The following is a 55903-nucleotide window of genomic DNA, read 5'->3' as shown; positions in this document are numbered from 1 at the left end:
CTCCTTCAGACCCATCTTCAGGCCGTCGGCCACGGACTGCAGCAGACCGAACTTGCCGGCCCGGTTGGGGCCGTAGCGGTGCTGCATCCGCGAGATCAGCTTGCGCTCGAACCAGACGCCGAACAGGATGCCCAGCATCAGGAAGAGGAAGAGCATCACGGCCTTGATGATGGTGATCCACAGCGGGTCCTTGCCGAAGTCGGCAAGGGTGGGATCGGCCGCGAGAAGGTGCATCATGAGGCGCTCCCGATCGTGACGATGTCGCCGGCCACCGCGCGCAGGTCACGTGTGACCGAGCAGCCGCCGGAGTTGGCCGGCACCCAGACCACGCGGTCCGGCAGGTCGGCGACGCGCACCGGCAGCGTGACGGTGTCGGCCTCCGGGCCGCCGATGACGAGCTTGTCGCCGTCGACGACGCCGATCTCGGCGGCGGTGACCGCGGAGACCAGCGCCTCGGCCTCGCGGGCGGTGCCCGCCAGGTAGGGCTCGCCGTCCTGCAGCCTGCCGTCGTCGAGCAGCAGGTGCCAGGTGGCCAGCAGGGCCTCGCCGGCGGCCGGGGCGACCTGGGCGCGGGTGGCGGTGTGCGGGGCGGTGACGCGGCTGCCGCGCCAGGCGCCCATGCCCGACAGCTCCCGCCGCACGGCCTTGGCGTCGGGCAGGCCGAGGTGCACGTCCATCCGGTCGGCCAGGTTGCCGATCACCGCGATGTCGGACTGCAGGCCGGGCACCTTGAGCGGCGCCTCGAACGAGCGGCCCCTGCCCTCCCAGTTGACGAACGTGCCGCCCTTCTCCTGGACGGCGGCGACGGGCAGCACCACGTCGGCGCGGTCGGTGACGGCGCTCGCGCGGATCTCCAGGCTGACGATGAACGGCGTACGCTCGAGCGCGTCGAGCGCAGCCGCCGGGTCGGCCAGGTCGTAGGGGTCGACGCCGCCGACGACCAGCGCGTCCAGTTCGCCGTCGCGGGCGGCGGCGAGGATGCCGGCGGTGTCGCGGCCCGGCGTGGCGGGCACCGAGGCCACGTTCCACGCCCTGGCCACCTCGGCCCTCGCGGTCTCGTCGTCGACCGGGCGGCCGATCGGCAGCAGGTTGGGCAGCGCGCCGGCCTCGACCGCGCCGCGCTCACCGGCCCTGCGCGGCACCCAGGCCAGCCGGGCGTCGGAGACGTTGGCGAGCCTGATCAGGGCGGAGAACGCGCCCGGCACGGTGGCCAGGCGCTCGCCAGCTAGCACGATCGTGCCCGCGGCCAGCGTGCCGAGCAGGTCCCCGACGGCGTCGGCCTCGGCGCCCGGAGCGGTGCGGATGAGCGTGCCGCCCATCTTGGCCAGGCCGGGCGTCGCGAACGGCGCGATGGCGGTGACCTTGAGCCCCTTCTTCATCCACGCCTTGCGCAGGCGCAGGAAGACGATCGGCGACTCCTCCTCGGGCTCGAACCCGACGAGCAGCACGTGCGGGGCGCTCTCGAGGTCGGCGTAGCTGATGTCGATGCCCTTGCCGGCCACCGCGTGCGCCAGGAACTGCGCCTCCTCGGCGGAGTGCGGCCTGGCGCGGAAGTCGACGTCGTTGCTGTTCAGGGCGATCCTGGCGAACTTGGCGTAGGCGTAGGCGTCCTCGACCGTGGCCCGGCCGCCGACGAGCACGCCGGCCTTGCCTCGGGCCTTCGCCAGGCCCTCCGCGGCCACCGACAGCGCCTCAGGCCACGAGGCGGGCACGAGGACGCCCTCCTCGTTGCGGACCAGCGGCGTCTTCAGCCGGTCGGGCTGCTGCGCGTACGCGAACGCCCAGCGGCCCTTGTCGCAGTTCCACTCCTCGTTCACCTGCGGGTCGTCGCCCGCCAGGCGGCGGGTGACCCGGCCGCGCCGGTGATCGGTGCGCATGCTGCAGCCGGAGGCGCAGTGCTCGCACGCGCTCGGCGTGGACACCAGGTCGAACGGGCGGGCCCTGAACCGGTAGGCGGCACCGGTCAGCGCGCCCACCGGGCAGATCTGCACCGTGTTGCCGGAGAAGTAGGAGTTGAACGGCTTGCCGTCGGCCGTACGCACCTGCTCCTTGGCGCCGCGCTCGAAGAACTCGATGAGCGGGTCACCGGCGATCTGGTCGGAGAAGCGGATGCAGCGCGCGCACTGCACGCAGCGCTCGCGGTCGAGCAGCACCTGCGTCGACAGCGGCAGCGGCTTGGGGAAGGTACGCTTCTGCTCCTGGAACCGGGACTCGCCGCGGCCGTTGGACATGGCCTGGTTCTGCAGCGGACACTCGCCGCCCTTGTCACAGACCGGGCAGTCGAGCGGGTGGTTCAGCAGCAGGAACTCCATGGCCGCGCGCTGCGCCTTCTCGGCGACCGGCGAGGTGAGCTGCGTCTGCACCACCATGCCCTCGGCGACCTCGATCGCGCACGACGGCTGCGGCTTGGGAAAACCGCGGCCGTTGCCCGCGTCGGGGATGTCGACCAGGCACTGCCGGCAGTTGGCCGCCGGGTCGAGCAGCGGATGGTCGCAGAACCGCGGGATCTGGATGCCCAGCAGCTCGGCGGCCCTGATGATCAGAGTGCCCTTGGGGACACTGACCTGGAACCCGTCGATGGTCAGGGTCACCAGGTTCGTTTCGGTCTCTACGACGGTCACTGCTCACCCCAGAGAGTGGACTTCTTCGGGTCGAACGGGCAGCCGCCGATCTCGAAGTGCTTGAGGTACTCATCGCGGAAGTACTTCACCGAGGAGTGGATCGGGCTGGTGGCGCCGTCGCCCAGCGCGCAGAACGACCGGCCCAGGATGTTGTCCGCGATGTCGGTGATCGTGGCCAGGTCGTCCTCGGTGCCCTGCCCCGCCTCCAGGCGCTTGAGCACCTGCTTGAGCCAGTAGGTGCCCTCGCGGCACGGCGTGCACTTGCCGCACGACTCGTGGGCGTAGAACTCCGTCCAGCGCAGCACCGTACGGACCACGCAGGTGGTCTCGTCGAAGATCTGCAGGGCGCGGGTGCCGAGCATCGAGCCCTTGGCACCGACCGCCTCGAAGTCGAGCGGCACGTCGAGGTGCTCGTCGGTGAAGATCGGCGTGGAGGAGCCGCCCGGGGTCCAGAACTTGATCCGGTGCCCGGCGCGGATGCCGCCCGCCATGCTGAGGAGCTCGCGCAGCGTGATGCCGAGCGGCGCTTCGTACTGGCCGGGCCGGGTGACGTGGCCGCTCAGCGAGAAGATGCCGAAGCCCTTGGACTTCTCGGTGCCCATCCCGGCGAACCAGTCGGCGCCGTTGCCGATGATCGAGGGAACACTGGCGATGGACTCCACGTTGTTCACCACAGTGGGCGAGGCGTACAGGCCCGCCACGGCCGGGAACGGAGGCTTGAGCCGCGGTTGACCTCTGTAGCCTTCGAGCGAGTCGAGCAGCGCCGTCTCCTCGCCGCAGATGTAGGCGCCCGCGCCGCTGTGCACGACCAGCTCCAGGTCATAGCCGGAGCCGAGAATGTCGGCGCCGAGATAGCCCTTCTCGTACGCCTCCCGCACGGCCGCCTGCACCCGCCTGATCACGTGCAGCACCTCGCCGCGCACATAGATGAAGGCGTGGTTGGCCCGGATCGCGTACGACGTGATGATGACGCCCTCGATCAGCGCGTGCGGGTTGGCCATCATCAGCGGGATGTCCTTGCAGGTGCCCGGCTCCGACTCGTCGGCGTTGACGACGAGATAGTGCGGCTTGCCGTCGCCCTGCGGGATGAACCCCCACTTCATGCCGGTCGGGAAGCCGGCGCCGCCGCGGCCGCGCAGCCCGGAGTCCTTGACGGCCTGGATGACGGCGTCGGGCTCCATGCCCAGCGCCTTCTTGGCCGCCTCATACTCGCCGTAGCCGTCGAGGGTGAAGGAGTCGGGCCTGTCCCACTTCGCTGTGAGGACCGGGGTGAGAGTGACGCTCATGCCTCAGGGGCCTTCCATCCGTTGGCCTTGGCGACCTTCAGTCCCTCCAGTGAGGGTCCCGCGGCCGAGGGGCCGTCGCCGGCCAGGCCGTCGGGCAGGCCCGCGAGCACGCGCGAGGCCTCCCTGAAGGTGCACAGCCTCTTCGGGCCGCGGGTCGGGCGCACGTCCTTGCCGTCGCGCAGGTCGTCGACGAGCTGCTTGGCCGACTCGGGCGTCTGGTTGTCGAAGAACTCCCAGTTGACCATCATGACGGGGGCGAAGTCGCAGGCCGCGTTGCACTCCAGGCGCTCCAGCGAGACCCTGCCGTCGGGGGTCGCCTCGTCGTGGCCGACGCCGACGTGCTCCGACAGCTCCTCCCAGATCTGGTCGCCGCCCATGACCGCGCACAGCGCGTTGATGCAGACCCCGACGTGATAGTCGCCGACCGGCCTGCGCTTGTACATGGTGTAGAAGGTGGCGACGCCGGTGACCTCGGCCTTGCTGATGCCGAGCATCTCGGCACAGAACTCCTGCCCGTGGTCGGAGACGTAGCCGTCCTCCGACTGCACGAGGTGGAGCAGCGGCAGCAGCGCCGACCGGGTCTTCGGGTAGCGCCCGATGATCTCCTTGGCGTCCCGTTCGAGACGCTCCCGGACATCCGGTGCATAAGTCACCGGTCCACACCTCCCATGACGGGGTCGATAGATGCCACCGCGGCGATCACGTCGGCGACCTGGCCGCCCTCGGCCATCGCGGGGAAACTCTGCAGGTTGCAGAAGGACGGCTCGCGGAAGTGCACGCGGTAGGGGCGGGTGCCGCCGTCGCTGACCACGTGCGCGCCGAGCTCGCCCTTGGGCGACTCGATGCTCACGTACGCCTGCCCCGCCGGCACCCTGAAGCCCTCGGTCACCAGCTTGAAGTGGTGGATGAGGGCCTCCATCGAGGAGCCCATGATGTGGGCGATGTGGTCGGGCGAGTTGCCGAACCCGTCGGGGCCGAGCGCGAGCTGCGCGGGCCAGCCGATCTTCTTGTCCTCGATCATCACCGGGTCGCCCTTGAGCGGCCCCGCGATGCGGTCGAGCGCCTGCTCGACGATCTTGAGGGACTCTTCCATCTCGCTCATCCTGACGAGGTAGCGCGAGTAGACGTCGCAACCCCGCTCGGTGGGGACGTCGAACTCGTACGTCTCGTAGCCGCAGTAGGGCTGCGACTTGCGCAGGTCCCACGGCAGGCCCGCGGCGCGCAGGATCGGGCCGGTGATGCCCAGCGCCATGCAGCCGGTCAGGTCGAGGTAGGCGACGTCCTGGGTGCGGCGCAGGTAGACCGGGTTCTCGTCGAGGAGCTTGCGGATGTCCTTGATCCGCTTGGGCATCTCCTTGAGGAACTCGCCGACCTTGTCGACAGCGCCCGCCGGCAGGTCGACGCTCACGCCGCCCGGCCTGATGTAGGCGTGGTTCATGCGCAGGCCGGTGATGTACTCGAACAGGTCCATGACCATCTCGCGGTCACGGTAGCCGAACAGGAACGGCGTGGTCGCGCCCAGCTCCATCCCGAACGTGCCCATGGCCACCAGGTGCGAGGAGATGCGGTTGAGCTCCATCATCATCACGCGGATGGCCTGCGCCCGGTCAGGGATGCGGTCCTCGACGCCGAGCAGCCTCTCCACGCCCATGCTGTAGGCGGTCTCGTTGAAGATCGGCGAGAGGTAGTCCATGCGGGTCACGAACGTGGTGCCCTGCGTCCACGTCCGGTATTCCATGTTCTTCTCGATGCCGGTGTGCAGGTAGCCGATGACGCCGCGCGCCTCGGTGACCGTCTCACCGTCGAGGGTCAGCACCAGTCGCAGCACGCCGTGCGTGGACGGGTGCTGCGGGCCCATGTTGACGACCAGGCGCTCGTCCTGCGACTCGCGCACGCCGGACACGACCTGGTCCCAGTCGGCTCCGGTGACCGAGTAGACCTTGCCCTCGGTCGCCTCGTCATAAGCCGTGCTCACGAGTGTTCCTCCCACCGGTCGTCGCTCAGCTCGACACGCTCGCTCACGCGTACGACCTCCTCTGATCGGGCGAGGGGATGGTGGCGCCCCGGTATTCGACCGGGATGCCGCCCAGCGGGTAGTCCTTGCGCTGGGGGTGGCCGTCCCAGTCGTCCGGCATCATGATCCGGGTCAGGCCCGGATGACCGTCGAAGACGATCCCGAAGAAGTCGTACGCCTCCCGCTCATGCCAGTCATGACCAGGGTAGATGCCCACCGTGGATGGAACGTGCGGGTCATCGTCGGGGCAGGCGGCCTCGACGCGCACGCGCCTGTTGTAGGTGATCGAGCACAGGTGGATGACCGCGTGCAGCTCCTCACCCTTCAGGTGCGGGTAGTGCACGCCGGACACGCCGAGCGACAGCTCGAACCGCAGCGCCGGGTCGTCGCGCAGCTTCCGGCACACCTCGACCAGGCGCTCGCGCTTGACGTGCAGGGTGAGCTCGCCGCGGTCGACGACGACCCGATCGATCGCGTCGTCGAGCGCGAGCGCGTCGACGATCTCGTCGAAGTAGCCGCCGTACGGGCGGGGCGTCGAGATCTGGGGCTGCCGGCGTACGACGAGGCCGCCGTAACCGGAGGTGTCGCCGGAGTCCTCGGCCCCGAACATGCCGTGCCTGGCGACAGGCGCCTCGGGCACCGCGGGAACCGGCGCCTCGGGCGTCTGCCCGCTGTCCGGGCTTCCAGGGAGGTTGTCGGGCGAGGTCACTTCGATGCCCCCTGGTCGATCAGCGGCAGCGTACGCAGCGCCCGCAGTTCGAGCTCGTCGATCTGCTTGGCGCGGTGCGCGCCGAACTTCGTGTTCTGGATCTTGTCGTGCAGCTTCACGATCGAGTCGATCAGCATCTCGGGCCGCGGCGGGCAGCCGGGCAGGTAGATGTCGACCGGCACGATGTGGTCGACGCCCTGCACGATGGCGTAGTTGTTGAACATGCCGCCGCTGGAGGCGCACACCCCCATGGAGATGACCCACTTCGGCTCGGCCATCTGGTCGTAGATCTGGCGCAGCACGGGCGCCATCTTCTGCGACACCCGCCCGGCGACGATCATGAGATCGGCCTGGCGGGGAGACGCCGAAGCGCGCTCCATGCCGAAGCGCGCCAGGTCGTAGTGGGGGCCACCGGTGGCCATCAGTTCGATGGCGCAACAGGCGAGGCCGAACGTGGCCGGCCACACGGAGTTCTTGCGCGCCCATCCGGCGGCCGCCTCGACGGTGCTGAGGATGAACCCGCTGGGGAGTTTCTCTTCAAGTCCCATTTTCAGTCCCAGTCCAGACCCTTGCGGCGCCACACGTACGCGTAGGCGACGAGCACGGTGACGATGAACAGCAGCATCTCCACCAGGGCGAACAGCCCCAGCCCCGGAGAGATCGTCTGGCCCGCGTCGTTCAGCTGAGGCGCGAACGAGACCGCCCACGGATAGAGGAAGATGATCTCGATGTCGAACACGATGAACAGCATCGCGGTGACCATGTACTTGAGCGGGAACCGTCCGCCACCGACCGGCTGGGGCGTCGGCTCGATGCCGCATTCGTAGGCGTCGAGCTTCGCGCGGTTCCAGCGCTTAGGGCCGGTGAAGGGAGCGATGGCGACCGAGAAGATCGCGAAGCCCCCCGCGAGAACGGCGAGCACCAGGATGGGCACGTAAAGGTCCATCGCTACGCCTCCTCTGGAGTCGCCGCGCGCGCGGGCGCGCAGCCGGATCTGTCAGTTCTGAGATTCATGCTGGTGGCGCGACCTTCGAGAGTGCGTTTATGATCTTGTCCGACGCATCGCCTCGCCGGTCGGTGAGATTACCAAGGAGTTTGAGCGCGAAGCGCATCAGCCTCGGGTGAGGAAGCCCGTGCCTGGTGCCGAAGCGCATCACGCCCGGCTTCCCGATCGCCTCGACGAACCATCTGCCGAGAGTGAAGTAACCACCGTATGCGTCTTTCAGCACGCGGGGATAAGTCCGCAGGGTCCGCTCGCGCTGCGCGGGAGTGGTGCCCCTGAGTGCCTTTGCGATGATCTCCGCGGCGATCTCGCCGGTCTCCATGGCGTACGCGATGCCCTCGCCGTTGAACGGGTTGATCGAGCCGCCGGAGTCGCCCACGAGCACCAGGCCGCGCGTGTAGTGCGGCTGCCTGTTGAAGGCCATCGGGAGCGCGGCGCCGCGGATGGGCGCCGTCATGTTCTCCTCGGTGAAGCCCCAGTCGGCCGGCATCGACCGGCACCAGCGCCTGAGCAGGTCGCGGTAGTCGATGTTCTTGAACTGCGCGCTGGTGTTGAGCAGGCCGAGCCCCACGTTGGCGGTGCCGTCGCCGACGCCGAACACCCAGCCGTAGCCGGGCAGCAGCGTGTCGCCGTCCCACAGCTCCAGCCACGTCTCCAGATAGTCGTCGTCGTGGCGGGGGCTTTCGAAGTAGGTGCGCACGGCCACACCCATCGGGCGGTCCTCACGCTTGTGCAGCCCCATCCCGAGGGCGAGGCGGGTGCTGTTGCCGTCGGCCGCCACGACCACGCGGGCGCGGAACGTACGGCCGTCCTTGGTGGTGACCCCGACGATGTGGCCGCTGCGGTCGTCGAGCACGGGACCGGTGACGGTGACGCCCTCCATGAGGCGCGCGCCCATCTTCACCGCCGTGGCCGCGACGATCTGGTCGAAGTCCTGCCGGGTGCGTACGAGCCCGAAGTCGGGGAAGCGCTCCAGCTGGGGCCAGTCCAGCTCGAACCGCAGGCCGCCGCCCACGACCCGCAGGCCCTTGTTCCTGACCCAGCCGGGGGCGTCGATGTCGACCCCCATGTTCAGCAGTTGCTTGACCGCCCGCGGCGTCAGGCCGTCGCCGCAGACCTTCTCCCGGGGGAACCTGGTCTTCTCCAGGACCAGCACGTCGAGGCCGGCCTGAGCGAGGTAGAAGGCGGCGGCGGAGCCGGCTGGACCGGCACCGACGACGATGACATCAGCGTCAGCTGTGCCCCCGGTCGCGTCAGCGCCACTTCGTCGGCCCAGCTCTTGAAGTAGGAGCTCCTGCGCTTGAGGTCGGGCTGCTGGCACGGTCACTGGACTGTCCTGTCCTACACGCTCGAAGGCCTTGGGGTGTGGCGCCTTCGTTCCTTTGTGAACCCCTTCACAAACTTGTCGGCCCGAAGTCTACTGCTTTTCGTGCACAAAGTGGCAGTCGGGGGGCACTTCACGGACACGACAAGGCCCTTCGTCCTGACGAAGGGCCTTTACCTGCGTGCCGGCTACCGTCAAACGTCGAACTCGTCGTTCCGGACCCCCCTGACGAAGGCCCGCCACTCACCGGGAGTGAAGGCCAGAGCCGGGCCGGAGGGGTCCTTGGAGTCGCGGATCAGGATCTCCCCGCCGGTGCTCCTGGCGAACTCGACACACTCGCCTGCCGCTCCGCTGAAGGAGCTCTTGCGCCAGCCATCCGACAGGACACGATCGTTCATCGGACGGCGTCCTCCAGCCTCAACGGTCACTCTGGCAACAATAATGAGCACGGTGCGCGGACACAGCCGAAACGAGTCCGCGCAGCGAACCATTGCGGTCACAAAACGATCACTTTAGAGACCGGCGAGCGAGGCGATGAAGGCCCGCGACCCCTCCTCGCTCAGCGCCTGGCTCAGGAGCCCGTCGAACACCAGAGAGTACTGAAGGACCGTCTCCTCGTCTTCCGACAGTGTGAAAACGGGATGGTTCTCGAAGTAGACGGCCTCGCGGGAGATGTCTCCCAGCACCGGCATCGCGGGAAAACTCAGGAGGATGAAGTTCGCGATGTCGGTCGGATGCGACTGCTCCAGCGGGAGCACTCGAATGCTGACGTTGGGCATATCGCTCATCTTCATGAGATGGCTCATCTGGTCACTCATCAGCTTGGCGTCCGCGCTGCCGAAGCGTCGACGCAGAACCGCCTCGTCGAGCACGACGGAGTAGTCGAGCGGCGGGTCCTTCAGCAGCACCCGTTGCCGGCGCAGCCTCGCACGGGTCCTGCGCTCGATCTTGCCGGGCGGCGCCATCTCGACTATGCGGGCCAGAGAGCCCATCTGCTCGGCGTAGTCACGTGTCTGCAGGAGCCCGGGGAGGCTGAAGGAACCCCAGGCCCTGACTCTGCTCGCACCGTCCTCCAGTCCGAACAGTTCCACGACGGCGTCGGCGAACACGTCGGCGTAAGCGTCCCACCACCCCTTGTTCTCGCCTTGGGCGAGTTCCAGCAGCAGACCGCTGAGCTCGTCGTCGACTCCGTAGTGCTTGAGGAGCCGCGCCACGTCCTTGGCCGAAGGGGCCACCTGTCCCGTTTCGAGGCGGGAGATCTTGGAGGTCGACCAGCGTAAGGACCGCGCGACCTGCACGCCGTGGAGCCCCGCCTCCTCGCGAAGTCGCCGCAGCTCGGCAGCGAGCTTCCGGCGGCGGAGTGTCGGATTGATTTCTCCGACCACTCGGGCTCCTCCCAAGGAATTCACTGATTATGCCCGTTTCAACTACCGGGCAATCCTCGCCGGGAAGGTCTGCTTTCGTCCCGAGAAGAGTCCCTGCCATCATCCCCGCGGGAATTGCACGGGAACGCCCTCCGGCACACCTTGGAGTAGCCCGCCACGACGGAATGCGGGGGGAGAAGGGAGGGGCAAATCCGGGGTATTGCGGGTGCGCGAATGGGCGGATGGTCGGGACCCATCCGCCCCGTAGCCGCGCAGCACCGACCCTGACCTGGAGCCGACAATCGGAGCCGCTGGGATGTCAGACAGTAACGCGATAGCGCGAAGGAGGCGACCGTCTACCGGCACCACCGCCGGGCCCGGCTGATCACCATCGAGCTCAGGCGGGCTTGAATCCCCGGTGCATGGCGACGATCCCCATCGTGAGGTCGCGCCAGGCCACCCGTTCCCAGCCGGCGTACTGGATCATCCGCGCCAGCGTCGGCTGGTCGGGCCATTCGCGGATCGACTCCGCCAGATATTCGTAGGAGTCGTCGTTGGACCCGAACACCTTGGCCACCTTGGGCAGCAGCTTCATCAGATATTCGCGGTAGACCACGTCGAACGGCGCGAACGTGACGTGCGAGAACTCCAAAATCACCAGGCGCCCGCCAGGTTTCGTCACCCGCAGCATCTCCTCAAGCGCCCGCGTGGTGTCGTGCACATTGCGCAGCGCCACCGAGATCGTCACCGCGTCGAAAGATTCGTCGGCGAACGGCAGGCGCGTCGCGTCACCCGCGACGAACGGCACCCCCTGCCCCGTCAGCGCGTTGCCACCATGGCGGCGTACGCCCGTGCGGAGCATGCCGAGGGAGAAGTCGGAGGCGATCGCCCGCGCGCCCAGCGAGGTGAACGCGTCGGTGGAGGTGCCCGTGCCGGCTCCCAGGTCAAGAACGATCTCCCCGGGCCCCGCGTCGACCGCGGCCGCCACCGCCTTGCGCCAGAGCCTGACCTGCCCGAGGGAGATCACGTCGTTGACCAGATCGTAACGCCGGGCGGTGCGATCGAACATCGCGGCGACCTCGTCCGGCTGTTTGTCCAACTGAGCGCGCGTCATGCCCACACCATATGGCTATCGGGACAATCAACGGAAAGTATCCACTCCATTACGCAACGTCTGCTAGGAATTGGCAAATGCTTGCCCGTCTCGCCCTTGCGGCGATCATCGCCTCGGCCCCCACCGCGCATCCCCGCGTCGTGCTGGCCGACCCGATCGACAGCACCCCTCACGTGCTCGACGGCATCGTCAACGCCATCGCCGTCGTGGGCCGTACCGTCGTGGTCGGCGGCGCCTTCAGCGAGGTCGCCGACGCCGCCCGCACCACCACCTATCCGCGCTCCAACCTGTTCGCCTACGACCTGGCCACCGGCCGCGTCCTTGAGGACTTCGCGCCCGTCGTCCCGGGCGCGGTCCACGGCCTGGCCGCGGGCGAGCGCGGCACCGTCTACGTCGGCGGCCAGTTCCACGGCGTCAACAACGAGCCGGCCAGGGCCCTGGCGCGGCTCCGTCTCTCCGACGGTGCGCTGGTGCCGGGCTTCGCGCCGCGCATCGGCGGCGGCACGGTGACCACGCTGGCCCGCCAGGGCTCCCAGCTGTACGTCGGCGGCGACTTCGTCAGCCCGCGCACCGCGCTGGCCAGGCTCGACGCGGTCACCGGCGCGGCCGACCCCGGCTTCGCCGTCACGCCGGGCAAGCCGCTGACCAGGCGGGTGAAGGTCTACGCGCTGGCCCTCTCCCGCGACAGGCTCGCCGTCGACGGCACGTTCACCACGCTCGACGGCGCATCCAGGCCGCAGCTCGGGCTGATCGACGTCAGCGGGCGCGCGGCGAAGGTGGCGCCGTGGCGGACCGACGTGTACGCGCGCACGTGCATGGCCGCGTTCCCGTCGTACGTGCGCGGTCTCGACTTCGCGCCCGACGGCCGCTATTTCGCGGTGGTCACCACGGGCGGCCCGCGGGCCGGCATGTGCGACACGACCGCGAGATTCGAGACCTACGCCAAGGGCTCGCGCATCAAGCCGACCTGGGTGAACAGCACAGGAGGCGATTCGCTCTACGCGGTCTCGGTGACGGGGGCGGCGGTCTATGTGGGCGGCCACCAGCGCTGGCTCGACAATCCGCGGGGCCACGACTCCGCCGGCCCAGGAGCGGTGTCACGGCCAGGCATCGGCGCCATTCATCCGCGCACAGGAAAGGCGCTCAGTTGGAATCCCACGCGCGAGCGCGGGATCGGCGTGAAGGCGTTTTACGCGCACCCCACCGGACTACTTGTCGGTAGCGACACCACGAGACTCGGACGGGAGTACCATGCCCGGATTGGCATGTTCCCCCTGCCCTAGTCGTCCTGCGGCTTCGGCCGGTCGACCCTGTCGCTGATGCGTGCGCTCATGGCGTCACGCTGCCTGGACAGCAGGACGTAGCTCGCTATGCCGCTGATCAAGAATGAGCAGATGATCAGCACCAGCGGGTTACTCAGCCCGAGCAGCCACAGCACACCCAGGGTCACCAGAAACAGGCCGATCCGCGACGCGGTGTAAACGAGAACGGGACGCACGGGTTCGAGGTTACTCGGACCTGTGGCGCGGTCGCTCTTCGCATCAGACGCGAGCGCTGCTACTGTCCCAGTCAGGGAGTTTCGTAAAGAAACACCCACGAGAGCCCCAAAGAGGCTCTATCATATAACAATCGGGCAGTCAGCTGATAACAACCCGTGATCTTTGTAGAAAACCACGGATAAATCAGGCTTCGCTCGACACACTGGTTACCTGTCCGCCCGCTGGCAGGAAGCGGGATGCGAGGGGGAGAGATTGGTGGAGAGTAGCAGCGAGCGTCTGCTGACCCCAGGAGAGGTTGCCGCCCTCTTCCGGGTAGACCCAAAGACGGTTACGCGCTGGGCTGCGGCAGGCCGCATCAGCAGTATCCGCACCCCCGGAGGGCACCGGCGCTTCCGCGAGTCGGAAGTCCACGCCCTTCTCCGAGGCGAGGACGTTCTCACGGCCGACAGGCCTGCAGGTGAGTCCCCGCGCGTCTGACATTCCGTCCAGTCGGTGATCCTGTCCGCCAGGATCACCGCGGGCGGGATCACACTGTTGCGTGCTTCCCGGCCACACTTCCGTACGGTGAGCACGGGGCGGCGCCATCCGCCGACCGTGGCTGGCGCCTGTCCGTCCGTTCCCCCTCAGGCGCCTTCCTGCTCCGCCTTGAAGGCCAGGAACTCCCGCTCCAGGTCGTCGTTCTCCTCTTCCCAGCGCCGGCGGCGCTCGGCCGCCTCCTCCTCCGTCAGCGCCTCGGGCAGGAACGTCTCATAATCGGGGTCACCGGGTTGGAGCTCCACGTACGCGTTTCCGATCAGCCGACCGTCCTCGCTGGTCAGGCTCTGCGGTACGCGTAGCGTCCCGTCCGCGAGCCGGATGACGTACATGGTGGACCACCTATATTCCGTAGCGCCGGTTGAAGAACAACATGACGTCGAGCGCCATCCGCGTGTCGCCCCCCAGCATGTCCACCAGGGCAGGACGCTGGCGGGAGGCGATCGCGGCGAAGGCGTCGGCGAAGAACTCCTTGCGTCCCAGCCCGCCTCCCTGGCGGTGGAACATCGAGGCCAGCACCGGCATGGCCGTCTCGTAGAGCTCCACGAACTCGGGCGAGTCCGAGACCCACTCGCCGTGCGCCGAGTCGACGTCGTCGATCGCGTGGCCGACCTCGTGCATCATCACGTCAGGAGTGGGCGAAGGGCGGTCGCCCACCACGATCTTGCGGTCTCCGTACGCCCCGGCGCAGATGTCCCAGGTCGCGCGGCCTGACGGCAGGGGGGCACCGCGTAAGTAGCCCATGTCGTCGAGGTCGGGCACGCCTCCCCCGCCGACGTAGACGCCTTCGAGCCCGGCCGCGAGCTTGTCCTTCAGCCCGTCGGGCAGCCGGGCCAGGCTCTCCACCGCGTGCACGACCTCGGGGGACGGCGGCCCCCTCCTGACGTCCCACTGACGGTGCAGGATCCGCTCCAGGCTGCCGCAGTGGCGTAAACCGTCGCCCATCGAGGGCTGGTCGGGCCGGTTCGGCTGCGCTCTGGGCGGCTCGTCGTTGAGCTCGAAGTCGTACCAGGTGTAGGCGGGGCGCTCGGCCACGGCGGCGGGCAGGCGTGCGCGGCGCTCGCGCACCGCGAAGGCGTCCCACGTCACCTGGCGCTCCCGGCGGCCCGGCGGCGTCCCTGCCTCACCAGTCGGCCAGGTCGAGCGCTCCGGCCGCTCCGCGCCCGGCCAGGTCGAGCGCTCCGGCCGCTCGGACCCCGGCCATGGCCTGCTGTCCGGTTGGTCGGCCCCCGGCCACGTCCGGCGTTCCGGCTGCTCGGCGCCCGGCCAGGACGGGCGCTCCTGGCGCCCGCCGAGCTTGCCGCCGCCCGCCGGGCGGCGGCGGTCCGTGACCTCACGTGCTTTGGCCGCCGCACGGGCCTCCCTGCGCCTCTCACGGGCGTTGCGCCAGAACGAGCGCTCGGAGTCGGGAGGCGCCTCGCCGCGCCGGGAGAAGAGATAGGAGCCGCGCCGCCACCAACGACCGCGTCGATGCCGGCCCTTGTCCTGAGAAAAGGCCATCGCACCTCTCAACGCCATGAAGCCCATGCAGACCGGCACATCGAGTTCCACCGTACGACGTCGATCTTCCCCTAGTCACCCGAAATGGGACATCAAGCGGCACGATCACGCTGAGGATGGCTTACAGTTCGGGCATGGCAGGTGTTCTAATCGGCCTGGGGCTGCTCGCCTTCTGGCTCTTCTCCCTCTTCGACGTGGTCACCACGCCGGAAGACGAAGTTAGGAACGTACCAAAAGCGCTCTGGATCCTGATTGTCGTGCTGATCCCGCTGCTCGGCGGGGCGGTGTGGATGGCCCGGGGCCGTCCGCGGGCCCCGCGCGCGGCATGGCCCGTCCCCCCGGGCCCCGGCACGCCGAAGGGACCGGACGACGACCCCGACTTCCTCCGCGACCTCGACCGCCGCATGCGCGGCGATGACGTCAGTTAATCCACGTCGGCGTAGCTGTGCAGGCCGTCGAAGAAGATGTTGACCCCGATCAGGTTGAACAGGAGGCAACCGAAAGCCACCAACTGCACGATCGTCGCCGACCTCCCCCGCCAACCGGCCGTCACCCTGGCATGCAGGTAGGCGGCGTAGGCGACCCATGTGATGAACGCCCACACCTCCTTGGGGTCCCAGCCCCAGTAGCGGCCCCAGGCCCGGTCCGCCCAGAGGGCGCCCGCGATGACGGCGAACGTCCACACAGGAAACGCGAACACGATCGCCCGGTGCGCCACCCGCTCCAGGTCGGCGCGGGCCGGCAGACGCGAGAGCCCGTCGCCGCGCAGCAGGTAGAGCACGCCTGACACGCCCGCGATGGTGAACAGGCCGCTGGCGACGATCGCGGCGGAGACGTGGATGGCGATCCAGTACGAGTCGAGCGCCGGCACGACCGGCCCCGCGGTGGTGTAGAACGCCTTTACCGCGAGGCCAAGGCCGAGCGCCACGGTGACCATGACGAAGGAACCCAGGAAACGTACGTTCGCGCGCAACTGGGTGACCAGGAACGCGGTCACGGCGGCGAAGCAGATCGCCACCACGAACTCGTACATGTTGCCCCAGGGCCACCGGTCGGCGGCCAGGCCGCGCGTGGCGATGGCGCCGAGGTTGGCGGCCCAGCCGAGCCAGGCGAGCGCGAGGGCGGCCGTTCCCGCCCTGGCCACGGCCCTGGACGGCGGCGCGCCGCCGTCACCCTGGGAGGCCGCGACGCCACCGGCGGCCACGGCGCCGTCGTCGTCGGACGTCGCGGCGCCGCCCGCGTCCACGTGGTCTGCCGGGAGCCCCGTGGCCGCGTCACGGCCCTGCTCCCCGTCTCCGGCCGCCGCGCCGACCGTGACCGGCTTCCTCGCGCCGAGCGGGCCGTCCGCGGACCGTTCGGCCACGCCGGGACGGGCCCGGCCGAAGGCGAGCTCGATCGCGAATCCGATCATGGCGACGAGATAGAGCAGGACGGCGGCGACGACGAAAAGGTCGCTCAGCTCTGCGAGTTGCTCAGCGGACATCCTTTTCTCCTGCTGATAGAACCTTGACGATGTCGGTGAACTCCTCGGCGAAAGCCGCCGCGGAGCCTTCGGTGCGGGTCAGGCCGCCCACTTCGACCTTGCCGGCGTCGATCCGTACGAACACCCTGCGCCGCCTGATCATCAGCGACAGCGCGATGGCGACGACGGCGGTGCCGCCGGCCACCAGCGCGGGCACGCGGCCCGGGTCGTAGGCCGTCTGGAGCGTGATCCACTCCTTGACCCCGGTGAACTCGAGCTTGCCCACCCCGCCCGGCAGGTCGACCGACTGGCCCACGGCCAGCGGCTTCGGCGTGTCGGAGGCCATGAGCAGCGGGTTGAGCTTCTTCATCACCTCGGGCGGCGCCAGCTCGTAGACCGACTGCGGCCGGCCTGAGCGCACGCCCAGGTCGCCGGAGAACGCCCCGAGCACCTGCACCTCGGGGTTGAGCTCGCCGGGGAAGGCGGAGGCGTGGCTGCCGTCGGTCAGCGGCACGCTGGTGGGCAGGAACCGCAGCAGGAAGCCCAGCTGCTCCGGCTGCGCGTCGGGCGCTTTGACCACGCATCCGGACGTCATCGTGTTCTTGTCCTCGATCAGGCACGGCACGGGCCCTTCGAAGGCCACCTGGCCTTTGCCGTCGGTCACCCTGAAGACGGGGGCGTAGCCGTTGCCGATCAGGTAACTCTGGGTGCCGTCGACGTCGAGAGGTTCGTTGACCTTGAGTTCGTAGTCGCGGGCCGGCACCTCGGGCGAGTCGTTGACCTTCAGGTGGGCCGAGTAGTCGAGCACCTGGCCCTTCCTGTCGCCCGTGACCTGGTAGGAGACCTTGAGGTCGGCCAGCTGGAAGGAGAACGGCTCCAGCGACTCCGCCGACACCTGGCTGCCGGGCATGAACCGGTCGTAGGCGGCCACCGTGTTGGCGAACCCGTCGCCCTCGACGACGAGGACGTTGCCCCGGTAGCCGAAGAGCGAGCCGGCGCCGATCGCGACCAGGATGCCCAGCAGGGCGACGTGGAAGAACAGGTTGCCCGTCTCCCGCAGGTAACCTTTCTCCGCCGACATCCAGCCGTCGCCGGTGGCGACGCGGAAGCGCATCCTGCGCAGCCGCCGTGCGGCCTGCTCGACCGTGAGCTCGCCGTCGAACGTGGCCGAGTGGGGAAGCCTGGCGGGCCGCTTCGGCGCGACGGGCGGCTTGCGTCGCAGCTCGCGCAGGTAGGTCGCGGTGCGCGGGACGATGCAGCCGACCAGCGAGGCGAACAGCAGCAGATAGACGGCGGCGAACCAGGCCGAGCCGAACACCTCGAAGAGCTGGAACCTGTCGTACCACTCGGCCAGGGTCGGGTTCTGCTCGTAGAGGGCGGCCACCTTGTCGGGCTCGACGCCGCGCTGCGGCACCACCGAGCCGGGCACGCTGCCGAGCGCCAGCAGGAACAGCAGGATCAACGCCGTCCGCATCGAGGTGAGGGTGCGCCACCCCCAGCGCAGCCAGCCGACCGGGCCGAGCCCCGCGGGCCTGGGCGAACGCGGCTTCTCCAGCTCCTGGACGCTCATCAGATCGCCGGCTCGAAGGCGCCGATCAGGCCCTGCATGGCGGCGATCAGCTCTCCCCACAGCCCGGTCACGAGCAGCACGCCGACGGCCACCATCATGCCGCCGCCGAACCTGGTGATCAGGCGCGAGTGCCTGCGGATGGCCCGGAACGTACGCAGCGCCTTGCTGTAGGCGAGCGCCGCCCCCACGAACGGCAGCCCGAGCCCGAGCGCGTACGCGAACGCGAGCAGAGCCCCGCGTCCCGCGCTGCCCTCGTTGAGTCCGAGGGCCAGCACGACGGCCAGCGTGGGCCCGATGCACGGGGTCCACCCGAGCCCGAACACCACACCGAGCAGCGGCGCGCCCGCCAGCCCCGCGGACGGCAGCCGGTGGATGCGCACGTCGCGCATCAGGGCGGGCACGACGCCGAGGAACGCCAGCCCGAGCAGGATGGTGAGCACGCCGAGCACCCGCGTGATGATCTCGGCGTTGCCGAACATGACTTCTCGGAGCCCGCCGAACAGCGCCCCGCTGAGCACGAAGACCAGCCCGAAGCCGGCCACGAACAGGACCGTGCCGAACACCAGGCGCCACCGTCTGGGGTCGGCGCTCATGCCGGTCACGTACGACAGGTAGCCGGGCACCAGCGGCAGCACGCATGGCGACAGGAAGGACACCACCCCGGCGAGCACCGCGATCGGCACCGCGAGCAGCAGCGAGCCCGAGGCTACGACGTCACTCATCGCGCACCTTGGTGACCGCGTCGAGCAGGTCGGTGTATTTCACCGCGCCCAGCGCCCTGGCCGCGATCCTGCCCTGCTCGTCGATGATCAGCGTGGACGGGATGGCGGCCGGCGGGACCGTGCCCTGGAAGGCCAGCGCGACCTTTCCCGGCTGGTCGAAGATGTGGGGATAGCCGGTCTTCTCGGTGCGCTCGAACGCCAGCGCGTCGGCCTGGCGGTCCTTGAAGTCGACGCCGAGGAACTCGACGCCGCTGTCCTTGGTCTTGGCGGCGACCTCCTTGAGCACGGGCGCCTCCGCCCGGCACGGGCCGCACCACGAGGCCCAGAAGTTGAGCACCACGACCTTGCCCTTGTGCGCGGCGAGCGACGCGGTGCCCCCGTCGAGCGTGGGGCCCTCGATCGCGGGCGCCGGCTTGCGTTCGCCCGCCTCGAACACCTGCATCTTCCCGTCACCCGCGACGAAACGGGTGTCACCCGCCTGCGGCTGGCCGCTCTGGTTGCCCGCGCAGCCGGCGACCATCGCAGCCAGGAGAACGAGAGAGATGGACTTGGTGCGCACGGAGGATGATCTCCTTGTACTACAACCGGTAGAGCTTGCAACTCTACCGGCGGCGCGGCCCGGCCCCGACACCGGGGAGCGCCTCAGGCCCCGGGAACGGAAGGGCCGGGATCGAGCGAACCGGCGGGCTCGCTGTAGCCCACGCTGACCAGCCGGCCCCTGTCGAACGTGAACGTGGTGAGGCTCGCCAGCGCGCACTGCCTGCGCCGGGGATCGTGCCAGAGCCTGCGCCGCTCGGCGGCCATCCTGATCGCCCAGATGGGGAGCTGGTGGCTGACGAGCACCGTCTCGTGCCCGCGCGCCGCCGCCCTGGCGTCGTCGATCATCGAGCGCATGCGCCGGACGATGGTCGGATAGGACTCGCCCCAGGACGGGCGGAGCGGATTCCAGAAATAGCGGTAGTTGCGGGGGTTGCGCAGCAACGCCAGGCCGGGACCCGCTGTGCGGCCCTCCAGCAGGTTGCCGGCCTCGATCAGCCGGACGTCCTGCGTGATCTCGAGACCGAGCCTGTCGGCGAGGGGCGCCGCGGTCTCCATCGCCCGCTCGAGCGGCGAGCTGTAGACGGCGACGATGTCACGACCGCCGACCGCCTTGGCGACCGTCTCGGCCATGAGCCGGCCGGTCTCGGACAGGTGGTAGCCGGGCAGCCTGCCGTAGAGAATGCCTCTGGGGTTGTGCACCTCACCGTGGCGCAGAAGGTGGACGACGGTCATTTCAGCCATGGTGGGCACAGCCTATCCGCTCGATCGCGCCGAACCACGCCCCGAGTCCGTGGGCCCGTGTTCGCCCGTCGTTCACGCGACGGTAAAGTCGCCCCTCCGAGAGGAGGCGCCGGCTTGAGTCCATGGGCACTTGTCCTCATTCTGGTCGCCGCCGTCGCCCACGCCTCGTGGAACGTGCTGAGCAAGAAGGCCTCCGAGGCCGACGGCCTCGTCTTCGTCTGGCTCGTCGCCGTCGCGGCGGCGGTCGTGTGGGCCCCGCTGTTCGCGAGCTTCCTCATCGTCACGGGCACCTTCCCGACCTGGCAGAACCTCGCCGTGATCAGCGGCAGCATGGCCCTGCACCTGGGCTATTTCGTACTGCTCCAGCGGGGGTACGGCACCGCCGACCTGTCGGTCGTCTACCCGGTCGCGCGCGGCACGGGACCGATGCTGGCCAGCCTGGCGGCCGTGTTGTTCCTCGGGGAGCGTCCGTCGCCCGCCGGCGTGGCGGGGATCGTGCTGGTCGGGGTGGGCGTGTTCATGCTGAGCGGCGGCTCGGCGAAGGTCGGGCTCAAGGAGGTGGCGCCGGGACTGCTCACGGGGGTGTTCATCGCGGGTTACACGGTGTGGGACTCGCAGGTGGTGAGCACGTTCGCGGTGGCGCCGCTGATGCTCAACTATCTCGGCGAGGCCCTGCGCGCCCTCGTGCTCGCGCCCGTCGTGCTGGGCACGCGGCGGAAGCTGGTGCTGCCCGTGTGGCGCGAGCACCGGTCCCGGATCGTGGGGACGGCGGTGCTGATCTTCGTCTCGTACGCCCTGGTGTTGTTCGCCTTCACGATGGCGCCGGTGAGCGTGGTGGCGCCGGCCCGCGAGATCAGCGTGCTGATCGGCGTCGTGCTCGGTGGGCGACTGCTGGCCGAGGGCGACATGCGACGCCGGCTGCTGGCGGCCGGCGTGATCGTCGGCGGCGTCGTGGCCGTCACGCTCAGCTGACGGCCCAGGCGTTCTCCTGTGTCCTGCTCGCCTCGGCGAGCGCGTCGACCATGGCCTTGATGGCGGGGCGGCGGGCGGCGTCGGAGCGCCAGATCGCGTAGATGCGGCGCGACTGGCGCGGCCGGAGGGGGACGAGGCGCACGCCGTCGGGCACGCAGTCACGTCCGAGCCGCGGCACGATCGCGCAGCCCAGCCCGGCGGCCACGAGCGCGAGCTGGGTCGGATATTCCTCGGCCATGCAGGCGATCACCGGCTCGACCGAGGCGCTGCGCAGCGTGAACACCAGCCAGTCGTGGCAGACCGTGCCGGGCGAGCCGCTGATCCACCGCTCGCCGCGCAACTCGGCCAGCTCCAGCTCCTTGCTGCCCGCCAGCGGATGGTCGGCGGGGATCACGACGTCGGCGATGTCGTCGAGCAGCGTGGCCCTGGACAGGCCGTCGGGGATGGCCATGGGCCTGTTGAGCCAGTCCTGGATCACGCCCAGGTCGAGCTCGCCCCTCGCCACGTCGCGCACGACCCGCTCAGGTTCGCGCTCGTGCAGTTGCACCCACAGCTCGGGGTGGCGTTTTCTGAGCGCCGCCAGGGCGGCGGGCATGAGGCCGCGCGAGGCGGTGGGGAAGGCCGCGGCGTTCAGCCGGCCGACGACCTCGCCGCGCAGCGCCTCGAAGTCGGCCTCCGCGGTCTCGACCAGGGCGAGGATGCGCTCGGCGTGCTCGGCGAGCAGACCCGCCGCGTCGGTCAGCCGCACACCGCGCCCGTTGCGCTCCATGAGCGTGGCGCCGGTCTCGCGCTCCAGTTTGGCGATCTGTTGGGAGACCGCCGAGGGGGTGACCATCAGCGCGTCGGCGGCCGCTCCGACCGACCCGTAGACGTGCACAGCGTGAAGTGCCTTGAGCCGGTTCAAGTCCAACATGTAAGCCAGTCTAAATGGTTTAGCGTAGAAAGTCTCGCTTGTAGTTAAATGTGTAGCAGACGAAAATAGATGCATGCGAATCATCAAGCGGAAGAAGCAAGAGCGTCCCCACGGCGTGTCGTACCTCAAGGTGCTCGCCGAGCAGGCCCGCGAGCAGCGCATCCGTTACCAGAAGCCCACGCGCTGAGTGAGCCCGCGCCACCTCGCCCTCGCCGTCGGCATAGCCGCCGTCTGGGGCTTCAACTTTGTCGTCATGCAGACCGGCCTGCGGCACTTCGCACCCCTGCAGTACGCCGCCCTCAGGTTCGCCCTGGCGGCGTTCCCCGCCCTGCTGTTCGTGGGGCGGCCGGGGGTCGCATGGCGCTGGGTCGCCGGGGTGGCGGCGGCCATCGGCGTGGGCCAGTTCGGCCTGCTGCTCGTGGGCATGCGGGCAGGCATGCCGGCCGGGCTGAGCTCTCTCGTCCTGCAGACGCAGGCGCTGTTCACCGTGCTGTTCGCCGCCACACTGCTCGGGGAGCGGCTCACCGCGCGCCGCCTCGCGGGGCTGGCCGTAGCCTTCTGCGGGCTCGCCCTGGTCGCCGTCGACTTCGGCGTGTCGGGCCCGATCGGCGCGTTCGCGCTGTGCGTGGCCGCCGCGGCCGCCTGGAGCGTCGGCATCATCGTCCAGCGCCGGGCCGCGCCACCCGACTCCCTGCGTTTCATGGTCTGGGTCAGCGCCCTGTCGGCGCCGCCGCTCCTGCTCATGTCCCTGGTGCTGGAAGGGGTCCCGTCGCTGGACGTGCCGCTCGAAGGGTGGTTGTCCCTCGCGTACGTGGCGTTCCTGTCGACACTGGGCGGCTTCGGCGCCTGGGGATGGCTGCTGCGCCGCTACGACGCCTCGACCGTGGGGCCGTACGCGCTGCTCGTGCCGGTGTTCGGCCTGTCGTCGGCGGCGCTGGTGACCGGCGAGCCGCTGTCGTGGCCCACGCTGCTGGCGGCGGCGCTCATCCTCGCCGGCGTGCTCTACGCCGGCAGCAGGCCCCGCCGCCGCCTCCGGGACGTCCCTCAGGCCCTCTCGCGGCGGCCCGCCTAGGAAACGGCGGCCGCGGCCGCCTTCGCCGCCGCGGGCAGCGCGTCGGCGACCCGGCCGAGCGCCTCGTCGTCGTGCGAGGCCGACAGGAACCACGCTTCGTACGCCGACGGCGGCAAATGGACGCCCTGCTCCAGCATCGCGTGGAAGAACGCCGTGAAGGCGGCGGTGTCCTGCGTATTGGCCCCGGCGAAGCTCGTCACCTCCGTCTCCGTGAAGAAGATGGAGAACAGGTTGCCCGCCCGCTGCAACCGGTGCGGCACCCCCGCCGCCGCGAGCGCCTCGGAGGCCGCGTCGCCCACCTGGGACGCCGCCGCGTCCACGCGCGCGTAGACGTCGTCGTCCAGCGCCCTGAGCGTGGCCAGCCCGGCCGCGCAGGCCAGCGGATTGCCCGACAGCGTGCCCGCCTGGTAGACGGGACCCTCGGGCGCCAGATGGCCCATGACGTCGGCCCGGCCGCCGAACGCCGCCGCCGGCAGCCCGCCGCCCATGACCTTGCCGAACGTCATCAGGTCGGCGTCGACCGGATCGAGGCCGTACCAGCCGGAGCGCGACACCCTGAAGCCCGTCAGCACCTCGTCGACGACGAGCAGCGCGCCGTGGGCCGTGCACAACTCGCGCAGCCTCGCGTTGAAGCCGTCGCGCGGCGGGACCACCCCCATGTTCGCCGGGCACGCCTCGGTGATCACGCACGCGACGTCTCCGGCGGCGAACGCCTGTTCGACGGCCTCGACCGAGTTGTACGGCAACACGATCGTGTCGGCCGCCGCGGCCCCCGTGACGCCCGGCGTGTCCGGCAGCCCGAACGTCGCCACCCCCGAACCCGCCGCGGCCAGCAGCGCGTCGACGTGCCCGTGGTAGCAGCCGGCGAACTTGATCACCTTGGACCGCCCGGTGAAACCGCGCGCCAGGCGTACGGCGCTCATCGTCGCCTCGGTGCCGGAGCTGACCAGGCGCACCTTCTCGACGGGCGCGACCCTGCCGACGATCTCCTCGGCCAGTTCGACCTCGCCGGGCGTGGCGGTGCCGTAGGAGAAACCGCGGGAGGCCGCCTCGGACACGGCCTCGACGACGGCGGGATGGCGGTGGCCCAGGATCATCGGGCCCCACGAACAGACCAGGTCGACATAGCGGTTGCCGTCGACGTCGGTGATGTAGGGCCCCTGCGCCGAGGCCATGAAGCGGGGCGTGCCGCCGACCGCGCCGAACGCGCGCACCGGAGAGTTGACGCCCCCTGGCACGAGCCGGCGGGCGCGGGCGAACAGGTCCTCGGAGTTCTGTGTACGGCTCACCGACCCAGGTTATCCGCGGGCCTCCGCGCCCCTCGTCGCGGGACGAGCCCGCCACGGTGGCAGAGGCCATGACCTCAGTCGGCCAGCCACTCCAGGATGCGCAGCGGGTCGGGCAGGGGCAGGCCGTCGGGAGGCCGCAGCCAGGAGACCGGCTGCCCGGCGGGCAGCGTGGACGGCGGCGCGACGACGTAGCTGTCGCGGCAGTGCCAGCGCAGCCCGGGCGTGTCGTCGATCGTGGCGGGGTCGCAGTCGAGGTGGCACGACCACCACTCGTCCTCGTCCTCGGGGTTGCCCCGCGTGGCCACGTAGAACAAGACCCGGTCGCCTTTCGCGGCGACCGGGCCCGAGTGCGCGCCGGCGTTGTCGATGCGGGTGAGGGCGGAGAGCCCGATCGCGAGCGGCACGTCGAAGACGTCGAACACGCGACCGGTGGGCAAAATCACGTTGGCTTCCGGCTCGGCCTGCCACCAGCGCGTGAGCAGCGCCGGATCGGTCGTGGCCTGCAGATGCCAGGCGGGCGAGAGCGGATGGGCGCCGGGGTCGGGACAGCCGAGGCGGTCACACGAGCACGCGCGCGGCCCCTGACGTAGCGGGAACGCCCCCGGGACCACGGGCCAGCCCATCGCGGCGTAGTCGAGCACAAGCTCGATGCGAGTCGGACGCGACCGTTTTCTGGTACGCCGAGCCAGTGGTACCCCCACCATTGGTGTCTCCCGTCGAGTCCAGCGCCTGAGGAGGTCCCGGCTCCGGGCCGTACGCACACGCGGGACACACCGGCACTTGGTTGCCTGACGAGAACCTGCTCATCAGCGTGCCTGGTCGAGGCCGTGGCGACCACCGTGCAACAGCTTTCTCGTCTGGTCGCACTCTAACGCACGCGCCTCACGCGTTGACGGGAACCCCTCGGTTAAGACGCCGCGCCGCCTCGGTGGCCCAGTAGGTGAGGATGAGGTCGGCCCCCGCACGTTTGATCGCGACCAGCGACTCCATGATCGTCCGGTCGCGGTCGACCCAGCCGTTGGCGGAGGCGGCCTCGATCATGGCGTATTCGCCGCTCACCTGGTAGGCCGCCACGGGCACGTCGGCCTCGTCGCGGAAGCGGGCGATGACGTCGAGGTAGGCCATCGCCGGCTTCACCATGACCGCGTCGGCGCCCTCGGCGAGGTCGAGGCGGAGCTCGCGCAGCGCCTCCTCCAGCGGGCCCGCGGGATCCTGCTGATGGGTGCTGCGGTCACCGAACTGCGGCGCGCATTCGGCGGCGTCGCGGAACGGCCCGAAGAAGGCGGAGGCGTATTTGGCGGTGTAGGCCAGGATCGGGACGTCACCGTAGCCGGCGCCGTCGAGCGCCGCCCGGATCGCCCCCACCTGGCCGTCCATCATCCCGCTCGGGGCCACCATCTGCGACCCGGCCGCCGCCTGGGCGACCGCGATCGAGGCGTAGCGCTCCAGCGTGGCGTCGTTGTCCACGTCGCCCGAGGGGGTCAGGATGCCGCAGTGCCCGTGGTCGGTGAACTCGTCGAGGCACGTGTCGGCCATCACGACGACGGAGTCGCCGACCTCGGCGGTCACGTCGCGCAGCGCGACCTGCAGGATGCCGTCGGGGTCGTCGGCGGCCGAACCGCGCGCGTCCTTGACGGCCGGGATGCCGAACAGCATCAGCCCGCCCACCCCGGCCTGCGCCGCCTCGTGGGCGGCCTTGCGCAGCGAGTCGCGGGTGTGCTGCATCACGCCCGGCATCGAGGCCACGGGCTGCGGCTCGGCGAGGCTCTCCTTGACGAACGCGGGCAGGATCAGCTCGGCGGGATGCAGCCGCGTGCCGGCCACCATGCGCCGCAGGGCGGAGCTCCCGCGCAGCCGGCGGGGACGTGCGACGGGGAATCGCGCGCTCATCTGCCTCTCCTCCTGGCGCCCCGGCGGTTCTGTGAAGGCCTGCGCGGGATGTCGCCCGCGGCCACGGCCGCCTGGCGCTGCTTGGCTCCGAACTCGGCCAGCGCTGTGGCCAGAGCGGATGCGGACGGTTTGCCGGCCATGACGTCGACGCGGAGCCCGAACTCCTCGGCTGTCTTGGCCGTCTGCGGCCCGATGACCGCGATCACGGTGACGTTGTGCGGCTTGCCCGCGATGCCCACGAGGTTGCGCACGGTGGACGACGACGTGAAGAGCACGGCGTCGAAGCCGCCGCCCTTGATGGCCTCCCGGATGGGCGCGGGCGGCGGCGCGGCCCGCACCGTGCGGTAGGCGGTGACGTCGTCGCACTCCCAGCCCAGCTCGGTGAGGCCGGCCACGAGCGTGTCGGTGGAGATGTCGGCCCGCGGCAGCAGCACGCGGTTGATCGGGTCGAGCATCGAGTCGTAGGGCGGCCACTCGGCCACCAGCCCCTCGGACGACTGCTCCCCCGAGGGCAGCAGGTCGGGCTTGACCCCGAACTCGACCAGGGCCCGCGCGGTCGCGTCGCCCACCGCGGCCACCTTGAGCCCGGCGAACGCGCGCGCGTCGAGGCCGTATTCCTCGAACTTCTCGCGCACGGCCTTGACCGCGTTGGCGCTGGTGAAGGCCACCCACTCGTAGCGGCCGGTGACCAGGCCCTTGATGGCGCGGTCCATCTGCTGCGGGGTGCGCGGCGGCTCGACCGAGATGGTCGGCACCTCCTCGGGCACCGCGCCGTACGAGACGAGCTGCTCCGACAGACTGCGGGACTGCTCCTTCGTACGCGGCACCAGCACCCGCCACCCGAACAGCGGCTTGGTCTCGAACCAGGACAGCTTGTCGCGCGACGCCACGGCGTCGCCGACCACGATGAGGGCCGGCTCGGTGAACCCGGCGTGCTTGAGATCGGCCTGGAGCCGGCCGAGCGAGGACACCACGGTGTACTGCTCGGTGGTGGTGCCGCCGCTGGTGACCGCGACGGGCGTGGTGTCGGGCTTGCCGCCGGCGATGAGCGCCTTGCCGATGGCGACGGCGTCGCCGATGCCGTGGTAGATCACCAGGGTGCCTCGGCAGGCGGCGTGAACGGCCCAGTCCTGCTCCTGTGCCGCGTCGACCACCCGGAACTCCGGCACCTCACTGGCCGCGGGGATGCCCGCGTAGTCGAGCACGGCGGTCGCGGACGGCACGCCGGGCACGATCTCGAAGTCCACCCCCGCCGCGGCGCAGGCCGCGACCTCCTCGGTGATCGAGGAGAACAGCGTCGGGTCGCCCTCACAGAGGCGGACCACGGCCTCCCCCCGCGCGGCTCGTTTGACGGCGGACTGGAGGTCGCCCTCGACGACCTCGACGCCTTCGCGGCAGTGCCGCAGCAGCGGGCCGTGCGTTTCCGTGTCGAGCACCACCACGCCGGCCTTGCCGAGCAGCTCGGCTGCGCGCAGCGTGAGCAGCTTGGGATCGCCGGGACCCGCGCCCACGAAAGCGACGAGACCGGAGGTTGGACTATCGGAGCTCAATGGGACTGCTCCCCCATCAATCTGTCGGCCCCTGCGGAGATCATCTCGGTCGCCAGGAGGCGGCCCAGGTTAGCAGCCTCCGAAGGAGAGCCGGCGGCGGACTTGCGGACCGCCTCGCGGCCGTCGATCGAGACGACCACTGCGGTCAGGTTCAGAGTGTGCCCGTCATCGGCCGCGAACGCACCCACCGGTGCGGAGCATCCCGCCTCGAGAGCGTTGAGCACCGCGCGTTCGGCGGTCACCGCGGAGCGGGTGCGCGGGTCGTCGAGCACGCCGAGGAATTCGACCAGGTCGGCGCGGTCGGCACGGCACTCCACCGCCAGCGCGCCCTGCCCGGGTGCGGGCAGCAGCTCCTCGACCTCGAAGATCTGCGCGATCTCCGCGTCGCGGCCGATCCTGTGCAGGCCGGCCGAGGCGAGCACGACGGCGTCGAGCTCGCCGGAGGTGACCTTGCCGATGCGCGTGTCGGCGTTGCCGCGGATCGGGACGTAGTCGAGGTCGGGTCGCAGCGCGCTCAGCATGGCGACCCGGCGGGGCGAACCGGTGCCGACCCTGGCTCCCGGGGCGAGGTCGGCGAACTTGCGCGGCCCGACCAGCGCGTCGCGGTGGTCGTGGCGGGCCGGCAGCGCGGCCAGCGTGAAACGCGGATCCTGCGTGGTGGGCAGGTCCTTCAGCGAGTGCACGGCGAAGTCGACCTCGTCGTCGAACAACTTGTCACGCAGCGCGCTGACGAACACGCCCGTGCCGCCGAGCTGCGCGAGGTGCGCCTTGGTCACGTCGCCGAACGTCGTGATGCCGACCAGCTCGATCGCGCGGCCGGTGCGCTGGACGTAGGCGTCGGCGACCATCTGGGACTGCTTGGTCGCCATCAGACTGCGGCGGGTGCCCAGCCGCAGGGTGGACGGAAGCGATGTCACAGCTCCACCTCCCTCACGGCCTCGGGCATCGACGGATCAAGGTCGAACAGTTCTCGCAGCGCTTCGGCATAATGATCGCCTCCCGGGCAGGTCGCGAGCCGCTTGACACGCACGGTCGGCTCGTGGAGCAGCTTGTCGACGACCCGCTGCACGGTCATGGCCACCTCGTCGCGCGCCCGCTCGTCCAGGTCGGGAACCCTCATGAGGAGACGCCCGAGCTCCGACTCGACGACGCCGGCCGCCTTGCTGCGCAGCGCCACCACGGTCGGCGTGACCCTGGAGGCCCGCTCGGCGTCGAGGTAGGCCCTCAGCTCCTCGGCGACGAGGGCGCGTACGGCCTCGACGGCGTCGCCCTCGCGCGCGCCGACGCCCGAATCCTGGATCGTCTCCAGGTCGACCAGCGTGACGCCGGGCACGGAGCGTACGGCGGGGTCGATGTCGTGCGGCAGCGCCAGGTCGAGCAGGAAGACCGGCCGGGTCAGCATGCCGGGAGTTATGACGTGGCGGCCCGCGCCGGTGCAGCTGATGACGATGTCGGCGCCGGCCAGTTCGCCGGCCACGGCGGAGAACTCGACCGCCCGTCCGCTGACGGTCTCGGCCAGCCGGACGCCGCGCTCGTACGTGCGGTTGGCCACGACGATGTCGGTGACCCCGGCCTTCGCCAGCGTGGTGGCGGCCAGCGAGCTCATGGAGCCCGCGCCGACCACCAGCGCCCGCCGCCCGGCCACGTCGCCGGCGAGGGCGAGGCCCGCGGTGACGAGGGAGGCGCCCGCCTGGTCGATGCCGGTCTCGTGGTGGGCTCGCTTGCCGACCCGCAGCGCCTGCTGGACCAGCTCGTTGAGGGTGGCGCCGACGGTGCCGCGGCGCTGGGCCAGCTGGAGTGAGCGGCGGACCTGCCCGAGGATCTGGCCCTCGCCGACGACCATGGAGTCGAGGCCGCACACCATGGAGAACAGGTGCTCGACGGCCCGCTCCTCGTAGTGCACGTAGAGGTGGGGCGTGAGCTCCTCGACGGGGACGCCCGAGTGCACGCCCAGCAGGCGGCTGACGGCGGTGACGGCGGCGTGGAAGCGGTCGACCGTGACGTAGACCTCGACCCGGTTGCAGGTCGAGACGACCATGGCCTCCGCCACGCAGGGATCGTCCTGCACGTCGTGCAGGAGCTTGGCGAGCGCGTCACCCGTCACCGAGACACGCTCCAGCAGGGCCACCGGCGCGGTCCGGTGGCTGAGTCCGATAGCCAGAACACTCATTGACCGTCCACCGCCATGAGTGGCCCCCCAGCCTTGCGTTGCTCGTGGAACGCGAGAATCTGCAGTTCGATTGATAGGTCGACTTTACGGACATCGACGCCATCCGGGACCGAAAGCACAACTGGGGCGAAGTTCAGGATGCTGGTCACCCCCACGGCTATCACGCGATCACACACCTTCTGCGCCGCCGCCGCCGGTGTCGCCAGAACCACGATCGAAACTCCACGCCCGGCGATCACGGCTTCCAGTTCGTCGATGTGCTCCACATTCAATCCCGCGATGGTGCCGCCCACGACTTCGGGGTCGGCGTCGAGGAGCGCCGCGACCCGGAAACCCCTGGAGACGAAGCCGCCGTAGTTGGCCAGCGCACGCCCGAGGTTGCCGACCCCCACGATGGCGACCGCCCAGTCTTGCGTCAGGCCGAGCTCGCGCGAGATCTGGTAGACGAGGTATTCGACTTCATAGCCTACGCCACGCGTGCCGTACGAACCGAGATGTGACAGATCCTTGCGGAGCTTGGCGGAGTTGACCCCGGCGGCCCCGGCCAGATCCTCGGAGCTGACGGTCGCGATGCCCCGCTCGGCCATCCCGTGCAGCGCCCGCAGGTACAACGGAAGCCTGGCGACCGTCGCCTCGGGTATGCCGCGGTCACGGGGTTGGGACGGGCTCTTCACGTGCCAGAGCTCCAGGGAACAGGCGGCTTGGGGACCGCGGTGAACGGAATCGAACCGTCTTTCAGGTTAATCCCTTTGTGAACCGATGCACAAAGTCGCGGGAACGAAGTGGCGGACGTCTCGCATACCGTTGGCCTCATGCATCGCATCACCTTGCTCGGCAAGCCCGGCTGTCACCTGTGTGACGACGCGCGCGAGGTCATCGCCAGAGTGGCCGGCGAGCTCGGCGTGCCGTGGGAGGAGGTCAGCATCGACTCCTCCGAGGAGCTCAAGGAGAAATACTGGGAAATGATCCCAGTCACCCTGATCGATGGCGTGCAGCACGATTTCTGGCGGGTCGACGAGGCCCGGCTGCGCGCCGCGCTGAGCGCCTAGAACATCACCGTCGGCAGCGGCACCACCTTGGCGGCGTTGACGTTGAGCTCGATGACATTGGTGGCCAGCACCATCGTCTGACGCTCGTTGATGAACCTCTCGACGTGCGGCTGGCGCTGGTGGTCGCGGTAGGCGACCTCGTCCCGGTAGAGCTCGTAGACGATGCGCTGCAGCGGCGCCGACTTGACCGCGTGGCAGGCGTAGACGAGCGTGTCGGGCTCGCCGCGGCGTACGGCCTCGACGGTGGCCTCGGCCAGCCGGTCGAACGCGTCGCCCGCGCCGTCCATGATCGTGAAGACGGTGAGCAGGCCGTAGATGTTGGGCGAGGGTTTGCCGCCGCCCTGTTGCTGCTGCGCCGGGGTGAACACGTCGGCGCCGGGGAAGACCGAGCCCGTGCCCGGCATGGCGAAGTCGGGCCGCTGGGGCGGCGCGCCCGCGGGTGCCGCGCCGCCGTTCATGATGTAGCCGGTCGAGGGCCCGTCATCGGGCGGCGGCGCCATCCGGGCGGCGTAGTCGACCTCCTGGTCGCCGGCACGATATTCGGCCACCAGGTCACCCAGCCCCGACGACCTGCGCGGCGGATCGGCCGTGGGGACGCCCTCGGGCCTGTCCCGGGGAGCGGGCTGCTCGTCGCGGAACATCGGCCGCTCACCCGGAGCGACCGGCGGGACGACCGGTGGCGCGACCGCCGGCACGGCCCCCCGCTGCTCGCGGTGCTGCGCCCGCTCCTCGCGGCGCTGAGAGCGATCGTCAGCGCGTGGCGGGCGCTCGTCGTGCTCGGGACCGAAATCGTCCTCATCGTCGTCGTACGGCGCCAGAGGCCGCAGCGCGGTGTACCAGACGGCCGCCGCGGCGACCGCGAGCAGCGCCGTGGTGAACACCGGGGGCACCGGGAACCGCATCGCGCCCACGAGGGCCAGCCCCGACGGGACGATGACCGCCGAGGCGTGCAGGTTGTCGGTGTCGTACTCGTCGCCGTTGCGCCATTTGAGGCCGGCCACCACGAGCATCGCCAGCATCAAGAGCGCGTCGATGATGTGCACGCCGGTCAGCAGGTAGCTGGGGATGATCGCCCAGACGGCCGCGGCCGACGGCAGCTCCTTGCTCATCGCCTCGACCCGGAGCGGGTCGAACATCATGATCGCGACGGAGACGACGGTGAGCGCGATGCCGAGCAGCCACGCGAGGAACCTCGGCGGCACCTTCTCCGCCAGCAGTTGCACCAGGCCGACCGACAGCCAGAGCGGGGCCAGCAACGATCCCGTCACCTGGTAGATCCGGAACGTGACGCTGCCGAATCCGAAGAAGGAGCCGATGGCGATCACGCCCAGGGACAGCGCGAGCGCCGCCACCGCGACGGTCCAGGCGATCAGCCAGCCGTCCGGCTCGTCCCGCAGGCGTTGGATCAGGGCGCCCGCCGCGATCGCGGCCAGGAGCGCACCGGCAAGGGCTATGACAGCAACGAGGATCTCCATGGTGACTCCAATGCTGCCGGACTATGCCTCCCAGCCGGTAGCCGTAGACGAAACGTGCCTGCTCGGGCCACCTTCGGGGACCGAGGGCAGCGAGGTGCGCGCCGCAGGCGGCGGGGATTCGCGGTAACACGGTATCTTCCGATTACGCCTAGTCATGCCAGCATGCTGTGGATTGTGGAATTTCCGGTTGATTTCTAGAGTGTTCGAGCAGCCGCACCCCTTACCCCCAGGGATACCGGATGCCTGACTCGTCGCCGTTCACCGGGCTGCTTGCGCCAGCGGGCGCCGCGCCTGCCCCGACGGGCGAGCTCGCCGTGCGCGAAGAAGTGCCCGAAGACATACGTACGCTGGTGCTTCATGCCAAGAACGGCTGCACGGAGTCCTTTGGCACGCTCTACGACCGCTACGTGGATCTCGTCTACCGCTACATCTATTTCCGGGTGGGCTCCCACCCCCTCGCCGAGGACCTGACCAGCGAGACCTTCCTGCGCGCGCTGCGCAGGATCGCCGACTTCACCTGGCAGGGCCGCGACTTCGGCGCCTGGCTCGTGACCATCGCGCGGAACCTGGTGACCGACCATTTCAAGTCGGGCCGCTACCGGCTGGAGGTGCCGACGGGAGAGGTGATCGACGTCCCGCTCGACGGCTCGCACATCCCGGAGAACGCCGTGGTCACGGCCATCATCAACGACCGGGTGCTGCGTGCCGTCCGCGAGCTCAACCCCGAACAGCAAGAGTGCGTGGTCCTGCGCTTCCTGCACGGGCTGTCGCTCGCGGAGACCGCGCTGATCATGGGGAAGAAGAGCGGGGCGATCAAGGCACTGCAGTTCAGGGCCATCCGGGCGCTGGCCAGGTCCCTCAAACACGACCTGGCGTAACCTCCACCATCGGCACCTCGTTAGGCAGATGTCACAGCAGGATCCGTAAGGGAGCCGACATGAGCAGGGCACGCGAGCGGCGGGAGCGCGTGCTCGAACATCTGACGGAGCTGCACGGGCTGCCGCTCGGCGGCGCCCCCGATCCCGTCTTCCGCGAGCGGCTGCGCGCCGACCTGGTCAGCGGGCGCGTCTCCGCCGAGTTCCTGCCCGACGAGCCGGTACGCTTCGGGCACGCGCACCGCCGTCCCGCGCGCCGCGGACCACTGCTGTCGCAGCTGGCCGCGTTCGGGCTGTCGGCGGCCATGATGGCCGCGTCCTTCGTCACCTACCAGGCGGTGCCCGGCGACTCCCTCTACCCGCTCAAGCGCGCCGCTGAGAGCGCTCTCGTCGGGCTCAGCACCAACGACGCCGCACGCGCCGAACGCGAGCTCCGCTCGGCCAAGGCCCGCGCGGAAGAGGTCGCCAGCCTCCTCGGCTCCTCCGACGGCGGCCCGCTGGTCGGCAAGACGCTGAAGGACATGGAGGAGTCCACGCGCGCCGGCGTCAGCAGGCTGCGGCGGACCGAGCCACGCTCCCCTAAGATCAAAAAATTCGCCCGCCACCAGAAGGAGGTCGTCGGTCCCATGTTGCGGCAGCTCAGGCGCGACCAGCTGGCCCAGGCCGAGGGCTACCTCGACTACATCGAAGGTCTGGTCGCCCCCGGGTAGGTCGATAAGCTGAAGCGCATGTGGCGGCTATTGCGACGACGACACGAAACGGAGCCCCAGGCCGCCGGCGAGGCCGCGGCACAGGCGGCGGTCACCGTCGCGCCGGTCGAGCGCGACCTCCAGTCGGCTGCCTTCTTCGACGTCGACAACACGATGATGCGCGGCGCCTCGATCTATCATTTCGCGCGCGGGCTGGCCACCCGGGGCATGTTCACCACGTCCGACCTGTTCAAGTTCGCGGTGGGGCAGGCGGTGTTCCGGCTGCGCGGCAACGAAAACCCCGAGCACATCGCGGTGGCCAGGGAGACCGCGCTCGCGTTCGTCGCCGGGGCCAAGGTCGACGACGTCGTACGCCTCGGCGAGGAAATCTACGACGAGGTCATGGCCGACCGCATCTGGGGCGGCACGCGGGCGCTCGCGCAGAGCCACCTGGACGCGGGCCAGCGGGTCTGGCTGGTCACCGCCACCCCCGTCGAGCTGGCCAGGGTCATCGCTCAGCGGCTCGGGCTGACGGGCGCGCTCGGCACGGTCGCCGAGTCCAGCAACGGCGTCTACACCGGCCGGCTGGTCGGCGACCTGCTCCACGGCCCGGCCAAGGCCGAGGCGGTCAGGGCGCTGGCCCGCAGAGAAGGGCTCGACCTGACCGAGTGCACGGCCTACAGCGACTCGGCCAACGACCTGCCGATGTTGTCGCTGGTCGGGCACGCCGTGGCGATCAACCCCGACAGCGAGCTGCGCGAATACGCCAAGAAACACGACTGGCCGATCAGGGACTTCAGGACCGGCCGCAAGGCCACGCTGACGGCGCTGCCCATCGCCGCCGGCGTGGGGGCCGTGGCGGGCGGCGTCGCCGCGGGCATCGCCCTGCGCAAGCACTACCGCGCGCAGGGCTGAGGCCCGCCACCGCGGCGCCGAGCCTGCCGGCGCCGCCGCTCCGGTCGCACCGCCGGAGAAGGATTCACAGGAAGGGCGGGAAGGCGTGCCCGCGGCGCAGCCGCAGCTCGTTGAGCAGCTGCTGAATGACCTCGCGTACGTGGTCGGTGAGGTTGAACACCAGCATGGGGTCGTCGGCGGCCGACGGGTCGTAGTCGTCGGTGCGGATCGGCTCACCGAACTCGATCATCCACTTCGACGGCAGCGGCACCAGGCCGAGCGGCCCGAGCAGCGGGAAGAACGGCGTGATCGGCAGGTAGGGCAGGCCGAGCAGCCGGGCCAGGAACTTCAGGTCGCCGAGCTTGGGATAGATCTCCTCGGCCCCGACGATCGCGGTGGGCACGATCGGCACCCCGGCGCGGATGGCCGAGGCCACGAAGCCGCCGCGCCCGAAGCGCTGCAGTTTGTAACGTTCGGAGAACGGCTTGCCGACGCCCTTGAACCCCTCGGGGAACACGCCGACGAGCTCGCCCTTGCGCAGCAGCCGGTCGGCGTCCTCGCGGCAGGCCAGCGTGTGGCCGGTCTTGCGGGACAGATGGCTGAGCAGCGGCAGTTGGTAGACCAGGTCGGCGCCGAGCAGCCGCAGTGCCCTGCCCGCCTCGTCGTGCAGGGCGACCTGCAACATCAGCGCGTCGACCGGCAGCGTGCCGGAGTGATTGGCGACGACGAGCGCGCCGCCCTCCTCGGGGATGTTCTTCAGCTCGGCCGTCTCCACCCTGAACCAGTGGTGGTAGAGGGGCCTGATCAGCTCAAGGACGACCTTGTCCGTCAACTCGGCGTCGTAGCCGAACTCGTCGACCTCGTAGTCGCCGGTGATGCGCCTGCGCAGGAACGCCAGCAGCCTCGCCAGGGACTCGGGCTCGTCGGTGTAGGACGGTGCCGCGCTGATGGGGATGACGCGCGCGTCCTCGTCGGGAACGCTCAATGCCGCACACCTCCGACCGGATGCAGCCGGCGCGAGCGCAAAAAGTCGTCGAAGGCCGCCGCGGTCGTGAACTTGGGCCGCCATCCGAGCTCGTTCGCCAGCCTGGAGGTGTCGACCGCCCGGCCGTGGCTCATCAGCCTGAGCTGCTCGGGCGAGTATTCGACCAGCCCGAGCCCGCGCGCGGCGCTGCCCAGCGTCTTGAAGGCGGGCGCGGGCAGCGGCAACGACGGCCGCCCCGCCCTCCTGGCGCACTGCGACAGAAGCAACACGCCCACCCCGGCCACGTTGTACGTGCCGGGGTGATCCTCGGTCGCCATCCGCCTCAGCACCTCGACCGCGTCGTCCTCGTGCACGAACTGCAGCCGGGGGTCGAAGCCGAGCACGGTCGGCAACACCGGCTGGGTGAAGTAGCGCGTCAACGGCGAGTCGACGCCGGGACCCATGAAGTTGGCGAAGCGCAGCAACGACACCGTCACGTCAGGGCGGCGCCGCGCGAAACCCCGCACGTAGCCCTCGACCTCGACCGCGTCTTTGGCATAGCCGTGACTGGGGCCGTCGTGCGGCTCCAGGTCCTCGGTGAACACCGCCGGATCGCGCGGCGACGAGCCGTAGACGGCGGTGGTGGAGCGGACCACCACGCGCCGCACGGTCGCCGACCGCTGGCAGGCACCGAGCAGTTGCATGGTGCCGATGACGTTGTGCTCTTTCATGGCGGCCCTGCCGCCGCTCCTGGACGGAGCGCTGACGAGGCTCATGTGCACAACGGTGCCGATGTCCGCGGCCGCGATCACCTGGGCGATGTCGGGGCTGCGCAGATCCACCCGGACGAACTCCGTACGTCCGAGCGAGATGCCGCCGTCTCGCGTGAGCGAGGGAGGCGGCACGGTGTCCACTCCGATGACGCGGCTGATGTCCGGGTCGGCAGACAGAACGCTGGCCACCCGGGCGCCGATGTGGCGCGAGACCCCGGTGACGAGCACGGTGTGGGTCATCAGCGCCTCGCAGCTGCGTCGGGATTACTTCTTGTTGCGCCGCTGGATGCGCGTCTTCTTGAGCAGCTTGCGGTGCTTCTTCTTCGCCATCCGCTTACGGCGCTTCTTGATCACAGAGCCCACGGGACCCCCAGGTCGTGACTAAAGTCTTGAACGGAGTGCGAGCGCACACCGGCTCACAGACTACCGGCGATCGGCGGTAGATCGCCCATTGGGGGGTGAGCACCCGGTCGCGTCTCAGGCGACCGGGCCTCTCCCGCGACAGCACTCACGACATGGTCGTCCGCGTGGTCGTCCACGTCGCTACGCTAACCTGCCTCGATGTAGGCCTCCCGCAGATAGTCGTGTACCGCCTGCTCAGGCACCCTGAACGACCGGCCGACTCTGATGGCCGGCAGCTCGCCAGAGTGGACGAGCCGGTACACCGTCATCTTGGACACCCTCATGACCGTCGCCACTTCAGCCACGGTCAGGAACTTCACCTCACTGAGAGGTCTTTCGCCTGCACCCATCGGACGCCTCTTCCGCACGTGTTTACGGGTTATCCCCACTGGTGCCATTGCTCACGCACGTGTACTGCCGTCAGCGTAAGTCGGGACTCCGAGTGCGCAAACCCCCTATTTTCTCAGTCGACGGAGCCACCTGTCAGCCGAACCAGCAAAGTCGCTGGCCAGCCGCCGGGTCGAGCACCTCACCCGGACGTTGGAACTGTCCAAGTTGCCACACATAAGAGTCGCCGGAGCTCTGCCAAAAGTTGGCAAAGGGACGGCGAGCCTCTTGGAATGCAGGCGCGAAAAGACGGTATGCGGATGACCGAATTAGACGCGAAGGGCTCGTGAGACCAGAGTGACGAGCCGCTCGGTCAGCGGAGTGTAATGCCGCGGTAGCACATTGTCGTCAAGTGGCACAACCACGTCAATCTTCCCTTCAGCCTCACCGACGAACAACCCCGGGTCATTGCTGTCGGCGAATCCCACTGTGGGCGCACCTGCCTCTCCCGCCGCTCCTGCCCAGCCGTGGTCGGCGATAACCAGGTCGGGCAGCTCGCCGCGCAGCTCGGAGAGCATGTGGCGCATCGGGTCGGCGTCGTGGGTGTGCACGAACCCGCCCTTGTCGTCGAGCATCGCGACGCCCTGCAGATAGCGGATCTGCCGCGGCCGGGCGAACCCCGACCCCGTGTACGTCCAGCCCTCTCCTGGGGTCAGCAGCCGCGCGCCGCGCTCCACGCAGAGCCTGGCCAGCGGCAGGTGGACGGCGAGCAGGCCGGTCGGATGCCCGGTGGCGAACAACACGGCGGGGTCGGGCCGCGACAACGCGTGGGCGACGCGCTCGGCCATGGCGTCGAGCGCGTCGATCGTCAGGTCGGGGTCGATGGTGTCCTGGCCCCAGCGGTGCGACGGGTCGGAGACCACACCGGCGGACTTCGCCATCAGCGCCAGGATGTCGCGGTAGGGCCACGGCTGGTCGAACGTCAGCCCCAGCATGTAGTAGGGATCGCCGTTGGCCAGGGAACTGTAGTGGTCGAGGTTGTTCTCGCGGGAGGTCGCGACATCGCCGGCGATGCGGCTGCGGACAAGGTGCTCTCGGAGTTCGTCGCGGCTCAGCACTGCTTTCTTCCTCGTCAGGGCAGGGGGTCGAGCCCGTGCAGGGGGAAGACCGCGTTCCTGGTCGCCATGATCGCGCGGTCAATTGGGTCAGATGGGTCATAACCACCGGAAAGGTCGTTGAATTCCGGATGACGACCGTCTGTCATGGTCAGCGGCGCCGTCTCGCCGGTGCGCCGGCGTACGAACGCGCGCCAATCGTCGCCCGTCGGCGTGGCCGGATCGATCGGATGGCCCGCGATCTCCGCGATGAGATGCGTCCACGCCCGCGGCACCACCTGCACCAGCTCGTAACCGCCGCCGCCCGTCGCGATCCACCGCCCGCCCGCCGTCTCATGGGCCAGGCGGTGCAGGGCGGCGTAGGCGGTGCGCTGGCCGTCGACGCTCAGCATGAGGTTGGCCAGCGGGTCGAGCGCGTGACTGTCGCAGCCGTGCTGCGTCACCAGGATCTCCGGCCCGAACTCGTGCAGCAGCGGCGGCACCACCGCGTCGAAGGCCCGCAGCCAGCCCGAGTCGCCGCAGCCGGCGGGCAACGCCACGTTGACGGCCGTGCCGTCGGCGCCGGTCTCGCCGGGGAACCCGGTGCCGGGGAAGAGCGTGCGCGGGCTCTCGTGCAGGCTGATCGTCAGAACCCTGGGGTCGTCGTAGAACACCGCCTGCACGCCGTCGCCGTGGTGCACGTCCACGTCGACGTACGCGATGCGGCTCGCGCCCTGGCGCAGCAGCCACGCGATGGCCAGCGCCGGATCGTTGTAGACGCAGAACCCGCTGGCCATGGCGGGCATCGCGTGATGCAGCCCGCCCGCGATGTTGACGGCGTGCTCGGCCGAGCCCTCCCAGACCGAGCGGGCGGCGGCCAGCGAGGCGCCGGCGATCAGCGCGGAGGCGTCGTGCACTCCCTTGAACGCCGGGTTGTCGGTGGTGCCGAGCCCGGCGTCGAAGTCGGGCCGGCCGTCGGCGGACACGCGCCTGACCGCCTCGATGTAGTGGCGCTCGTGGACCATGGCCAGCTCGTCGTCGGTGGCGGGCACGCACCCGGCCGGCTCCACCTTGTCGAGCACGCCGAGCTCGCGGGCGAGCGCCATGGTCAGCTCCACCCGCACGGGGGCGAGCGGGTGACCGGGCCCGAAGTCGTAGGAGGTGAGCGCGTCGTCCCAGATCACCCGTGTCGACTGGCTCATGCACCCCTCCGCGATCGCCCTCTGCCGCCGACGTTACCGCAGCGCAGACATCGCGTTGTAGCCCGGGTTCATCCGGTGGACATCTCCCCGCGGCCTCTCCGAATCGTGACTTAGTGTCTTACCGTGCGCCCAGCGCGATCCTTACTCCGGCTCATCCGCTTCTTCCGGCGTCCCAAGGTCTTCGACCGGACGCTGGTGCTCGTGCTCGGCCTTCCCGGGCTCCTTCTGGTTCCCGTCATGCTCGCCATGGGGAACACCGCGCAGGTCCTGACCGCACTGCCCTACCTGGCCGCCGTCGTGGTCCTGCTCATGCGGCGCCACCGGCCGGTTCTGGTCACCGCGCTGGTCGCCGCGATCGACGTGGTCGGCGTGACGACGGACGTCACGCCGTCCAGCAACGTCCCCACGCTCGTCGCCTACTACAGCCTGGGCCGCTACACCGCCGGCCGCACGACCGCGATCGCCGCGGCGGGCGCGTTCGCCGCGTACGCGACGGTGCTTGAGCTGGACCAGGTCACCGGCGGCTGGGTGATGGCCCTGTTCAACGTCGGCGTGCCCGTCGGGATCGGTCAGATCGTCCGGCTGAGGAGCGAGCTGCACGAACGCGGCAGACGCGAAGCCGCCGACGCCGCGGTCAGCGCCGAGCGGCGGCGCATCGCCAGGGAACTGCACGACGTGGTCGCCCACCACATCACGGTGATCAACGCCCTGGTCGGCGGCGCCAGGGCCACGCTCCCGGCCGAGCAGGAGGTCACCAGGAACGCCCTGGAGAGCGCCGAGCAGACCGCCCGCCAGGCGATGTCCGAAATGCGCCGCCTGCTCGACGTGCTCAGGGCCGACGGCCACGAAGGGCCGGACGCCGCCACGGGGGTGGGCGCCGACCGGCTGCCCACGCTGATCAAGCAGGCCAGGTCGGCGGGGCTGCCCGCGCACCTGACCGTGACCGGCGAGCCCGTTTCGCTGCCCGCCGTCGTGGACCACGCGGTCTACCGGATCGTGCAGGAGGCGCTGACCAACACGCGCAAGCACGCGCCGGGCGCACGGGCGAGTGTGCGGCTCGCGTACGAGCCGGACGCCGTGGAGGTCGAGGTGGTCGACGACGGCAGCGCCAAGGGGTCCGAGACGCCGGGGTTCGGGCTCGGGGGCATGGCCGAACGGGTGGCGTTGTGCGGCGGCCGGCTCTCCACGGGGCCCCGCGCCCCGCAGGGAGGCTTCCGCGTGCACGCCCGCATCCCCCTGGAGACACCGTGATCAAAGTGCTGCTGGCCGACGACCACGAGCTGGTGCGCATGGGCTTCAAGCTGATGCTCGACGCCCAGCCGGACATGGGCGTGGTCGGCGAGGCCGGCGACGGCGCTCGGGCGGTGGACCTTTGCCGACGGCTGCGCCCCGACGTGGTGCTGATGGATCTGCACATGCCCGGCCTCGACGGAGTCGGCGCGACCGAGCTGATCACCGCGGAGCTGCCGGAGGTCCGGGTGCTCGCGCTGAGCACGTTCGACCTGGACGAGAACGTGCTCGCGGCGCTCAGGGCGGGGGCCGGCGGGTTCCTGCCCAAGGACGTCTCCCCCGAGGAGCTGATCGAGGGCGTGCGCGTGGTGCACCGCGGCGAGTCCGCCGTCGCGCCGCGCCTGCTCACCAGGCTGATCGGCACGTTCGTACGCGCCGCCGACGGCCGGGACGCGGATCCCCCGCGGCGCAGGGAGCCGGTGCAGGCCGAGGTCGCCGGCCTGACGGAACGCGAACGCGAGATCCTCGTGCTGATCGCCCGCGGCCGCTCGAACGCCGAGATCGCCGCGGCCCTGTCCGTCTCCCCCTCCACCGTCAAGAACCACGTGACGAACCTCTTCGCCAAGGTCGGCGTCAGGGACCGGGCGCAGGCCGTGATCGTCGCCTACGAGGCGGGGCTCGTCCAACCGGGAGTGTAGGACCAGGCTCCCAGACGCCCGCGCGGAAATCGGTTCCGCGCAGGAGGTGCACGATCGCGGGCGACGGCACGCTGGGATCATGACCGCGATACGGGCAACGAACCTGAGCAAACGCTACGGCGGCACGGTCGCCGTGTCGGACCTGTCGTTCGACGTCGAGCCCGGCCGGGTGACCGGTTTTCTCGGGCCCAACGGCGCCGGCAAATCCACGACCATGCGGATGATCCTGGGGCTCGACCGGCCGTCCGGCGGCTCGGCGCTCGTGGACGGGCTCCCGTACGCCGAGCTGACACACCCGCTGCGCAAGGTGGGCGCGCTGCTGGACGCCAAGGCCGTGCACGGCGGGCGCAGCGCGCGCAACCACCTGCTGGCCATTGCCCAGAGCAACGGCATTCCGAACGGCCGCGTGGACGAGGTGCTGGAGACCGTGGGCCTGCGCGAGGTGGCGGGGCGCCGGATCGGCGGGTTCTCCTTGGGCATGTCGCAGCGCCTGGGCATCGCCGCCGCGCTGCTCGGCGACCCGGAGATCCTGCTGTTCGACGAGCCGGTCAACGGGCTCGACCCCGACGGCATCCTGTGGATCCGCACGTTCATGCGCGGACTGGCGGCCGAGGGCCGTACGGTGTTCGTCTCCAGCCACCTGATGAGCGAGATGGCGCAGACCGCCGACCACCTGATCGTGATCGGCAGGGGCACGCTGATCGCCGACACGAGCGTGCGGGAGTTCATCGGGCGCAGTTCGCAGGGGTACGTACGGGTGCGCTCGCCCCGGTTGGCCGAGGTCGCCGAGCTGATCAAGGTGGGCGAGCTCCACCACGACCACCTCCGGGTGACCGCGATGAGCCCGGTCGAGATCGGCACGCTCACCGCGCGGGCCGGGATCCCGCTGGAGGAGCTGACGTTCGTGCAGCCGTCGCTGGAGGCGGCGTACATGGAACTGACCAAGGACAGCCTGGAGTTCACCTCATGATCGACATCCTCAGGTCCGAATGGACCAAGATCCGCTCGGTGCGCTCCACGGTGTGGACGCTGGCCATCGCGGTGCTGTTGCTGCTGGGCATGTCCGCCCTGCTCAACGGCACGGCCGACGATCCGGTAGACGGGGCGCGGGCGATCTCGCTGAGCCTGGGCGGCGTGATGCTCGCCTCGCTGCCCATGGCCGCGCTCGGTGTCCTGGTGATCTCCAGCGAGTACCGTACGGGGGCCATCCGCGTCTCGCTCATGGCCGTGCCGAGGCGCCTCTCCCTGCTGACCGGCAAGGTCGTGGTGTTCGCCGTGACCTCGATGGTGGTCTGCACGCTCGCGTTGGCCTGCACGCTCGCCATCGGCCTGGCGATCTCCCAGCCGGCGTCGTTCGACGCGGGCGCCGCCGTCCAGGTCGCTCTGGGCTCGGCTCTCTACCTGACCGCGTGCGGCCTGTTCGGGCTCGGGCTCGGCACGCTGATCCGGCACACGCCCGGTGCCGTGGTGTCGGTCATCGCGCTGATCCTGGTGGTCCCCCCTGTGACGAACCAGCTTCCCGGGCAGTGGGGCGATGTCGTGGCCGCGCACTTCACCACGAACGCGGGCATGCTGGTCGTGACGGGCCACGGCAACGAGCACCTCGGCGCGTGGAGCGGCTTCGGCGTCTACATGGCCTGGATCGCCGTGGCCCTGGTCGCCGGCGCCGTGTTGCTGCGGCGGCGCGACGCGTGAGCGGTCAGCCGGAGGCGAGTTCGCGGCCGCGGTCGCGGGCCGCCTCGATGGCGGCCAGGAACGCGGCCCGCACGCTGTGGCGCTCCAGCTCTGCGATGGCCGCGATCGTGGTGCCGCCGGGAGAGGTGACGGCCTCGCGCAGGATCACCGGGTGCTCGCCGGAGTCGCGCAACATCACGGCGGCGCCGACGATGGACTGGGTGACCATGTCGAGCGCGGCAGCCCGCGGCATGCCGAGCAGGATGCCCGCGTCGACCATGGCCTCGACGAGGTAGAAGAAGTAGGCGGGGCCGCTGCCGGAGAGCGCGGTGGCGGCGTCCTGCTGCGACTCGGGGATGCGCAGCACCTTGCCGACGGGGCTGAGCAGCGCCTCGGTGAGCCTGAGGTGCTCCTCGCCCGCGTGCGCGCCCGCCGAGATGACGCTCATCGCCTCGTCGAACCTGATCGGCGTGTTGGACATCACCCGGACCACCGGCACGTCCACGCCGAGCCGCTGCTCCACGAACGACGTCGTGATGCCGGCCGCGGCGGTGATCACCAGGCGGTCGGCGGGCACGCAGGGGGCGATCTCGGCCAGCAGCGTGGCCATGTCCTGGGGCTTGACGGCCAGGATCAGCGTGTCGGCCGCCTTGGCCGCCTCGACGTTGGGGACGGTGCGCACGCCGTAGGACTCGCGCAGTGCCTGCGCCCGCTCGGCCCTGCGCGTGGTCACCATGATGTCGCCGGGCTTGAAGCCGGCGCGCAGCAGCCCGGACAGCAGCGCCTCGCCCATCTTGCCCGTGCCCAGAATCGCGATCATTTCCGCCCCTCGAGGAATAGACGCTGATGCAGCTTACCGGCGGGCTAGCCCCGTGAGAGCAGGGAGCGCAGGAAGAAGGCCAGGTTGCGGGGGCGCTCCGCCAGGCGGCGCATGAGGTAGGGATACCAGTCGGCGCCGTAGGGGACGTAGACGCGCACCGTGAATCCGAGTGCCGCCAGGCGGGCCTGCTCGTCGGGGCGCACGCCGTAGAGCATCTGATATTCGAAGCCGGTCGGGTCGCGCCCGTCGAGCACGGCGAGCGTCGAGGCGATGCGCACGAGTCTGGGGTCATGGGTGGCGACCATCGGATGGCCGGCGCCGGCCATCAGCACCTTCAGGCAGCGTACGAACGAACGGTCGATGTCGGCGGTCGAGGAGTAGGCGCCGGGAGCGGTGTAGGCGCCCTTGCACAGCCGCACCCTGGCGTCGCCGAGCTGCTCGCAGCGGTCGAGCGAGTCGGGCAGGTAGGCCTGCACCACCACGCCGACGTCCGGGTGCTCCTTGCGCAGCGCGACATGCACGGCGTGCAGTTTGGCGATCGTGTCGTGCTCCTCCGCGTCGAGCGTCACCGTGACGTCCCTGGCCGCGGCGGCCCTGCAGATGGCCGCGGCGTGGTCGAACGCGAGCTCCTCCGACAGCCTCAGCCCGAGCGCCGTGAGCTTGACCGAGACGTCGGCGCCCGGAGGCAGCAGGCGGAGCAGCGACAGGTATGCGGTCACGGTGCTCTCGGCCTGCGAGCGGCCGGTCACCTCCTCGCCGAGGTGGTCGACGGAGACGCGCAGGCCCTTGCGGGACAGCCGGTCGACGGCGGCGCCGACGTCGTCGGCGACATAGCGCCTGACCACGTCCGCGGTCAGCGGCGACGTGGTGATGACGCGCTCGGCGCGCCGGCTCTTGGAGACAGCGAGCAATGCCTGACGGAGCACAGGACCACACTATGGTGAACCGGCGACCGGCGGGATCCGTCGTAGGGGTATGCGGACAATGACAGCGACCCTTCTGGCCGGATGTCTGATGCTGGCGACGAGTTGCGGCACGGCCCAGCCTGCCGAGCGTGCCTCCTCCCCCAGCCAGGACAAGCCGCCCGTCGTGTCCAACCCGGTCGGCACCACGCCCAGCAAGGCGCCCTCGAAGGCGCCCAAGCAGGTCAAGCCGACAGGCAACGCCATCAACGTGCACAAGGCCCGCTGGACCAAGGCCAAGCCAGCCTCCAAGGGCAAGAAGCTCCAGCTGACGTGGCAGTCGGGAGTGGAGCCCTGCACGGTGCTGGACCGCGTCAAGGTCAAGGAGACGTCCAAGCGCGTCACGGTCACCCTGTACGAGGGCACGTCGCCCAAGGCCGAGAACGTCTCCTGCATCATGATCGCAATCGAGAAGACCACCACGGTCAAGCTGAAGAAGCCCCTCGGCAAGCGCAAGGTCGTGGACGGCGCCAAGCCGTAACGACCGCCTTCCGGCCCGCGAACCCCCGGCAACGCACCCACGATGCCGGGGGTTCGCTGTGCGCGGAACCCCTGGCCCTTCTGCACCGTTGCGCGTGATGTGGGCCCTTATTGCGGGAATGTATCGGCGCTCATGAGGGTTGAGTCGAGTAGGCTCAAGTCGTTTGCCAAAGAAGACACATATCCGTTAGCTTGAGTCTGACCGACTCAACTTTGACTACGAGGACTCACTCATGGCACGTGCGGTAGGTATCGACCTTGGGACGACCAACTCTGTCGTCTCGATCCTCGAGGGCGGTGAGCCCACCGTCATCGCCAACGCGCAGGGCTCGCGGACCACGCCGTCCGTGGTCGCCTTCGCAAAGAACGGCGAGGTCCTGGTCGGCGAGGTCGCCAAGCGCCAGGCGGTCACCAACGTGGACCGGACGATCCGGTCGGTCAAGCGGGAGATGGGCACCGCCTGGTCCCAGGAGATCGACGGGAAGAAGTTCTCGCCGCAGCAGATCAGCGCCTTCGTCCTGCAGAAGCTCAAGCAGGACGCCGAGGCCTATCTCGGCGAGAAGATCGCCGACGCCGTGATCACCGTCCCGGCCTACTTCAACGACGCCCAGCGGCAGGCCACCAAGGAGGCCGGCACGATCGCGGGCCTCAACGTGCTCCGCATCATCAACGAGCCGACCGCCGCGGCCCTCGCCTACGGGCTCGACAAGGAGCAGGACCAGACCATCCTGGTCTTCGACCTCGGTGGCGGCACCTTCGACGTGTCGCTGCTCGACGTCGGCCAGGAGGACGGCCACGGCTTCGTCGAGGTCAAGGCCACCTCCGGTGACAACCACCTCGGTGGCGACGACTGGGACCAGCGCGTCGTCGACGAGCTCGTCAAGCGCTTCCAGAACGCCCACGGCGTCGACCTGGCCAAGGACAAGATGGCCCTGCAGCGCCTGCGCGAGGCGGCGGAGAAGGCCAAGATCGAGCTGTCCAGCCAGTCCGAGACCAACATCAACCTGCCCTACATCACGGCCTCGGCCGAGGGCCCGCTGCACCTCGACGAGAAGCTGACGCGCGCGGAGTTCCAGCGGATGACGGCCGACCTGCTCGAGCGCGCCAAGGGCCCGTTCAACCAGGTCATCAAGGACGCCGGCATCAAGGTCGCCGACATCGCCCACGTGGTGCTCGTCGGTGGCTCGACCCGCATGCCCGCCGTGTCCGAACTGGTGAAGGAGCTGACCGGCGGCAAGGAGCCCAACAAGGGCGTCAACCCGGACGAGGTCGTCGCCATCGGCGCCGCCCTGCAGGCCGGTGTGCTCAAGGGCGAGGTCAAGGACGTCCTGCTGCTCGACGTGACCCCGCTGTCGCTGGGCATCGAGACCAAGGGCGGCATCTTCACGAAGATCATCGAGCGCAACACGACGATCCCGACCAAGCGCTCCGAGGTCTTCACCACGGCCGAGGACAACCAGCCGTCGGTGCAGATCCAGGTCTACCAGGGCGAGCGTGAGATCGCCTCCTACAACAAGAAGCTGGCCACGTTCGAGCTGACCGGCATCGCGCCGGCGCCGCGCGGCATCCCGCAGATCGAGGTCACCTTCGACATCGACGCCAACGGCATCGTCAACGTCTCCGCCAAGGACCTGGGAACGGGCAAGGAGCAGACGATGACGATCACCGGCGGCTCCGCGCTGCCGAAGGACGACATCGAGCGGATGATGCGCGAGGCCGAGTCGTACGCCGAGGAGGACAAGAAGCGCCGCGAGGAGGCCGAGGTCCGCAACAACGCCGACGGGCTCGCCTACCAGACGGAGAAGTTCCTCCGCGAGAACGACGACAAGGTTCCGGCCGACGTCAAGACCGAGGTCAACGACGCCCTGACCGAGCTGAAGAAGGCTCTGGAGGGCACCGACACCGACGTCATCCGCACCTCGGCGGAGAAGCTCGCCACCGTCAGCCAGAAGATGGGTTCGGCGATCTACGCCCAGAGCCAGGGCCAGCAGGCCGGCGGCGAGGGCGGCCCGCAGGACGCCACGTCCGGCCAGGAGGGCCAGAAGGCCGATGACGACGTGGTCGAAGCCGAGATCGTCGACGAAGACCAGCCGAAGAAGGACCAGTGATGCCGCCGCGTGAAAACGGGCACGAGGAGCCAGTGATCCGCGACAACCGGAAGATCGATCCCGAGACGGGCCAGGTGCGCGACGCCCCGGCCGCCGAGCAGGAGGCGCCCGCCGAGGCGCCGGAGGCGCAGAACGGCGAGCTGGCGGCCCAGCTCGCCGAGCGGACCGCCGACCTGCAGCGGCTGCAGGCCGAATACACCAACTACCGCAGGCGCGTCGAACGCGACCGCGTGGTGGTCCGTGAGCAGGCGGTCGCCGGGGCGCTGACGGAGCTCCTGCCCGTGCTCGACGACATCGGAAGAGCCCGTGAGCACGGTGAGCTGACCGGAGGTTTCGCGAAAGTGGCGGAGGCCCTGGAAGCGGCGCTCACCAAGCTGGGGCTCAGCCCGTTCGGACAGAAGGGCGACCCGTTCGACCCGACGGTCCACGAGGCGCTGATGCACAGCTACTCCACCGAGGTGACCGAGCCGACCGCCATCGAGGTGCTGCAGCTCGGATACCGGATGGGTGACAGGGTGCTGCGCCCGGCGCGGGTGGCCGTCGCCGAACCCGAGGACGCCCCTCCTGCGTCCGATGACGACGACAACTGACACTAGGACGAAGGGCCGTAGATGAGCACCAAGGACTACTTGGAGAAGGACTACTACGCCGTCCTTGGTGTGCCCAAGACCGCCACCGCCGAAGAGATCAAGAAGGCTTACCGGAAGCTGGCCAGGCAATACCACCCCGACACCAACAAGGGCGACGCGACCAAGGAGACCAAGTTCAAGGAGATCTCCGAGGCTTACGACGTCCTGTCCGACAGCAAGCGCCGCAAGGAATACGACGAGGCGCGCACGCTGTTCGGGTCCGGGGTGGGGGGCCAGCGACCCGGCGGCGGTGGTGGCGGGTTCCCGTTCGACTTCGGCGACCTGTTCGGCGGCACGGCGCAGCCGGGTTCGGGCGGAGGCGCGGGTGACCGGCTCGGCGACCTGTTCGGCGGGCTGTTCAACCGGGGCGGCTCCACCCGCACCTCGACCACGTCCAGGCCGCGGCGCGGCCAGGACGTGGAGTCCGAGGTGACGCTGACGTTCACCGAAGCGGCCGAGGGCACCACCGTGTCGCTCAGGCTCACGAGTTCGGCCGCCTGCGGCGCGTGCACCGGCACGGGCGCGAGGGCGGGCACGACACCGAGGGTCTGTCCCACCTGTGAGGGCACCGGGGCGGCCAGTCGCAACCTGGGCAACTTCGCCTTCTCCGAGCCCTGCCGCGACTGCAAGGGCCGCGGGCTGATCGTGGACGACCCCTGCCCCGTGTGCGAGGGCAGCGGCCGGGCCAAGAGCACCCGCACCATCCAGGCCCGCATCCCCGCAGGGGTGGCCGACGGCCAGCGGGTCAAGCTCAAGGGCAAGGGAGGCCCGGGCGAGAACGGCGGCCCCGCCGGCGACCTCTACATCTTGGCGCACGTCAAACCGCATGCCGTGTTCGGCAGGTCGGGCGACAACCTGACGATCACCGTGCCGGTGACGTTCACGGAGGCCGCTCTGGGCGCCGAGATCAAGGTGCCCACCCTCAAGGGCATGCCGGTGACGCTGCGCATCCCCGCGGGCACGCCCAACAGCCGCACGTTCCGCGTGCGGGGCAGGGGCGTCACCCGCAAAGACGGCACCAAGGGCGACCTGCTCGCGACGGTCGAAGTGGTGGTGCCGAACACGCTCGACGACAAGTCGCGCGAGCTCCTCACCGAGTTCAGCACCGCGAACGCCGGCGAGGACCCACGCGCTGAGCTCATTCAGCGAGCCAGAAGCGAGTAGCCGATGGACGCCAACTATTTCGACCTGTCAGATGACACACCCGTCTATGTGATCTCGGTGGCCGCGCAGCTGTCGGGGCTGCACCCCCAGACCCTGCGCCAGTACGACCGGCTGGGGCTGGTCAGCCCCGGCCGCACCGCGGGGCGCGGCCGCCTCTACTCGACACGCGACATCATCCAGCTCCGCGAGGTGCAGCGGCTCTCCCAGGAGGAGGGCATCAACCTCGCGGGCATCAAGCGGATTCTCGAGCTCGAGAACGAAGCACTGCGGCTGCGGGAGGAGGTTCACCGCCTGCGTGCCGAGATGCGGATGGTCCGAGCGCTGATCCGCTACGAGCTGCCACCGGGGGCCTAGAACGATGGACTACAAGCTCACCCAGAAGAGCCAGGAAGCGCTCTCGGGCGCCATGCGGCGTGCCGCCGCCGAGGGCAATCCCGAGATCGCCCCCGTTCACCTGCTGACCACGCTGCTCTCCCAGACCGGCGGCACGGCCGTGCCGCTGCTCGAAGCCGTCGGCGCCGACTGGCGTGCGCTGCGGACGCGCGCTGAGGAGCAGCTCGCGGCGCTGCCGAAGGCGCAGGGCGCTACGGTGGGGGCGCCGTCGAGCTCGCGCCACCTCCTGACGGTGATGAACACCGCGGCCCAGCACGCCAACCGCCTCGAAGACCTCTACGTCTCGACCGAGCACCTGCTGGTGGGCCTGGCCACCGACGGCGGCCCCGTGGCCGACCTGCTGAAGTCGCAGGGTGCCACGCCGCAGGCGCTGCTCGACGCCTTCGAGAAAGTACGCGGCCATGCCCGCGTCACCAGCGAGACCCCTGAGGACACCTACCAGGCGCTGGAGAAATACGGCGTCGACCTGACCGAGCGCGCGAGGGGCGGCAAGCTCGACCCGGTCATCGGCCGCGACTCCGAGATCCGCCGCGTCATCCAGGTGCTCAGCCGCCGCACCAAGAACAACCCGGTGCTCATCGGGGAGCCCGGCGTCGGCAAGACCGCCGTCGTGGAGGGGCTGGCCCAGCGCATCGTGGCCGGCGACATCCCCGAGTCGCTGCGCAACAAGCGGCTCATCGCGCTCGACCTGGGCGCGATGGTGGCCGGCGCGAAATACCGCGGCGAGTTCGAGGAGCGGCTGAAGGCCGTGCTCTCCGAGATCAAGGAGAGCGACGGGCAGATCGTGACGTTCATCGATGAGCTGCACACCGTCGTCGGCGCGGGAGCCGCCGAGGGCGCGATGGACGCCGGCAACATGCTCAAGCCCATGCTGGCCCGCGGCGAGCTGCGCATGATCGGCGCGACCACGCTCGACGAATACCGCGAGCGCATCGAGAAGGATCCCGCGCTGGAGCGCCGCTTCCAGCAGGTCTACGTGGGCGAGCCCACGGTCGAGGACACGATCGCGATCCTGCGCGGGCTCAAGGGCCGCTACGAAGCCCACCATCAGGTGCAGATCTCCGACGGCGCGCTGGTGGCCGCCGCCGCGCTGTCCGACCGCTACATCACCAACCGTTTCCTCCCCGACAAGGCCATCGACCTGGTCGACGAGGCCGCCTCGCGGCTGCGCATGGAGATCGACTCCCGTCCCGTGGAGATCGACCAGCTCCAGCGCAACGTCGACCGGATGAAGATGGAGGAGCTGGCGCTGTCGAAGGAGACCGACGAGGCCTCCGTGCAGCGGCTCGAACGCCTGCGCCAGGAGCTGGCCGACCGCCAGGAGGAGCTCAACGCCCTCGTCGGCCGCTGGGAGCACGAGAAGGCGGGGCTCAACAAGGTCGGTGAGCTGAAGAAGCAGCTCGACGAGGCCAGGAGCGCCGCCGAGCGGGCGCAGCGCGACGGCGACTTCGAGGTCGCGTCGCGGCTGATGTACGCCGAGGTGCCCCGGCTGGAGCAGGCGCTCAAGTCCGCCTCCGAGGCCGCGCAGCCCGACGACACCATGGTCAAGGAGGAGGTCGGGGCCGACGACATCGCCGAGGTGATCTCGTCGTGGACCGGCATCCCCGCCGGGCGCCTCCTGGAGGCGGAGACGGCCAAGCTGCTGCGCATGGAGGATGAGCTGGGCAAGCGGCTCATCGGCCAGCAGCGGGCCGTACAGGCCGTTTCCGACGCCGTACGCCGCAGCCGGGCCGGCATCGCCGACCCCGACAGGCCGACGGGTTCGTTCCTGTTTCTCGGGCCGACCGGTGTGGGCAAGACCGAGCTGGCCAAGGCGCTGGCGGAGTTCCTGTTCGACGACGAGCGGGCGATGACCCGCATCGACATGAGCGAATACTCCGAGAAGCACAGCGTGGCCAGGCTCGTCGGAGCGCCTCCAGGCTATGTCGGCTACGAGGAGGGCGGCCAGCTCACCGAGACCGTCAGGCGGCGCCCGTACACCGTGGTGCTGCTCGACGAGGTGGAGAAGGCCCACCCCGAGGTGTTCGACATCCTGCTGCAGGTGCTCGACGACGGGCGGCTGACCGACGGCCAGGGCCGTACGGTCGACTTCCGCAACACGATCCTGATCCTCACCTCCAATATCGGCTCCCAGTTCCTCGTCGATCCCGCTCTGGAGAACGGCGCCAAGCGCGAGGCGGTCATGGGGGCGGTGCGCAACTCGTTCAAGCCGGAGTTCCTCAACCGGCTCGACGACGTGATCCTGTTCGACGCGCTCGGTTCCGAGGAACTGGCGCGGATCGTCGACCTGCAGGTCGACCGCCTGGCGCAGCGCCTGGCCGACCGCAGGCTGACGCTGGAGGTCACGCCGGCGGCCCGCGAGTGGCTGGCGCTGACGGGCTACGACCCGATGTACGGCGCCCGCCCGCTGCGCCGCCTGGTCCAGTCGGCCATCGGCGACAAGCTGGCCAAGGCGGTGTTGTCGGGCGAGATCGCCGACGGCGACAAGGTATTGGTGGAGCTCGGCGACGACGCGCTGCTCATCCAGCGCGGCTGAGGCCCGGCCGGGAGCCCGGAGATCCGATCGGTCTCCGGGCTCCCGGCGTGTCATGCCGCGGTCATGGGGCACGGGGATTGGTAAGGTTCGCCCCACACTTCGGACAAGCCGCACTCCCGCGGGCGGACGGCTGGCTACGTTCAGCGTTCGTCAGATCAGCGCAATTGATCAGGGGGACGTGCAGTGTCATCCCAGAAAGTCCGAAGCATCCTCGCGGTGGCCGCGGTGACCGCTGGTGTCACGTGGTGGGCCGCGGCCCCCTCGACGGCTGACTCCTGCGCGAACACCAAGCCGGTCGTGATCTCGCCCGACTCGGCCCTGTCCTTCTGCCACGAGCAGTCGAGGGTGAACATCAACGACGGCGGCTCGGGCAGCAGCCGGGTGGTCGCCGAGGAGTCGGGCAAGCTGGCCACGGCGACCGGGAAGCTGGCCAGGCAGCTGGGCCTGACCGGGCTGGCGGCGGGAAGGTCGGCGCTGGGCGGCACCGACATCGGCGGGGTCGCGGCGACCTGGGGCATGCCCATGCTGACCTCCGCCTCGCCCGCGGTGTTCCCCGCGGTGCCAGGCCGGACCGGCATGAGAGACATGTCGACCATGTCGAGCGTGCCGGCGCTGCCCTCGCTGCCGTCGTTGCCCGAGACGCCGCTGCTGGCCAAGCTGCCGGCCGAGATGTCGCTCGGTCAGGCCACCCACAGCAACCGCATCGGGGGCAGGGACATCCGGGCGCCGAAGGACCTCGACAAGCCCGTCCGCGAGGTCGGCGAGGACGTCATCGGCGTGCTGCTGCCGAAGGCGGTGGAGAGCGTCGAGGGAACGTCGATGCTGACCGGCGGACGGTCCCCGGTGCAGGGCGTCACGGGGCTCACCGACGGTCTCGGGCTGCGGTGAGCACACCGTACGCCGACCCTCCCGTCCGGGCGCGGAACGTGCCTGCCGCGCCCGGATCCCCATGACGAAGGGGCCGCGGCCATCGGGGCGCGGCCCCTTCGTCATCGTCTGTCACAGGAGCTTCAGTGGCCCTCTTCACGCGGGCATGGTGCAGTGACCTCCGGCCACCGGCGGCCTCGCCCGGGGACGGGCCGCGACGTCGCGCGAGGGCGATCGCCTCAGGAGACCATCTCGTCGAGCTCGTCCTCGGGGAGCCCGAGATCGACCCTGATGCGGTAGCGGGTGCGTAGCAGCGCCACCTGCTCGGGGTCGTTCTCGTCACAGTCGAGGACCGCCTGGGTGGCCCATTCGAGGCCACCGCGGAGATCTCCGTAGGCGACGAGCGTCTCGGCGATCGTGTGAGCGGTCGCCGTGGAGACGTTGCCCTCGGCGCGTATCGTCTCGATGACCTCCCTCGCCTCGTCGTGCCTGTCGAGCTCGAACAGCGTGTCGGCGATGCCGGCACGCGGATCGAAACCCGCCTCGCCACCGTCCTCGACCGCGCGCTGGAAACACTCCATCGCGCGCGCCGGCTGGCCCGCCGCTCGCCACTCCTCGGCGGCGAGGACCAGGATGGAAGCCCGGGAGACGTCGCCCGAGGAATAGTCGAGCGCGACGTCGTAGAGCCGACTGGCCAGGGAATCGTGGTCGTCGGCCAATAGAGCCTGCTCAAGCAGACGATCAAGGTGCTCACGGGTCACATGCGCCACACCGCGAGACTACCGAGCCGTCCGGTCGTTTGCCTGGTCAATCCGCACACTTACAAAACGGTAACGACTCGCCCAATCCTGCGCCTCCTGCGCGTGTTCATGCAGGTCACAGGGCATATAGCAGGTGCTCTGCTGTCAAGCGAGCGAAGGGGGCCGTGATGGGCGTGTCCAAGCAGATGACCTTCACGCTGGCCTGCGCTGTCGTGTTGTCGGCCCTCGTCCCCGGTCTCGCCGGTTATCTGTCGGCCCGTCTGGAGGCCATCGAGTCGGCGGAGCGCAGCCTGCGCGCCCTGGAGACCCGGCTGCACATCAGGGAGGCCAGGGACGCGCGTCCCGTCTCCTACCCGGGTCCGTGCGTGCGCACGCCTGCCGCGCCCGGCTATGAGGACGTGCCGACGGCCGCGCTCGGCCATCGGCGGCAATGGGTGGACGACGTGCCGGCGTGGCTGCCCGGCATGGTGACGGAGCCACCGCACGCGGGCGGCCACTGACCGCTCAGTCGTGCGGCGACCAGGACCGCAGCTGGCGGGAGAGGAAGCCGCGGATCAGGTGTTTGGCCGCCTCGATGATCTCCGGCTCACCGTCGGGGTCGCGGCGGAAGGCCAGTTTCAGCACGGCGTCGCCCGCCTCGACCGCCACCAGCACCGCGAGATCGAGGTCGGGGCTGTCGGCCAGCCCGAACTCCTTCAGGAACAGCCCGCGCAGCCGGCCGGCGATCACGGTGTTGTTGTCGGAGTCGGAGTCGAGCAGGTTGAGGTCGACGACGTCACCGAAGTGCAGGCTCTTGAAGCCGGCGACCGTGCGGTGCATGTCGACGTATTCGTCGATGATCGCGTCGACCGCCTCCCACCACCCCCGGTGGTCCTCCTCCAGGAACTTGCGGTCGACCCGTCGGACGAACTCCTCGACGTTGCGCCGGGTGAGCTCCTGCGTGATCGCGCGCTTGTCGGGAAAGAACTGGTAGACCGACCCGATCGCCACGCCCGCCCGCTCGGCTATGCGCGTGGTGGACAGGGCTTCGTACCCGATCTCGTCGAGCAGCTCGGCGCAGGCGTCGAGCATCCGCTCGACGCGCCGGGCGCTGCGGCGTTGTGCGGGTTGCCGCCTGAGTGCTTTGGGCTGGCTGCAGTCTTCTTCGATTTGCGGCGAGGACACGGATTCATCTTCTCCCGTACGGTAGTTCGTTACCTCCGATTTGCGGATACCGACGGGTTCCCGTCAACCGTGCGAGCCCGCGCATCGCCCGTGGCGAAATGCGTGACAGGGTATATCCGATCTTTCCCTCCATGTTGACCGGAACAACCGCCTGATTCCTGTGCACCGCACGCAACACGTACGCGGCCACGCGCTCGGGTGGATATCCGCGCCGCGCCAGGCCGCGTACGGCGTCGTCGTGCAGGTCCACGCCGGTGTACGTGGCGTTGCGGGCGATGGCCGTGGAGACGAAGCCCGGGCAGATGGCGCTGACCCCGATGTCGTGCCCGGCCAGCTCGGCTCGCAGGCAGTCGCTGAGCATCTTCACCGCGGCCTTCGAGGCGGAGTACGCGGGCAGCAGCCGGGAGGGAGCGAAGGCGGCCAGCGAGGCGACGTTGACGATGTGGCCGCCCTGGCCGCGTTCGACCATGGCGGCGGCGAACAGGCGGCACCCGTGCACGACGCCCCACAGGTTGATGTCGATGGTCCTGCGCCAGTCGTCCACGGTGTGGTCGAGAAACGACCCGATGACCGCGATTCCGGCATTGTTCACCACAATGTCCGGCACGCCATATTGAGCGATGATATTTCGCGAGAACTCCTCCATCTGATCCATATCCGCCACATCGACCCGCGCTGCGTGAGCCGTACCCCCGAGGTCCTTGCCGATCGCCTCGGCGGCCCGCCGGGCGGCGGCAAGGTCGAGGTCCGCGCAGACCACCTCGGCGCCGTGCACCGCGAACGCCCGCGACGTCGCCAGCCCGATCCCCGAACC

At 69.8% G+C, this 55903-nt stretch carries 60 protein-coding genes and 1 pseudogene (1 of these 61 cut by a window edge); 21 read left to right on the top strand and 40 right to left on the bottom strand.

Features of this window, described 5'->3' with window-relative positions; all coding sequences use genetic code 11:
- From nuoH to GUY59_RS00250, 12 genes are all read right to left on the bottom strand, one after another.
- Nucleotides 1-237: the beginning of an NADH-quinone oxidoreductase subunit NuoH gene (gene nuoH, locus GUY59_RS00305; RefSeq protein WP_132329286.1), read on the bottom strand. Its footprint begins 1065 nt before the window's first position; only the first 237 of its 1302 coding nucleotides appear in the window; it begins with the start codon at nt 235-237; the stop codon falls past the left edge of the window.
- Complete coding sequence (locus tag GUY59_RS00300; RefSeq protein ID WP_138198666.1) at nt 234-2621, bottom strand: NADH-quinone oxidoreductase subunit G; 2388 nt, start codon at nt 2619-2621, stop codon at nt 234-236. Before GUY59_RS00300 ends, nuoH begins: the two co-directional genes overlap by 4 nt.
- Entirely contained in the window at nt 2618-3907 is a 1290-nt protein-coding gene (nuoF, locus tag GUY59_RS00295) for an NADH-quinone oxidoreductase subunit NuoF (RefSeq protein ID WP_138198667.1), read from the bottom strand. Before nuoF ends, GUY59_RS00300 begins: the two co-directional genes overlap by 4 nt.
- Nucleotides 3904-4560: an NADH-quinone oxidoreductase subunit NuoE gene (gene nuoE / locus GUY59_RS00290; RefSeq protein ID WP_138198668.1), complete on the bottom strand. Its 657-nt coding sequence runs from the start codon at nt 4558-4560 to the stop codon at nt 3904-3906. Before nuoE ends, nuoF begins: the two co-directional genes overlap by 4 nt.
- On the bottom strand, nt 4557-5882 hold the full coding sequence (locus GUY59_RS00285; RefSeq protein ID WP_138198669.1) for an NADH-quinone oxidoreductase subunit D: 1326 nt from the start codon (nt 5880-5882) through the stop codon (nt 4557-4559). The genes nuoE and GUY59_RS00285 overlap by 4 nt, the downstream gene beginning before the upstream one ends.
- 43 nt (nt 5883-5925) lie before the next feature.
- On the bottom strand, nt 5926-6630 hold the full coding sequence (locus tag GUY59_RS00280; protein WP_138198670.1) for an NADH-quinone oxidoreductase subunit C: 705 nt from the start codon (nt 6628-6630) through the stop codon (nt 5926-5928).
- Nucleotides 6627-7178 carry a NuoB/complex I 20 kDa subunit family protein gene (locus tag GUY59_RS00275; RefSeq protein WP_132329303.1) on the bottom strand — a complete coding sequence of 184 codons (552 nt, stop codon included), beginning with the start codon at nt 7176-7178 and terminating at the stop codon, nt 6627-6629. The genes GUY59_RS00280 and GUY59_RS00275 overlap by 4 nt, the downstream gene beginning before the upstream one ends.
- Nucleotides 7179-7180: 2 nt before the next feature.
- A complete protein-coding gene (locus tag GUY59_RS00270) occupies nt 7181-7576 on the bottom strand; it encodes an NADH-quinone oxidoreductase subunit A (RefSeq protein WP_132329306.1) in 396 nt (131 codons plus the stop codon).
- 64 nt (nt 7577-7640) lie between these two features.
- The gene (locus GUY59_RS00265) at nt 7641-8909 is read right to left on the bottom strand and encodes a geranylgeranyl reductase family protein (RefSeq protein ID WP_138198710.1); all 1269 of its coding nucleotides are present in this window, start codon (nt 8907-8909) and stop codon (nt 7641-7643) included.
- Between the two features lie 242 nt (nt 8910-9151).
- Complete coding sequence (locus GUY59_RS00260; protein ID WP_138198671.1) at nt 9152-9355, bottom strand: DUF397 domain-containing protein; 204 nt, start codon at nt 9353-9355, stop codon at nt 9152-9154.
- A gap of 114 nt (nt 9356-9469) precedes the next feature.
- Nucleotides 9470-10342 (bottom strand): helix-turn-helix domain-containing protein, encoded by an 873-nt coding sequence (locus GUY59_RS00255; protein ID WP_161714308.1) that lies wholly within the window; start codon nt 10340-10342, stop codon nt 9470-9472.
- Between the two features lie 376 nt (nt 10343-10718).
- Entirely contained in the window at nt 10719-11435 is a 717-nt protein-coding gene (locus tag GUY59_RS00250; RefSeq protein WP_138198673.1) for a demethylmenaquinone methyltransferase, read from the bottom strand.
- Nucleotides 11436-11512: 77 nt separating this feature from the next.
- On the opposite strand from GUY59_RS00250, the gene GUY59_RS00245 reads away from it, so the two are divergent.
- Nucleotides 11513-12718 (top strand): hypothetical protein, encoded by a 1206-nt coding sequence (locus GUY59_RS00245; protein WP_171055266.1) that lies wholly within the window; start codon nt 11513-11515, stop codon nt 12716-12718.
- Here GUY59_RS00245 and GUY59_RS49730 read toward each other — a convergent pair.
- A complete protein-coding gene (locus GUY59_RS49730; protein ID WP_132329315.1) occupies nt 12715-12933 on the bottom strand; it encodes a DUF4229 domain-containing protein in 219 nt (72 codons plus the stop codon). The two genes, GUY59_RS00245 and GUY59_RS49730, sit on opposite strands and share 4 nt — an antisense overlap.
- Before the next feature lie 256 nt (nt 12934-13189).
- Here GUY59_RS49730 and GUY59_RS00235 point away from each other — a divergent pair, with 256 nt between their 5' ends.
- Entirely contained in the window at nt 13190-13411 is a 222-nt protein-coding gene (locus GUY59_RS00235; protein ID WP_026214226.1) for a BldC family transcriptional regulator, read from the top strand.
- 146 nt (nt 13412-13557) lie between these two features.
- On the opposite strand, the gene GUY59_RS00230 is transcribed toward GUY59_RS00235, so the two are convergent.
- Together GUY59_RS00230 and GUY59_RS48165 are read right to left on the bottom strand one after the other, a co-directional pair.
- Nucleotides 13558-13800, bottom strand: a complete 243-nt coding sequence (locus GUY59_RS00230) for a hypothetical protein (protein WP_132329319.1) — start codon at nt 13798-13800, stop codon at nt 13558-13560.
- Between the two features lie 10 nt (nt 13801-13810).
- Nucleotides 13811-14968 (bottom strand): hypothetical protein, encoded by a 1158-nt coding sequence (locus GUY59_RS48165; RefSeq protein WP_236666681.1) that lies wholly within the window; start codon nt 14966-14968, stop codon nt 13811-13813.
- A gap of 134 nt (nt 14969-15102) precedes the next feature.
- Between GUY59_RS48165 and GUY59_RS00220 the strand changes: the two genes are divergently transcribed.
- A complete protein-coding gene (locus GUY59_RS00220; RefSeq protein ID WP_138198675.1) occupies nt 15103-15396 on the top strand; it encodes a PLDc N-terminal domain-containing protein in 294 nt (97 codons plus the stop codon).
- Here GUY59_RS00220 and ccsA read toward each other — a convergent pair.
- From ccsA to GUY59_RS00195, 5 genes are all read right to left on the bottom strand, one after another.
- A complete protein-coding gene (ccsA, locus tag GUY59_RS00215; protein WP_138198676.1) occupies nt 15393-16451 on the bottom strand; it encodes a cytochrome c biogenesis protein CcsA in 1059 nt (352 codons plus the stop codon). The genes GUY59_RS00220 and ccsA overlap by 4 nt on opposite strands.
- Entirely contained in the window at nt 16441-18000 is a 1560-nt protein-coding gene (gene resB / locus GUY59_RS00210) for a cytochrome c biogenesis protein ResB (RefSeq protein WP_138198677.1), read from the bottom strand. The genes ccsA and resB overlap by 11 nt, the downstream gene beginning before the upstream one ends.
- A complete protein-coding gene (locus GUY59_RS00205) occupies nt 18000-18722 on the bottom strand; it encodes a cytochrome c biogenesis CcdA family protein (RefSeq protein ID WP_138198678.1) in 723 nt (240 codons plus the stop codon). Before GUY59_RS00205 ends, resB begins: the two co-directional genes overlap by 1 nt.
- Nucleotides 18715-19281, bottom strand: a complete 567-nt coding sequence (locus GUY59_RS00200) for a TlpA family protein disulfide reductase (RefSeq protein ID WP_252374794.1) — start codon at nt 19279-19281, stop codon at nt 18715-18717. Before GUY59_RS00200 ends, GUY59_RS00205 begins: the two co-directional genes overlap by 8 nt.
- 83 nt (nt 19282-19364) lie before the next feature.
- Nucleotides 19365-20003 carry a histidine phosphatase family protein gene (locus GUY59_RS00195; protein WP_138198679.1) on the bottom strand — a complete coding sequence of 213 codons (639 nt, stop codon included), beginning with the start codon at nt 20001-20003 and terminating at the stop codon, nt 19365-19367.
- A 114-nt stretch (nt 20004-20117) separates the two neighbouring features.
- On the opposite strand from GUY59_RS00195, the gene GUY59_RS00190 reads away from it, so the two are divergent.
- On the top strand, nt 20118-20975 hold the full coding sequence (locus GUY59_RS00190; RefSeq protein ID WP_161714307.1) for a DMT family transporter: 858 nt from the start codon (nt 20118-20120) through the stop codon (nt 20973-20975).
- Here the strand turns inward: GUY59_RS00190 and GUY59_RS00185 are convergent.
- A complete protein-coding gene (locus GUY59_RS00185; RefSeq protein ID WP_138198681.1) occupies nt 20968-21888 on the bottom strand; it encodes a LysR family transcriptional regulator in 921 nt (306 codons plus the stop codon). The genes GUY59_RS00190 and GUY59_RS00185 overlap by 8 nt on opposite strands.
- A gap of 187 nt (nt 21889-22075) precedes the next feature.
- On the opposite strand from GUY59_RS00185, the gene GUY59_RS00180 reads away from it, so the two are divergent.
- Nucleotides 22076-22960 (top strand): EamA family transporter, encoded by an 885-nt coding sequence (locus GUY59_RS00180; protein ID WP_138198682.1) that lies wholly within the window; start codon nt 22076-22078, stop codon nt 22958-22960.
- On the opposite strand, the gene hemL is transcribed toward GUY59_RS00180, so the two are convergent.
- The 7 genes from hemL to GUY59_RS00145 form a co-directional block, all read right to left on the bottom strand.
- Complete coding sequence (gene hemL, locus GUY59_RS00175) at nt 22957-24249, bottom strand: glutamate-1-semialdehyde 2,1-aminomutase (RefSeq protein WP_138198683.1); 1293 nt, start codon at nt 24247-24249, stop codon at nt 22957-22959. The two genes, GUY59_RS00180 and hemL, sit on opposite strands and share 4 nt — an antisense overlap.
- 74 nt (nt 24250-24323) lie before the next feature.
- Complete coding sequence (locus GUY59_RS00170) at nt 24324-24953, bottom strand: bifunctional DNA primase/polymerase (RefSeq protein ID WP_138198684.1); 630 nt, start codon at nt 24951-24953, stop codon at nt 24324-24326.
- A 178-nt stretch (nt 24954-25131) separates the two neighbouring features.
- Nucleotides 25132-26139: a porphobilinogen synthase gene (gene hemB / locus GUY59_RS00165; RefSeq protein WP_138198685.1), complete on the bottom strand. Its 1008-nt coding sequence runs from the start codon at nt 26137-26139 to the stop codon at nt 25132-25134.
- The gene (locus GUY59_RS00160; protein WP_171055267.1) at nt 26136-27650 is read right to left on the bottom strand and encodes a uroporphyrinogen-III synthase; all 1515 of its coding nucleotides are present in this window, start codon (nt 27648-27650) and stop codon (nt 26136-26138) included. Before GUY59_RS00160 ends, hemB begins: the two co-directional genes overlap by 4 nt.
- A gap of 35 nt (nt 27651-27685) precedes the next feature.
- Nucleotides 27686-28606 (bottom strand): hydroxymethylbilane synthase, encoded by a 921-nt coding sequence (hemC, locus tag GUY59_RS00155; RefSeq protein WP_138198687.1) that lies wholly within the window; start codon nt 28604-28606, stop codon nt 27686-27688.
- Entirely contained in the window at nt 28603-29859 is a 1257-nt protein-coding gene (locus GUY59_RS00150) for a glutamyl-tRNA reductase (RefSeq protein ID WP_138198688.1), read from the bottom strand. Before GUY59_RS00150 ends, hemC begins: the two co-directional genes overlap by 4 nt.
- Nucleotides 29856-30533, bottom strand: coding sequence for a redox-sensing transcriptional repressor Rex (locus GUY59_RS00145; protein WP_138198689.1), 678 nt, complete (start codon nt 30531-30533; stop codon nt 29856-29858). The genes GUY59_RS00150 and GUY59_RS00145 overlap by 4 nt, the downstream gene beginning before the upstream one ends.
- Nucleotides 30534-30671: 138 nt before the next feature.
- Here GUY59_RS00145 and GUY59_RS00140 point away from each other — a divergent pair, with 138 nt between their 5' ends.
- Nucleotides 30672-30908, top strand: coding sequence for a glutaredoxin family protein (locus tag GUY59_RS00140; RefSeq protein WP_138198690.1), 237 nt, complete (start codon nt 30672-30674; stop codon nt 30906-30908).
- On the opposite strand, the gene GUY59_RS00135 is transcribed toward GUY59_RS00140, so the two are convergent.
- The gene (locus GUY59_RS00135; protein ID WP_138198691.1) at nt 30905-32383 is read right to left on the bottom strand and encodes an antibiotic biosynthesis monooxygenase; all 1479 of its coding nucleotides are present in this window, start codon (nt 32381-32383) and stop codon (nt 30905-30907) included. The genes GUY59_RS00140 and GUY59_RS00135 overlap by 4 nt on opposite strands.
- Nucleotides 32384-32622: 239 nt before the next feature.
- Between GUY59_RS00135 and GUY59_RS00130 the strand changes: the two genes are divergently transcribed.
- The 3 genes from GUY59_RS00130 to GUY59_RS00120 are packed head-to-tail and all read left to right on the top strand — an operon-like array spanning nt 32623 to nt 34862.
- Nucleotides 32623-33261, top strand: a complete 639-nt coding sequence (locus tag GUY59_RS00130) for a sigma-70 family RNA polymerase sigma factor (protein WP_138198692.1) — start codon at nt 32623-32625, stop codon at nt 33259-33261.
- A gap of 59 nt (nt 33262-33320) precedes the next feature.
- Complete coding sequence (locus GUY59_RS00125) at nt 33321-33968, top strand: DUF5667 domain-containing protein (RefSeq protein ID WP_138198693.1); 648 nt, start codon at nt 33321-33323, stop codon at nt 33966-33968.
- A gap of 18 nt (nt 33969-33986) precedes the next feature.
- A complete protein-coding gene (locus GUY59_RS00120) occupies nt 33987-34862 on the top strand; it encodes an HAD family hydrolase (protein ID WP_138198694.1) in 876 nt (291 codons plus the stop codon).
- 64 nt (nt 34863-34926) lie between these two features.
- On the opposite strand, the gene GUY59_RS00115 is transcribed toward GUY59_RS00120, so the two are convergent.
- The 6 genes from GUY59_RS00115 to GUY59_RS00090 all read right to left on the bottom strand — a co-directional run bounded on the left by GUY59_RS00115 (nt 34927) and on the right by GUY59_RS00090 (nt 39603).
- Nucleotides 34927-35826, bottom strand: coding sequence for a lysophospholipid acyltransferase family protein (locus GUY59_RS00115; RefSeq protein WP_236666680.1), 900 nt, complete (start codon nt 35824-35826; stop codon nt 34927-34929).
- On the bottom strand, nt 35823-36818 hold the full coding sequence (locus GUY59_RS00110; RefSeq protein WP_138198696.1) for an NAD-dependent epimerase/dehydratase family protein: 996 nt from the start codon (nt 36816-36818) through the stop codon (nt 35823-35825). Before GUY59_RS00110 ends, GUY59_RS00115 begins: the two co-directional genes overlap by 4 nt.
- 24 nt (nt 36819-36842) lie before the next feature.
- Entirely contained in the window at nt 36843-36941 is a 99-nt protein-coding gene (locus GUY59_RS00105) for a 30S ribosomal protein bS22 (RefSeq protein WP_018654693.1), read from the bottom strand.
- A 185-nt stretch (nt 36942-37126) separates the two neighbouring features.
- Nucleotides 37127-37330 (bottom strand): helix-turn-helix domain-containing protein, encoded by a 204-nt coding sequence (locus GUY59_RS00100; protein WP_026214222.1) that lies wholly within the window; start codon nt 37328-37330, stop codon nt 37127-37129.
- A 306-nt stretch (nt 37331-37636) separates the two neighbouring features.
- Nucleotides 37637-38425, bottom strand: a complete 789-nt coding sequence (locus GUY59_RS00095) for a phosphatase (protein WP_138198697.1) — start codon at nt 38423-38425, stop codon at nt 37637-37639.
- A 14-nt stretch (nt 38426-38439) separates the two neighbouring features.
- Nucleotides 38440-39603 carry an acetoin utilization protein AcuC gene (locus GUY59_RS00090; RefSeq protein WP_201760335.1) on the bottom strand — a complete coding sequence of 388 codons (1164 nt, stop codon included), beginning with the start codon at nt 39601-39603 and terminating at the stop codon, nt 38440-38442.
- Nucleotides 39604-39726: 123 nt separating this feature from the next.
- Between GUY59_RS00090 and GUY59_RS50445 the strand changes: the two genes are divergently transcribed.
- The 4 genes from GUY59_RS50445 to GUY59_RS00070 all read left to right on the top strand — a co-directional run bounded on the left by GUY59_RS50445 (nt 39727) and on the right by GUY59_RS00070 (nt 43226).
- Nucleotides 39727-40854, top strand: a complete 1128-nt coding sequence (locus GUY59_RS50445) for a sensor histidine kinase (RefSeq protein ID WP_138198698.1) — start codon at nt 39727-39729, stop codon at nt 40852-40854.
- On the top strand, nt 40851-41531 hold the full coding sequence (locus tag GUY59_RS00080) for a response regulator (RefSeq protein WP_138198699.1): 681 nt from the start codon (nt 40851-40853) through the stop codon (nt 41529-41531). Before GUY59_RS50445 ends, GUY59_RS00080 begins: the two co-directional genes overlap by 4 nt.
- A 79-nt stretch (nt 41532-41610) precedes the next feature.
- The gene (locus GUY59_RS00075) at nt 41611-42501 is read left to right on the top strand and encodes an ATP-binding cassette domain-containing protein (protein ID WP_138198700.1); all 891 of its coding nucleotides are present in this window, start codon (nt 41611-41613) and stop codon (nt 42499-42501) included.
- Nucleotides 42498-43226, top strand: a complete 729-nt coding sequence (locus GUY59_RS00070) for an ABC transporter permease subunit (RefSeq protein WP_138198701.1) — start codon at nt 42498-42500, stop codon at nt 43224-43226. Before GUY59_RS00075 ends, GUY59_RS00070 begins: the two co-directional genes overlap by 4 nt.
- 4 nt (nt 43227-43230) lie before the next feature.
- Here the strand turns inward: GUY59_RS00070 and proC are convergent, their stop codons facing one another.
- Together proC and GUY59_RS00060 are read right to left on the bottom strand one after the other, a co-directional pair.
- A complete protein-coding gene (gene proC / locus GUY59_RS00065; RefSeq protein WP_138198702.1) occupies nt 43231-44025 on the bottom strand; it encodes a pyrroline-5-carboxylate reductase in 795 nt (264 codons plus the stop codon).
- Nucleotides 44026-44069: 44 nt separating this feature from the next.
- Entirely contained in the window at nt 44070-44951 is an 882-nt protein-coding gene (locus GUY59_RS00060; RefSeq protein WP_138198703.1) for a proline dehydrogenase family protein, read from the bottom strand.
- Nucleotides 44952-45009: 58 nt separating this feature from the next.
- Between GUY59_RS00060 and GUY59_RS00055 the strand changes: the two genes are divergently transcribed.
- From GUY59_RS00055 to GUY59_RS00025, 7 genes and pseudogenes are all read left to right on the top strand, one after another.
- Nucleotides 45010-45468, top strand: a complete 459-nt coding sequence (locus GUY59_RS00055) for a hypothetical protein (protein ID WP_201760334.1) — start codon at nt 45010-45012, stop codon at nt 45466-45468.
- Between the two features lie 232 nt (nt 45469-45700).
- Nucleotides 45701-47575, top strand: coding sequence for a molecular chaperone DnaK (dnaK, locus tag GUY59_RS00050; protein WP_138198704.1), 1875 nt, complete (start codon nt 45701-45703; stop codon nt 47573-47575).
- The gene (gene grpE, locus GUY59_RS00045) at nt 47575-48165 is read left to right on the top strand and encodes a nucleotide exchange factor GrpE (protein ID WP_132329411.1); all 591 of its coding nucleotides are present in this window, start codon (nt 47575-47577) and stop codon (nt 48163-48165) included. The genes dnaK and grpE overlap by 1 nt, the downstream gene beginning before the upstream one ends.
- Before the next feature lie 21 nt (nt 48166-48186).
- The gene (dnaJ, locus tag GUY59_RS00040) at nt 48187-49368 is read left to right on the top strand and encodes a molecular chaperone DnaJ (RefSeq protein WP_132329414.1); all 1182 of its coding nucleotides are present in this window, start codon (nt 48187-48189) and stop codon (nt 49366-49368) included.
- Nucleotides 49369-49371: 3 nt separating this feature from the next.
- Nucleotides 49372-49695 (top strand): annotated as a pseudogene (locus tag GUY59_RS00035) (heat shock protein transcriptional repressor HspR); the annotation flags it as partial.
- 31 nt (nt 49696-49726) lie between these two features.
- Nucleotides 49727-52297 carry an ATP-dependent chaperone ClpB gene (gene clpB / locus GUY59_RS00030; protein ID WP_138198705.1) on the top strand — a complete coding sequence of 857 codons (2571 nt, stop codon included), beginning with the start codon at nt 49727-49729 and terminating at the stop codon, nt 52295-52297.
- Between the two features lie 225 nt (nt 52298-52522).
- Entirely contained in the window at nt 52523-53185 is a 663-nt protein-coding gene (locus GUY59_RS00025) for a hypothetical protein (protein ID WP_132329420.1), read from the top strand.
- Between the two features lie 218 nt (nt 53186-53403).
- On the opposite strand, the gene GUY59_RS00020 is transcribed toward GUY59_RS00025, so the two are convergent.
- Nucleotides 53404-53934 (bottom strand): tetratricopeptide repeat protein, encoded by a 531-nt coding sequence (locus GUY59_RS00020; RefSeq protein WP_252374795.1) that lies wholly within the window; start codon nt 53932-53934, stop codon nt 53404-53406.
- Between the two features lie 158 nt (nt 53935-54092).
- Here GUY59_RS00020 and GUY59_RS00015 point away from each other — a divergent pair, with 158 nt between their 5' ends.
- Nucleotides 54093-54425, top strand: coding sequence for a hypothetical protein (locus GUY59_RS00015; protein ID WP_132329423.1), 333 nt, complete (start codon nt 54093-54095; stop codon nt 54423-54425).
- A 4-nt stretch (nt 54426-54429) separates the two neighbouring features.
- Here GUY59_RS00015 and GUY59_RS00010 read toward each other — a convergent pair whose 3' ends face one another.
- The gene (locus GUY59_RS00010; protein ID WP_252374796.1) at nt 54430-55089 is read right to left on the bottom strand and encodes a TetR/AcrR family transcriptional regulator; all 660 of its coding nucleotides are present in this window, start codon (nt 55087-55089) and stop codon (nt 54430-54432) included.
- Between the two features lie 4 nt (nt 55090-55093).
- A partial coding sequence (locus GUY59_RS00005) for an SDR family NAD(P)-dependent oxidoreductase (RefSeq protein WP_161714306.1) occupies nt 55094-55903 on the bottom strand: 810 nt, incomplete at its 5' end.

This window comes from Nonomuraea sp. K271 (assembly GCF_009908215.1).
Taxonomy (GTDB): domain Bacteria; phylum Actinomycetota; class Actinomycetes; order Streptosporangiales; family Streptosporangiaceae; genus Nonomuraea; species Nonomuraea longispora.
Note: the sequence above shows the minus strand (reverse complement) of the source record. Positions and strands in the feature narration are given on the sequence as shown.

Excerpts from the sequence above, each read along its gene's own strand:
- nuoF (WP_138198667.1), bottom strand. The coding sequence starts at position 3,907 with ATGAGCGTCACTCTCACCCCGGTCCTCACAGCGAAGTGGGACAGGCCC.
- GUY59_RS00275 (WP_132329303.1), bottom strand. The coding sequence starts at position 7,178 with ATGGGACTTGAAGAGAAACTCCCCAGCGGGTTCATCCTCAGCACCGTC.
- GUY59_RS00270 (WP_132329306.1), bottom strand. The coding sequence starts at position 7,576 with ATGGACCTTTACGTGCCCATCCTGGTGCTCGCCGTTCTCGCGGGGGGC.
- GUY59_RS00260 (WP_138198671.1), bottom strand. The coding sequence starts at position 9,355 with ATGAACGATCGTGTCCTGTCGGATGGCTGGCGCAAGAGCTCCTTCAGC.
- GUY59_RS00250 (WP_138198673.1), bottom strand. The coding sequence starts at position 11,435 with ATGACGCGCGCTCAGTTGGACAAACAGCCGGACGAGGTCGCCGCGATG.
- GUY59_RS00245 (WP_171055266.1), top strand. The coding sequence starts at position 11,513 with ATGCTTGCCCGTCTCGCCCTTGCGGCGATCATCGCCTCGGCCCCCACC.
- GUY59_RS00230 (WP_132329319.1), bottom strand. The coding sequence starts at position 13,800 with ATGTACGTCATCCGGCTCGCGGACGGGACGCTACGCGTACCGCAGAGC.
- GUY59_RS48165 (WP_236666681.1), bottom strand. The coding sequence starts at position 14,968 with ATGGCCTTTTCTCAGGACAAGGGCCGGCATCGACGCGGTCGTTGGTGG.
- GUY59_RS00220 (WP_138198675.1), top strand. The coding sequence starts at position 15,103 with ATGGCAGGTGTTCTAATCGGCCTGGGGCTGCTCGCCTTCTGGCTCTTC.
- ccsA (WP_138198676.1), bottom strand. The coding sequence starts at position 16,451 with ATGTCCGCTGAGCAACTCGCAGAGCTGAGCGACCTTTTCGTCGTCGCC.
- resB (WP_138198677.1), bottom strand. The coding sequence starts at position 18,000 with ATGAGCGTCCAGGAGCTGGAGAAGCCGCGTTCGCCCAGGCCCGCGGGG.
- GUY59_RS00205 (WP_138198678.1), bottom strand. The coding sequence starts at position 18,722 with ATGAGTGACGTCGTAGCCTCGGGCTCGCTGCTGCTCGCGGTGCCGATC.
- GUY59_RS00195 (WP_138198679.1), bottom strand. The coding sequence starts at position 20,003 with ATGGCTGAAATGACCGTCGTCCACCTTCTGCGCCACGGTGAGGTGCAC.
- GUY59_RS00185 (WP_138198681.1), bottom strand. The coding sequence starts at position 21,888 with ATGTTGGACTTGAACCGGCTCAAGGCACTTCACGCTGTGCACGTCTAC.
- GUY59_RS00170 (WP_138198684.1), bottom strand. The coding sequence starts at position 24,953 with ATGGTGGGGGTACCACTGGCTCGGCGTACCAGAAAACGGTCGCGTCCG.
- hemB (WP_138198685.1), bottom strand. The coding sequence starts at position 26,139 with ATGAGCGCGCGATTCCCCGTCGCACGTCCCCGCCGGCTGCGCGGGAGC.
- GUY59_RS00150 (WP_138198688.1), bottom strand. The coding sequence starts at position 29,859 with ATGAGTGTTCTGGCTATCGGACTCAGCCACCGGACCGCGCCGGTGGCC.
- GUY59_RS00140 (WP_138198690.1), top strand. The coding sequence starts at position 30,672 with ATGCATCGCATCACCTTGCTCGGCAAGCCCGGCTGTCACCTGTGTGAC.
- GUY59_RS00135 (WP_138198691.1), bottom strand. The coding sequence starts at position 32,383 with ATGGAGATCCTCGTTGCTGTCATAGCCCTTGCCGGTGCGCTCCTGGCC.
- GUY59_RS00130 (WP_138198692.1), top strand. The coding sequence starts at position 32,623 with ATGCCTGACTCGTCGCCGTTCACCGGGCTGCTTGCGCCAGCGGGCGCC.
- GUY59_RS00125 (WP_138198693.1), top strand. The coding sequence starts at position 33,321 with ATGAGCAGGGCACGCGAGCGGCGGGAGCGCGTGCTCGAACATCTGACG.
- GUY59_RS00120 (WP_138198694.1), top strand. The coding sequence starts at position 33,987 with ATGTGGCGGCTATTGCGACGACGACACGAAACGGAGCCCCAGGCCGCC.
- GUY59_RS00110 (WP_138198696.1), bottom strand. The coding sequence starts at position 36,818 with ATGACCCACACCGTGCTCGTCACCGGGGTCTCGCGCCACATCGGCGCC.
- GUY59_RS00100 (WP_026214222.1), bottom strand. The coding sequence starts at position 37,330 with ATGGGTGCAGGCGAAAGACCTCTCAGTGAGGTGAAGTTCCTGACCGTG.
- GUY59_RS00090 (WP_201760335.1), bottom strand. The coding sequence starts at position 39,603 with ATGAGCCAGTCGACACGGGTGATCTGGGACGACGCGCTCACCTCCTAC.
- GUY59_RS00075 (WP_138198700.1), top strand. The coding sequence starts at position 41,611 with ATGACCGCGATACGGGCAACGAACCTGAGCAAACGCTACGGCGGCACG.
- GUY59_RS00070 (WP_138198701.1), top strand. The coding sequence starts at position 42,498 with ATGATCGACATCCTCAGGTCCGAATGGACCAAGATCCGCTCGGTGCGC.
- proC (WP_138198702.1), bottom strand. The coding sequence starts at position 44,025 with ATGATCGCGATTCTGGGCACGGGCAAGATGGGCGAGGCGCTGCTGTCC.
- GUY59_RS00055 (WP_201760334.1), top strand. The coding sequence starts at position 45,010 with ATGACAGCGACCCTTCTGGCCGGATGTCTGATGCTGGCGACGAGTTGC.
- dnaK (WP_138198704.1), top strand. The coding sequence starts at position 45,701 with ATGGCACGTGCGGTAGGTATCGACCTTGGGACGACCAACTCTGTCGTC.
- grpE (WP_132329411.1), top strand. The coding sequence starts at position 47,575 with ATGCCGCCGCGTGAAAACGGGCACGAGGAGCCAGTGATCCGCGACAAC.
- dnaJ (WP_132329414.1), top strand. The coding sequence starts at position 48,187 with ATGAGCACCAAGGACTACTTGGAGAAGGACTACTACGCCGTCCTTGGT.
- clpB (WP_138198705.1), top strand. The coding sequence starts at position 49,727 with ATGGACTACAAGCTCACCCAGAAGAGCCAGGAAGCGCTCTCGGGCGCC.
- GUY59_RS00015 (WP_132329423.1), top strand. The coding sequence starts at position 54,093 with ATGGGCGTGTCCAAGCAGATGACCTTCACGCTGGCCTGCGCTGTCGTG.